This is a genomic window from Geobacter benzoatilyticus (genome assembly GCF_017338855.1).
GTDB lineage: Bacteria > Desulfobacterota > Desulfuromonadia > Geobacterales > Geobacteraceae > Geobacter > Geobacter benzoatilyticus.
Genome location: NZ_CP071382.1, coordinates 1,741,424 through 1,799,094, shown reverse-complemented (window position 1 = coordinate 1,799,094; position 57,671 = coordinate 1,741,424). Strand labels below are relative to the sequence as shown.

General features: G+C 60.3%; 52 protein-coding genes (2 of these 52 running past the window's edge). 16 read left to right on the top strand and 36 right to left on the bottom strand.

What is annotated here, in order from left to right; genetic code table 11:
* The 26 genes from JZM60_RS08485 to murI form a co-directional block, all read right to left on the bottom strand.
* Positions 1-2,080, bottom strand: partial view of a CxxxxCH/CxxCH domain c-type cytochrome gene (locus tag JZM60_RS08485; protein WP_207161814.1) — the start only. It extends 3,110 nt beyond the left edge of the window; the window shows 2,080 of its 5,190 coding nt (coding positions 1-2,080); it begins with the start codon at positions 2,078-2,080; the stop codon falls past the left edge of the window.
* A 259-nt stretch (positions 2,081-2,339) separates the two neighbouring features.
* Positions 2,340-3,401 carry a YedE family putative selenium transporter gene (yedE, locus tag JZM60_RS08480; RefSeq protein ID WP_207165541.1) on the bottom strand — a complete coding sequence of 354 codons (1,062 nt, stop codon included), beginning with the start codon at positions 3,399-3,401 and terminating at the stop codon, positions 2,340-2,342.
* Positions 3,401-3,940: a hypothetical protein gene (locus tag JZM60_RS08475; RefSeq protein ID WP_207161813.1), complete on the bottom strand. Its 540-nt coding sequence runs from the start codon at positions 3,938-3,940 to the stop codon at positions 3,401-3,403. Before JZM60_RS08475 ends, yedE begins: the two co-directional genes overlap by 1 nt.
* A gap of 171 nt (positions 3,941-4,111) precedes the next feature.
* Entirely contained in the window at positions 4,112-5,017 is a 906-nt protein-coding gene (locus JZM60_RS08470; RefSeq protein ID WP_241426189.1) for a phosphate/phosphite/phosphonate ABC transporter substrate-binding protein, read from the bottom strand.
* A 20-nt stretch (positions 5,018-5,037) separates the two neighbouring features.
* Positions 5,038-5,916: a GeoRSP system SPASM domain protein gene (locus tag JZM60_RS08465; RefSeq protein ID WP_207161811.1), complete on the bottom strand. Its 879-nt coding sequence runs from the start codon at positions 5,914-5,916 to the stop codon at positions 5,038-5,040.
* Positions 5,917-5,919: 3 nt separating this feature from the next.
* Positions 5,920-6,936 (bottom strand): GeoRSP system radical SAM/SPASM protein, encoded by a 1,017-nt coding sequence (locus JZM60_RS08460; protein WP_207161810.1) that lies wholly within the window; start codon positions 6,934-6,936, stop codon positions 5,920-5,922.
* Positions 6,926-7,243: a GeoRSP system PqqD family peptide chaperone gene (locus tag JZM60_RS08455; protein ID WP_241426188.1), complete on the bottom strand. Its 318-nt coding sequence runs from the start codon at positions 7,241-7,243 to the stop codon at positions 6,926-6,928. Before JZM60_RS08455 ends, JZM60_RS08460 begins: the two co-directional genes overlap by 11 nt.
* Before the next feature lie 11 nt (positions 7,244-7,254).
* Positions 7,255-7,575: a cupin domain-containing protein gene (locus tag JZM60_RS08450; protein WP_207165365.1), complete on the bottom strand. Its 321-nt coding sequence runs from the start codon at positions 7,573-7,575 to the stop codon at positions 7,255-7,257.
* 25 nt (positions 7,576-7,600) lie between these two features.
* Positions 7,601-9,499 (bottom strand): permease, encoded by a 1,899-nt coding sequence (locus JZM60_RS08445; protein WP_207165363.1) that lies wholly within the window; start codon positions 9,497-9,499, stop codon positions 7,601-7,603.
* A gap of 96 nt (positions 9,500-9,595) precedes the next feature.
* Positions 9,596-10,537, bottom strand: a complete 942-nt coding sequence (locus JZM60_RS08440) for a cytochrome c biogenesis protein ResB (RefSeq protein ID WP_207165361.1) — start codon at positions 10,535-10,537, stop codon at positions 9,596-9,598.
* Positions 10,538-10,544: 7 nt separating this feature from the next.
* A complete protein-coding gene (locus tag JZM60_RS08435) occupies positions 10,545-11,105 on the bottom strand; it encodes a glycine betaine ABC transporter substrate-binding protein (protein WP_207165360.1) in 561 nt (186 codons plus the stop codon).
* A 78-nt stretch (positions 11,106-11,183) separates the two neighbouring features.
* Complete coding sequence (locus tag JZM60_RS08430) at positions 11,184-11,876, bottom strand: carboxypeptidase-like regulatory domain-containing protein (RefSeq protein WP_207165358.1); 693 nt, start codon at positions 11,874-11,876, stop codon at positions 11,184-11,186.
* Positions 11,873-14,365, bottom strand: a complete 2,493-nt coding sequence (locus JZM60_RS08425; protein WP_241426413.1) for a right-handed parallel beta-helix repeat-containing protein — start codon at positions 14,363-14,365, stop codon at positions 11,873-11,875. Before JZM60_RS08425 ends, JZM60_RS08430 begins: the two co-directional genes overlap by 4 nt.
* Before the next feature lie 204 nt (positions 14,366-14,569).
* A complete protein-coding gene (locus JZM60_RS08420; RefSeq protein WP_207165354.1) occupies positions 14,570-15,364 on the bottom strand; it encodes a carboxypeptidase-like regulatory domain-containing protein in 795 nt (264 codons plus the stop codon).
* Between the two features lie 158 nt (positions 15,365-15,522).
* On the bottom strand, positions 15,523-18,654 hold the full coding sequence (locus JZM60_RS08415; RefSeq protein ID WP_207165352.1) for a CxxxxCH/CxxCH domain c-type cytochrome: 3,132 nt from the start codon (positions 18,652-18,654) through the stop codon (positions 15,523-15,525).
* A 30-nt stretch (positions 18,655-18,684) separates the two neighbouring features.
* A complete protein-coding gene (locus JZM60_RS08410; protein WP_207165351.1) occupies positions 18,685-19,533 on the bottom strand; it encodes a cytochrome c3 family protein in 849 nt (282 codons plus the stop codon).
* 66 nt (positions 19,534-19,599) lie between these two features.
* On the bottom strand, positions 19,600-22,293 hold the full coding sequence (locus JZM60_RS08405; protein WP_207165349.1) for an Ig-like domain-containing protein: 2,694 nt from the start codon (positions 22,291-22,293) through the stop codon (positions 19,600-19,602).
* A gap of 364 nt (positions 22,294-22,657) precedes the next feature.
* Positions 22,658-24,031 carry a sigma-54-dependent transcriptional regulator gene (locus JZM60_RS08400; RefSeq protein WP_207165347.1) on the bottom strand — a complete coding sequence of 458 codons (1,374 nt, stop codon included), beginning with the start codon at positions 24,029-24,031 and terminating at the stop codon, positions 22,658-22,660.
* A 105-nt stretch (positions 24,032-24,136) separates the two neighbouring features.
* Positions 24,137-25,621, bottom strand: coding sequence for an ATP-binding protein (locus tag JZM60_RS08395; RefSeq protein ID WP_207165346.1), 1,485 nt, complete (start codon positions 25,619-25,621; stop codon positions 24,137-24,139).
* 100 nt (positions 25,622-25,721) lie between these two features.
* Positions 25,722-26,396: a type II secretion system protein gene (locus JZM60_RS08390; protein ID WP_241426412.1), complete on the bottom strand. Its 675-nt coding sequence runs from the start codon at positions 26,394-26,396 to the stop codon at positions 25,722-25,724.
* Between the two features lie 76 nt (positions 26,397-26,472).
* Positions 26,473-27,420, bottom strand: a complete 948-nt coding sequence (locus tag JZM60_RS08385; protein WP_207165344.1) for a transketolase family protein — start codon at positions 27,418-27,420, stop codon at positions 26,473-26,475.
* A 168-nt stretch (positions 27,421-27,588) separates the two neighbouring features.
* Entirely contained in the window at positions 27,589-28,422 is an 834-nt protein-coding gene (locus JZM60_RS08380) for a transketolase (protein ID WP_207165342.1), read from the bottom strand.
* Between the two features lie 25 nt (positions 28,423-28,447).
* Positions 28,448-28,903: a hypothetical protein gene (locus tag JZM60_RS08375; RefSeq protein WP_207165340.1), complete on the bottom strand. Its 456-nt coding sequence runs from the start codon at positions 28,901-28,903 to the stop codon at positions 28,448-28,450.
* A 96-nt stretch (positions 28,904-28,999) separates the two neighbouring features.
* Positions 29,000-31,414, bottom strand: a complete 2,415-nt coding sequence (locus JZM60_RS08370; protein ID WP_207165338.1) for a homocysteine S-methyltransferase family protein — start codon at positions 31,412-31,414, stop codon at positions 29,000-29,002.
* A 99-nt stretch (positions 31,415-31,513) separates the two neighbouring features.
* A complete protein-coding gene (locus tag JZM60_RS08365) occupies positions 31,514-32,089 on the bottom strand; it encodes a GerMN domain-containing protein (RefSeq protein ID WP_207165336.1) in 576 nt (191 codons plus the stop codon).
* Positions 32,090-32,095: 6 nt separating this feature from the next.
* On the bottom strand, positions 32,096-32,908 hold the full coding sequence (murI, locus tag JZM60_RS08360; RefSeq protein WP_207165334.1) for a glutamate racemase: 813 nt from the start codon (positions 32,906-32,908) through the stop codon (positions 32,096-32,098).
* Between the two features lie 212 nt (positions 32,909-33,120).
* On the opposite strand from murI, the gene JZM60_RS08355 reads away from it, so the two are divergent.
* From JZM60_RS08355 to JZM60_RS08335, 5 genes are read left to right on the top strand one after another with little or no spacing between them, the layout of a single operon-like run.
* Positions 33,121-33,462 (top strand): hypothetical protein, encoded by a 342-nt coding sequence (locus JZM60_RS08355; RefSeq protein ID WP_207165332.1) that lies wholly within the window; start codon positions 33,121-33,123, stop codon positions 33,460-33,462.
* 4 nt (positions 33,463-33,466) lie between these two features.
* A complete protein-coding gene (locus tag JZM60_RS08350; RefSeq protein WP_207165330.1) occupies positions 33,467-34,444 on the top strand; it encodes a 2-hydroxyacyl-CoA dehydratase family protein in 978 nt (325 codons plus the stop codon).
* 6 nt (positions 34,445-34,450) lie between these two features.
* Positions 34,451-35,224: an acyl-CoA dehydratase activase gene (locus tag JZM60_RS08345; protein WP_207165328.1), complete on the top strand. Its 774-nt coding sequence runs from the start codon at positions 34,451-34,453 to the stop codon at positions 35,222-35,224.
* Between the two features lie 30 nt (positions 35,225-35,254).
* On the top strand, positions 35,255-35,545 hold the full coding sequence (locus JZM60_RS08340; RefSeq protein WP_207165327.1) for a cytochrome C: 291 nt from the start codon (positions 35,255-35,257) through the stop codon (positions 35,543-35,545).
* 12 nt (positions 35,546-35,557) lie between these two features.
* Complete coding sequence (locus JZM60_RS08335; protein WP_207165324.1) at positions 35,558-36,148, top strand: putative metallopeptidase; 591 nt, start codon at positions 35,558-35,560, stop codon at positions 36,146-36,148.
* Between the two features lie 148 nt (positions 36,149-36,296).
* Here JZM60_RS08335 and extS read toward each other — a convergent pair whose 3' ends face one another.
* The 10 genes from extS to extH all read right to left on the bottom strand — a co-directional run bounded on the left by extS (position 36,297) and on the right by extH (position 46,351).
* Positions 36,297-37,094: a selenite/tellurite reduction operon c-type cytochrome lipoprotein ExtS gene (gene extS, locus JZM60_RS08330; RefSeq protein WP_207165322.1), complete on the bottom strand. Its 798-nt coding sequence runs from the start codon at positions 37,092-37,094 to the stop codon at positions 36,297-36,299.
* The gene (gene extQ / locus JZM60_RS08325; RefSeq protein WP_207165320.1) at positions 37,070-37,531 is read right to left on the bottom strand and encodes a selenite/tellurite reduction operon b-type cytochrome membrane protein ExtQ; all 462 of its coding nucleotides are present in this window, start codon (positions 37,529-37,531) and stop codon (positions 37,070-37,072) included. The genes extS and extQ overlap by 25 nt, the downstream gene beginning before the upstream one ends.
* A gap of 7 nt (positions 37,532-37,538) precedes the next feature.
* Complete coding sequence (locus JZM60_RS08320; protein ID WP_207165318.1) at positions 37,539-38,159, bottom strand: cytochrome b N-terminal domain-containing protein; 621 nt, start codon at positions 38,157-38,159, stop codon at positions 37,539-37,541.
* A complete protein-coding gene (locus tag JZM60_RS08315) occupies positions 38,156-38,551 on the bottom strand; it encodes a QcrA and Rieske domain-containing protein (RefSeq protein WP_207165316.1) in 396 nt (131 codons plus the stop codon). Before JZM60_RS08315 ends, JZM60_RS08320 begins: the two co-directional genes overlap by 4 nt.
* Positions 38,506-39,762 carry a selenite/tellurite reduction operon b-type cytochrome iron-sulfur cluster-binding subunit ExtO gene (gene extO / locus JZM60_RS08310; RefSeq protein WP_207165313.1) on the bottom strand — a complete coding sequence of 419 codons (1,257 nt, stop codon included), beginning with the start codon at positions 39,760-39,762 and terminating at the stop codon, positions 38,506-38,508. The genes JZM60_RS08315 and extO overlap by 46 nt, the downstream gene beginning before the upstream one ends.
* The gene (gene extM / locus JZM60_RS08305) at positions 39,698-41,590 is read right to left on the bottom strand and encodes a selenite/tellurite reduction operon c-type cytochrome ExtM (protein WP_241426411.1); all 1,893 of its coding nucleotides are present in this window, start codon (positions 41,588-41,590) and stop codon (positions 39,698-39,700) included. Before extM ends, extO begins: the two co-directional genes overlap by 65 nt.
* 232 nt (positions 41,591-41,822) lie before the next feature.
* Positions 41,823-43,178, bottom strand: a complete 1,356-nt coding sequence (extKL, locus tag JZM60_RS08295) for a multiheme c-type cytochrome (seleno)protein ExtKL (RefSeq protein WP_277603809.1) — start codon at positions 43,176-43,178, stop codon at positions 41,823-41,825.
* Positions 43,179-43,278: 100 nt separating this feature from the next.
* Positions 43,279-43,593: a selenite/tellurite reduction operon protein ExtJ gene (gene extJ / locus JZM60_RS08290; RefSeq protein ID WP_207165307.1), complete on the bottom strand. Its 315-nt coding sequence runs from the start codon at positions 43,591-43,593 to the stop codon at positions 43,279-43,281.
* A gap of 37 nt (positions 43,594-43,630) precedes the next feature.
* Entirely contained in the window at positions 43,631-44,848 is a 1,218-nt protein-coding gene (gene extI, locus JZM60_RS08285; protein WP_207165305.1) for a selenite/tellurite reduction operon porin ExtI, read from the bottom strand.
* A 69-nt stretch (positions 44,849-44,917) separates the two neighbouring features.
* Positions 44,918-46,351: a selenite/tellurite reduction operon rhodanese-like protein ExtH gene (gene extH / locus JZM60_RS08280; protein ID WP_207165303.1), complete on the bottom strand. Its 1,434-nt coding sequence runs from the start codon at positions 46,349-46,351 to the stop codon at positions 44,918-44,920.
* 257 nt (positions 46,352-46,608) lie between these two features.
* On the opposite strand from extH, the gene JZM60_RS08275 reads away from it, so the two are divergent.
* From JZM60_RS08275 to JZM60_RS08225, 11 genes are all read left to right on the top strand, one after another.
* On the top strand, positions 46,609-47,559 hold the full coding sequence (locus JZM60_RS08275; RefSeq protein WP_207165301.1) for a LysR family transcriptional regulator: 951 nt from the start codon (positions 46,609-46,611) through the stop codon (positions 47,557-47,559).
* Positions 47,560-47,800: 241 nt separating this feature from the next.
* A complete protein-coding gene (locus tag JZM60_RS08270; RefSeq protein ID WP_207165299.1) occupies positions 47,801-49,435 on the top strand; it encodes a methyl-accepting chemotaxis protein in 1,635 nt (544 codons plus the stop codon).
* Between the two features lie 147 nt (positions 49,436-49,582).
* Positions 49,583-50,248 carry a heavy metal response regulator transcription factor gene (locus tag JZM60_RS08265; RefSeq protein ID WP_207165297.1) on the top strand — a complete coding sequence of 222 codons (666 nt, stop codon included), beginning with the start codon at positions 49,583-49,585 and terminating at the stop codon, positions 50,246-50,248.
* Positions 50,235-51,656, top strand: coding sequence for a heavy metal sensor histidine kinase (locus JZM60_RS08260; RefSeq protein ID WP_207165296.1), 1,422 nt, complete (start codon positions 50,235-50,237; stop codon positions 51,654-51,656). The genes JZM60_RS08265 and JZM60_RS08260 overlap by 14 nt, the downstream gene beginning before the upstream one ends.
* Before the next feature lie 330 nt (positions 51,657-51,986).
* The gene (locus tag JZM60_RS08255; RefSeq protein WP_207165294.1) at positions 51,987-53,894 is read left to right on the top strand and encodes an LTA synthase family protein; all 1,908 of its coding nucleotides are present in this window, start codon (positions 51,987-51,989) and stop codon (positions 53,892-53,894) included.
* On the top strand, positions 53,891-54,616 hold the full coding sequence (locus tag JZM60_RS08250) for a phosphatase PAP2 family protein (protein ID WP_207165292.1): 726 nt from the start codon (positions 53,891-53,893) through the stop codon (positions 54,614-54,616). The genes JZM60_RS08255 and JZM60_RS08250 overlap by 4 nt, the downstream gene beginning before the upstream one ends.
* A gap of 32 nt (positions 54,617-54,648) precedes the next feature.
* On the top strand, positions 54,649-54,990 hold the full coding sequence (locus tag JZM60_RS08245; RefSeq protein ID WP_207165290.1) for an ArsR/SmtB family transcription factor: 342 nt from the start codon (positions 54,649-54,651) through the stop codon (positions 54,988-54,990).
* Positions 54,991-55,040: 50 nt separating this feature from the next.
* Entirely contained in the window at positions 55,041-55,463 is a 423-nt protein-coding gene (locus tag JZM60_RS08240) for an arsenate reductase ArsC (RefSeq protein ID WP_207165288.1), read from the top strand.
* The gene (gene arsB, locus JZM60_RS08235) at positions 55,456-56,508 is read left to right on the top strand and encodes an ACR3 family arsenite efflux transporter (RefSeq protein WP_207165286.1); all 1,053 of its coding nucleotides are present in this window, start codon (positions 55,456-55,458) and stop codon (positions 56,506-56,508) included. The genes JZM60_RS08240 and arsB overlap by 8 nt, the downstream gene beginning before the upstream one ends.
* 16 nt (positions 56,509-56,524) lie before the next feature.
* Positions 56,525-57,472, top strand: a complete 948-nt coding sequence (locus tag JZM60_RS08230; RefSeq protein ID WP_207165284.1) for a permease — start codon at positions 56,525-56,527, stop codon at positions 57,470-57,472.
* Positions 57,473-57,496: 24 nt separating this feature from the next.
* Positions 57,497-57,671: the 5' portion of a thioredoxin family protein gene (locus JZM60_RS08225; RefSeq protein WP_207165282.1), read on the top strand. It continues 53 nt past the right edge of the window; the window shows 175 of its 228 coding nt (coding positions 1-175); the start codon lies at positions 57,497-57,499; its stop codon lies beyond the right edge, outside the window.

The following is a 57,671-nucleotide window of genomic DNA, read 5'->3' as shown; positions in this document are numbered from 1 at the left end:
CGTGCTTCCCGTGGCTGTTCGAAGTTGCTGACCCCGGAGTGCCGGCGTTTGCGTAATCGGGCATGCCGTTGGCGGTGGAGCGGCCGTGGCATGAAGCGCAGGTGGTGCTGCCGCTCCAGGTAATCCGGGAGTAGACCTTGCCGCCATAAACGCCGGGGAGGTTGCCAGCCGCGACGCTCGTGTTGCCGGTGGAATGGCAGTAGAGGTTGCGGCAGCTCAGGGTTGCCGTGGAGTAGGTGCCGAAGGGATTGGTCGAATCGAACTTGACGTTCCGCAACTTGTCGACGTGGCTCGTGAGGTTGGTGAAGGCTGGAGCCGTCGTTGAATCGGCGATCGCCTGGACCTTGCCGTTGTGGCATTCGGCGCAGGCGAAACGGTATGGATTGGCGCTCCCCATATGCTTTACGTGCGGCGTGGAGGCGGGCGGAGCGGCGGCAGTCACACCATGGCAGGTGCCGCAGGCACCGCTGGCGGCATTTCCCCACGTGGCAGTGGCGTATGTGGGTGAAGTCGTAAGGCCGTTGCTGTGACAGTAGACGTTGGAGCAGGAACCGTAGCCGTCGCCGGGTTTTGTGCTGCCGCTGTAGGAAGCGCTCGCCCCGTAGTAATCGGGCATGCCAACGTTGATCCCGTAATCGGCATGCTTGACCGGCATCAGGGTGTGGCAGACCGAGGAACTGCATGCGCCGGGCGAATAACCGGTGAGTGTGTAGGAATGGCACGCAGCGCACTTGCGCTCCGCACTGACGTTGCCGGTCCCGAGCAAGAAGGAGAGATGCTTCGTGTGGCTGCCTGTGGTCAGGGGAGTCGCGATTCCGTAGCCAAAGCCGCTGGCATCGTGCTTTGTCTGGGTGCCGTGGCAGGTTCCGCACTGGCCCGTGGCATATGTTCCCCAGGTGGGGGTCTGGTAGGCCGGTGGCCAGGTGCCGCCGTTGCCCTGCCCGCTGGAGTGGCAGTAGACGTTGGCGCATTGTCCGACGGCAGTTCCGGGAGCCTTCACCGACGGAGCGGCCGGAGTGGCGAGCTGGCCGTTGTAGGAACCGGCGGAGGCAGAGGACGTATTGCTGAAGGCTACCGTCACCTGCTTGTCCACATGGTTGGCGGTATTGACTATGGTCATGCTGCTGCCGGCGGTGGCGGCATGGCATTTCACGCACTTGATCTGGGTGTAGCCGATGCTCATCCCGTTCACGTGCCCCTGGTGGCTGCCGCTCGCAATGACACTACCCGATGCGATGTCCGCCTTGTGGCATCCCTTGCACGTGAGACTCCCCCCCCAGGTGGCGGTGGTATTGGGGAGGTCAACGCCGCTCGCCTTATTACCGGGGCTGTGGCAGTAGAGGTTCTTGCAGGTGCCGTTGCGGGGAGGGCTCTGGCTCGGCAGGTAATCGGGATAATTCGTGTTGCCGGTATAACGGCCGAAGCCGCTGTTGGGCGCGGCGGCGAAGGTTACGGCAAGCGACCTTTTCCCGGCGCTCGTGGCATGGGCGAAGGGGCTTCCTTCGGAAATATGATCGGGATGGCATTTAACGCAGGAACCAGTAGTGAGGCCGTAGTAGTCGCCATGTTTCTTACCGCTGCCCGATGTGGCGGGGTGGCTCCCGTCGGCAGGAGCGGAACCGTGGCATTTATCGCAGTCGGCCGGTGCCGATAATGGAGCCACCGCCCAAGTGGGGGTGACCGCTTCGAAATGGCAATTGACGTTGGAACAGGTGCCAAGCGTGGGATTCGGGCTCTGGGCGAAGGAACTCCCCTTGCTGTAGACGCCGGTGGCTGGAGAGTCATTCACGTTTCCGGCCAAGTCGATAAAGCCGTTGCGGTGGCTCGTGGCGTACGATGCAGCAGCACCCCCATGGCACGGCGCACAGCTGGCGGCTGTGGCCCCCGCCGCCATGTGGGTCTTGTGGCTCCCCTTGAAGGCACCGGTGCTTATATTGCGGTAGGCGCTGTCGTTGGGGCGATAATCGGCGGTTGCGCTGGTTCCGTGGCACTCGTAGCACTGGATTGCGGCATCGGCACTGCGTAGCCCCATAGCCGCAAAAAAGGCAAGAACCAAAAAGACTCTTGTCTTCCATCTCATACAATATCCCCTCATGCACCGGCAAAAACACCGACCGGTTTACGTTACCGGCAGACCACGGACCCGGAACAGACAAAATGCCCTAATTATTTAATTTTGCAAAATTTATTCCACCACCAACAAGCTCCGGAAATCGTTAATCCTCTTGAGGCGAAACGTGGACGCTCGGCATACAGGGCAAGAAATCAGTAACAACCGCATGACAAAAAAAGGATCTTTACCTGACACGCATCGCATTTTGGCGGATGCCTGTCGATATTCAGGGAGTCCGGGTACGGAAGAGGAGGCAGGCGGCAAGGACGCAGGCGAATCCCGCAAGGATCGCCGCCTTCCCGGCCAGGGGGACGCCGGCGGCCGTGGCGGCGATGCCCCACGACTGGACGATGGCACCGCCCATGAACATCCCCACAACCACGAGGCCGGCATCGGCGTCACCCTCGCCGGCCTTGATGAGCTGCCGGAACGGGCAGCCGCCGATGAGGACGGATATCCACCCCACGAGCCCCATGCCGAGGAAGCTCCAGAGGTGTTCCAGATGGGCGCCGGGCTGGCCGTAGAGACCGGGGCTGAACTTTCCGCCGGCAAGGTTCGCCACGACCGCTGCGATGAAGAAGGCAAGCACCCCCCAGAGGGCCGGGGTACGCTTACCCATGAGGAAGACGTCCCGGATGCTGCCGGTGATGCAGAAACGGCTCCGCTGGGCCAGGGCGCCGAGCACAATACCGGCACCCAGGGAAAGGGGAACGGGGGCATGCTGGGCGGCGCTCCCCTGGGAGGAGAAGATGATGAAGCCGGGACGAATGAGAAGGAAGGCAAGCAGCAGGATGAAAAAAAGCGGGATCAGCGCTCCGCCATGCCCCTTGTCCCTGCCGGGCTGGCCAAGATCCACGCCGTTGGCAAGCCCCCGGAGCCCAGCCCATACGCCGGCAACCAGTCCGGCGACACCGGCAACGACGGTGAGGTCCCCGGCGGCAAGGCGGAGGAAGAGCTTGATGGGGCAGCCGATAAAGATGGAACAGCCGACGATGAGGAATATCCCCGCAAATAGCCGCGGCAGCGGGGCGCTCCCTCCCCGGGAGCGGAACTCGCGGAATACGAGGGCGCTGGCCATGGCACCGAGCACGAAACCGATAAGCTCGGGGCGAAGGTACTGCATGCGGGCATTGTCATGCATCCCCAAGGCGCCGGCGCTGTTTTCGATAAAGCAGGAGACGCAGATGCCCGAGTTTTCCGGGTTCCCCCAGATCGCCAGGAGCGCCCCGAAGCCGCCGAGCAAGAGCCCCGCCGCCACCACCATCCAGAAATGCCGGTCGCGCAGCATCACTCGCACCCCCCGGCCAGCCGGCTTCTGAGGTAGTTGATCTTGCCGAGGGATGCCGCCAGGCTCCGGTTGCCGGGATTGGCCGCCGCCCGGCTGCCGATGTTCCGCAACCCTTCATCCACGATCGCCTGGATTGCAGCGCGCCGCGACAGGGGACTCCCCTCGTCCAGGTAATCGCCGTTCAGCTTCACCCCCTCCACAAAGGAAGCCACCGCCTCGTCCAGGGCACCCATATCCCGAAGGATTTCCCCCTGGAGGATATGGCCATGGGCCTCGCCGGGATATTTGCGGATCAGCTCATCCAGCTTCAGAAGAGCCTCCTGATTCCTGCCGGCACGGCGCAGCTCCTCCACCGGGCCGTAGAGCTTGCCGATCAGCTCAACGCGGGCGCGATAAGCCATCTCACGCTCCACCGCCTTGCCGAGGCCGGCGGACCTGCCCCCCCCAGTACCGTGGTTCACGGCAAGAAGGGCTGCCAGCGCCGCAATGACGACGGCCAGGAGCAGCCAGGTTATTTTGTCGAAGGTATCGGTAAACATTGGGAAAAACCCTTTGAAACACGGAGCAACAGAGCAACGGAGAAAAATCTGAGCAAAACCGCAAGCAAAAGAACCGCAAAAGCTACCGGTTTGGCGAGTCCTCAGGATTGTATAAGATTTTGTTTGTCTCCGTGTACTCCGTTGCTCCGTGTTATTCAGCTTACTGCTTTTTCAATACTTCTGGTACGGCGGCATGTTCACCCGTTTCGCCATCTCCCGGATCGGGTCGTAGTCGCTGTCGGAAAGCTCCTCGTAGCCGTCGATCCAGGCGGCCTTCAGCACCTTGAGCCGCTCGCCCTCCACCTCGGCGGTATCGGTGGGTTTCAGGGCCAGAAGCGCCTCTTTCACCTTCTTCACCAGGGCCGGGTCGGTCCCCTTGGCCACGCCGAAGGTGCAATAGGGGATCGGCTTGCTCTGGGCGAGGATGACGAAATCGTCCGGCGAGATTTTTCCTTCCCGCGCCATGATTTCCAGGTCGAGGGCCGGTGCTGCGGCCACGTCGTACTGGCCGTAAAGGACGCCGTAGATGAGTTTTTCGTGCTTGAAGGAGCCGGGGGGGATGGAATACGTCGCCAGGTCGTGCTCCGGATTGATGCCGGCGGAAAGCATCAGGTCGTATTCGGCCAGATAACCGGTGGGAGCCAGCATGGGGCCGAAGGCAAGACGCTTGCCCCGGATATCGTCCAGCTTTTCGATGCCGCTCCCCTTGCGGGCAATGAGGGCGCCGACGGAGCGGGAACCGAATTTGCCCCGTTTCTCCGAAGCAACCAGTTCGACACCGTGGTTCTCGCGGAGAACGATGTAGATGAGGGAGTTGGAGTGGGTAAAGGTAAATTCCCCCGCCTTGAACCGTTTCTCGAAGTCGTGGGTATCCACCGGCACCGCCACGAAGTCGACTCCGCACTGCTCGGAGAGGTAGCGGGTCAGGGGGAGGAAACGCGCCATGGTTTCCTCCTCGCTGTTGCAGAGCATGTAGCCGATCTTCACCACGGGCCGCTTGCCTTCCGGCTTGCAGCCGGCTACGAGGAAAAGGAGCAGAAGAAGAGGGGCGAGTCTGAAAATTCGGGTAATGGGCATTGACAACGTGCTCCTTGAAATCATTTACACGCCGGATCGGCACCGTCGAGGGACCCGTGGACGGCAAAGGCCCGGCCCAGGCATCCCCCACGACACTCATCGGCCTCACGGCACGGGATACACTCCTCCGGAGTTTCGCGAAGCCGGAACCGGAACGCCCTCTTGACCTGGGATGCTATTATCTCCCGAAGAGACATGGCTCCAAGGGTCCCGAGCCTCACGGGAAGGGTCGGGCATGGGTAGACGCCGCCGTCGGGGGCAATGGCAATCATGGTATTGGCAGCCTGGCACCCCCCCTGGGGAAAGGGGACGCCGGGATTGAAGGCCCGCCAGAGGAACGGGTCGTGGATGGTAACGTTCAGGCCGTCCGCTCCCCCCTCCGCGGCCAGGGATGCAGTCAGCTCATCCTGCTCGGCCCGGTCGATGAAAAAGGGGGCTTCTCCCCCATAGAGGCGCTGCATGGGCAGAACGAGGCGGGTCACCCCCTCTTCCCGGCAGAAAGCGACCAGGGACGGCAACTGGCGCCAGTTAGCGCGGGTCACCGGAAACGAAATCCCCATGGCCGGGGAGGACTCCCGGAACGCGCCGCGCATCCCCTGAAAATCCGCCACGGACTCCGCCGACAGGAGCAGCTCCTTCACCTTCAGGTCGCCCGCACGGGCGGCAACGGACTCATGAAAAGCCGCCACCGGCACGGTGAGGGAAACGGCAACGGGGGTGCCGCTGAACTCCTCCAGCACCGCCACGGTCCCCTCGCCCGGCAAATCCCCCCCACAAGTCACCTGGAGCATGAGGGGACGACAGGCGGCAATGTCGGCACATAGGCGCCGGAGCATCCCGTTATCGGCCGGTTCGGCGGGGAGATCCCAGTAGATGGTTATGGGGGAAGCCAGTTCCATGGTTTACGCCCAGCAGTGGGGATCGGGGCTGTTCAGGTCGCCGGTAAGCGCCAGGGCCCGGGCGCTGCACCCGCCGAGGCAATCCTCGTACTTGCTGCAGCCGGAGCATTTGCCCGTCGGTTTTTTGTTCCGCATCTTCTCCAGCACCGCCGAATCCCGCCAGACCTGCTTCAGGTCGTCACGGACGATATTGCCGATAACGACGGGGATGAAGCCGCAAGGGGTCATGTCGCCGTTGGCCTTGATGTTCAGCGACAGCTTGCCGCAGACGCTCCCCTTCACGAGACTTCCGGCGTCACGGGCGCCGAGAAGCGCAATTATCGGGTCGTCCAGGGAGATGTCGAGCCCCTTCTCCCGCCCCTTTGCCGCCAGGGCGCCGCGGTAGAACTCCTTCCACTCCTCCGGCGACAGGTCCAGTTCATCCTTGTGGGAAAGGCCGAGCCCCGAGCACTTGAAGTTGTGGAAGTTGAGCTGCCCCACTCCCTGCTCCCGGGCAAAAGCCACCAGTTCGTCGATGGCGGTGTGGTTGATCCGGCAGATCACCGTGGAGATGGAGGTGGCGATCCCCGCCTCCGCCAGGTGCCCCAGGGCCGCCACAGCCCGGTCGTGGCTTCCGGCGACGCCGCGGAAATCGTCGTGGACCGCGGGAATGTGACTGTCGATGCTGATGCCCACCTTGGTGAAGCCGGCGTCCCGGAGGGCTTGCGCCTTCTCCCGGTCAAGGAGCCAGCCGTTGCTGTTCATGGATATCCGCAGCCCCAGGCCACCTGCATGACTGGCTATATCCAGAAGCCCCGGGTGGAGAAGCGGCTCTCCTCCGCCGAAATTGACGGAGAACACCCCGGCCCCGGCCACCTTCTCCAAGCAAGAGAGAAGAACATCGCGGGGAAGTTCCTCGTGGGTGTCCTCGCGGCTGTAGCAGTGGCGGCAGGCGAAATTGCAGCTGTTGTTTATGGCCCAGTTGATGGTCAGGGGCGCTTCCAGCGACGGCGCCTTCACAACATCTTTGTCATTCGGCATAGCTGATGAACCCCTTGGCAGCCAGTTCATCCAGAAAGGCCTGGACATCTTCCCGGAGCACCGCCTCCTCCACATCGAACTGCGGCAGCAGCTCCGCCACGATGCCGTCCAGGGTTAGTCCGTCGCAGAGTTTCCAGATCTCGGTCCCCAGGTAGTTGAGGGAGAGCATGGACCCGCCGGAGAAGAGGACCGAGGTCCCGGTCTCCTCCACCTCGTCCCCCCGGTCCAGGGCTTCCTGCACCCGGGCCAGGGCATCCTCCTCCTCGCGCCACATGACGTTGGGGTTGCGATGAATCGTCTGCATCATGCATTCCTCTTTTAATCACCCTGCCCGGTTATGGAGGCGATGACAAGATTTTCCTGGGATGCGTTGCGGATGCCGTGGTCCTCGAAGGCGGGGACGACAACGATCTGCCCCGTGGTGATGGACTGGGTCTTTCCGCCGGAAAGGAACTCTCCGGTCCCCTCCATGACCGTCCAGATGTGACTGCCGTGGTGGGTGTGGGTTACGATCTCCTGGCCCGGCTTCATGCAGATGAGGCTCACCCTGGCGTGGTCGTCGGACCAGATGGTCTCCTGGTGGCGTTTCTCGTCGCTGAATTTCTTGAGGGTCTGTACGTCAAGCACCTGTGATTTCATGTATTCCTCCTGAGATAAGTATCCGTCACGCTTTCTTGACAAGTTTCATAACGGAGCCGAGCCACTCGGCGGTCCGGTTGAAAATTCCTGAAGCTGTTGAGACCTGCACCACCGGGCCGGTATCGCCAACGGCGGCAAACGTCACCCCATAGCGGGAGGCAAGCCGGTTCGCCCCGCGGGGAATTTCCCCCGGCCGGACAACAGGAACGATCAGGGCGCCTCCGCCATCGGTATTATGGTCTTCCAGCAGCTTGATCTCGGCATCGCTCAGCCCCGTAGCCGGGTCGTCCCCCACAAAGAGCCACACCTGGCCGTACTCCGCCAGCAGTTGGCCGGTAAGCAGCGGGATGTCATGCCTCCCGGCCGTCCTGACCGTCAGTCCCCTGGCTTCAAGTTCAGCCTGCACCTTCTTGCCCGGGAGTTCGGGAACAGCACCGGAGCCGCTCCCGGCAGAATAGAGGAGGATTTTACCGGAAGAAGCGGCAAGGGTGTTTTCCTCCAGCCATCGGGCGATATTGGCGATGTAGGCGCCGTTGTCATGGCTGACGGCCGGTGCTGCGGCAAAATGCCCGTAAGCGCCGTCGAACACGACCGGCCCCCGGCCATCCACCGGATTGGTATAGGTTGCCACAAGCCCTTTTCCGCCGGGGTCCATGACCATCCGCACATTGGAATCATCCTTCCGGACAACGGCGGCCTCACCTCCCGGCAACGAAGCAACCCCTGCCAAAAGCGGATTGCCCACATCGACGCCGGGCATGAATACGAGAAGCTGGAACCCGTAGGCGATGAGCAGCGTCCCAGCGAGGCAGACGCTCATATAAAGGAAAAAGACCCGCTTTCTGAAGAAGCTCCAGAAGAGCACCATGGTGGGCACCGCCGTTACCGGACCGCCGATCATGAATGCCAGGGCGGCTCCGGCATCGAGAGTGCCGCCAAGGGAGCCCTTGATGTGATAAATGATGCTGGACGCGCTGATCTGGTGCAGGAACATCGGCACCGATGCCAGGGAAACCCAGAGGATGCTGAGGGGATCCTTCCGGCCGAAGAGGCCGTAGACCCACTCCTTGGGCATGTAGCGTTCGACGACGGCGCCGACCACGACCCCGACAAGGACGTACTTCCCCACCACCCAGAGCATCTCCGCCGACTTCGCCAGAAAAATGAGGAATTTGTTCCCCGTCCTGACGGCAATGCGGTTGCCGAATTTGCGGCGGCAGTTACACCGGAGGCGCTCATCGGGGTAATCATCGTCGTGGAAATCACCCCTGACAAGGGCACCTTCGATGAATATCTCGTCCTTCCGGAAGCCCGGCCGTTTGCCGAGGTAGTGGGTGACTAGCCCGGCGAACACTCCCATGGCAAAGGCCGAGATGGTCCTGATGACGGTCCACTCGGGGCCGAGATCGTTCAGGGTGAGGAGGTAGGTGGACGGACTCAACAGCGGCGAGGTCACCATAAGCGACATGACCGGCGCCAGGGGTATCCCCGCCACCAGGAGGCTGATGGCCGTGGTCACGGTGCCGCAGGCGCACAGGGGGGTGATGATCCCCACAAAGGAGGCGAGAAATACGCTCAGGACCCCGTATTTCCGGAGGGACGCCTGGAGCTTGACCGCAATCTTGAACGTCCGCAGATATCCGGCTATCAGAATGCCGATGAGGAAATAGGGCAAGACGTCCCACAGCTCGGCCATAATGCCGTGATTATCGAAAAACAGGTCCCACAGTTCGCTGCCGAGGAGAACTGGAAACGAAACCGGCGCAGCCGGATATCCGCCGGTTCCGGTGGACAGCACGTGCCACACCACCAGAGAGAGGGAGATCAGGACCATGGCAATGAGCATCCGGTTTCCCGAACCGCCGTGGTGCCCGTGGATTGCGCATTCCTCCCTTGGTTTTCTGCTGAACAGATTCAATACCATCTCCCATTACTCCCAGCCAAGTCCCCCTTTGACAAAGGGGGATTCAGGGGGATTTGCCTTTAGTTGCCGCGTGGAAAATCCAGCCTGTCCCCTTTTTCAAAGGGGGGTATGCACCGGATTCTTCCTGAAAAGTCTCCTGACGCATGACAGGACCGCGCCGAGCCCCATGATGGCAAACCCGGCGAAAACACAGGGCCTTCCGGGATCTCTGACCACCTGAATGCCAGCAAAAGACATGCCGACCTGATCCGCATTCACCTGGGTATTATAGAAATAAAGCCCGTTCCAGATAAATGGGGCATTGACCTCAGAAGTGCCGGAGACGACGGGACCCCCCTTGCCGCCGAGGGCAAGATCGACCCAGAGCCTTTTCAGGACCGGATTCTGAAACGCCACCAGCTTGAACTCGTAGGGAAAATCAGCAGGGAGCGTGCTCTCTCCTTCGGTATCGCAGGCGCCGATCAGCTGTCCATCCCTGGAAACCGATAGCTTGAGGACTTCGGAGGGGAATTCGAGGGCTTCCGCCGTAACGGTGTAGGGGCCCGCTACAAAGCTGTCTCCGGTCTTAAGGGTATGGAGAGCCTCTTTCGCTTCTCCCCTGAGCACCCCCACCTTGACCGGAATCGGGTAATATTCCCGGTTTATCCGCCGGATGGTCAGTTCCGCGCCGAGGGGAACATCCCTTTTCAGATCCCAGCGGTATACCTTATCTACAGTGGTTCCCTCGTAAACGTTGACGGTCGCCACATACCCGAACGCCCTGGCAATGACGCCGCCGCAAACCACCAGCACTCCCAGGTGCAGAATGAGCACCGGCACGGAAATGGACCGGAACCGCCGCACCGTGCAGAGGACGAGATTGAGGGCCAGCCCCCCCATCAGGCAGAGAAAAAGCGGATGGGAGTAGAGCGTCCTGCTTTCGGTGAAGGTACCGGGGATGGCCAGGACGGCAACCGCCAGGAAAAGCGCTACGGCAAGCTCCGTCGAGGCCAGGAAGCGGATTGTCCGCTTCGGGATGTCGGGCAGTGTCAGAGGCACGCTGGAATCAGATCAGTTTCTTGGTTTTGAGGAAATCCCGTGCCGCCTTCCGCGACTTGTCGGCGGTGTCGGACGATTTCAGCAGCCGGGCATAGGCATCGTTGTTCAGGGTCCCGGCAAGCTTTGCCAGCAGTTTCGGGAGTGCCGGATAATTGCCCAGGGTCTCGATAGTGAGGACGGGAGAATATTGCGGCGTTCCGCCGAACGATTCGAGCCAGGCCAGATTGAAGGTTGAGCGGTAGTTTTTCTTGATAAAATCGTGGGCATCACTGCCGTTTGCCCCGGAATTCTTTCCCAGCATCTCCAGGGCGTGGCCGGGGGTTTCCACGAGCAGGTTAACCTCCCCCTTCTTCACGGCGCCATACAGCTCCCTGCTGTCCCTGAAAACATCGATCTTGACCGACGTGCCGGTCCTCTCCGTTATGAGGAGGGACATCAATTGCGCAAGCATCCGCTCGTTGGCGGAGTTGGGAACACCGATGTGGAGCGTTCTGCCGACACATGCTCCGGCCAGTTGAGCAACAGCGAGAACCGAAACCACCATGATGCAACACAAAAGCTTTTTCATACGTCACCCTATATACCGAGGTAGTGCAGGCATGCCGTCAGCACGGCTTGCGTGATGCGGAAACTTTCACATTAATTTTCAGTCTAGCGCTAATGCCATGTCCAAGACAACATCAGTTTTGCCGTCAACGGGAACGACCTCCGCGGAGGTGCGCCAGGGCTGCATCGGCGGGAATGCCGTGGCAACCCCCAGGAAGTATTTCGGCCCGGAGGGGAGCGCCAGCATGTAGGTCCCGTCGGCCCCCGTCCATGCCGACACGTAATCGGGAATCCGGGTACCCGCTTTGATGGTTGACGCAAAAACGTAGGCCCCTGCCACCGGCTTCCCTTCGGGGTCCAGTACCCGCCCTTTCAGCCTCAGGGAATCAGCGGCAATGGTCTGCCGCTTGCGCCCCATTTCCCGGATGTCGGCCACGGTAAAATCCTGCTCGAGCTCGGCTTCAGTGGTCAGGTCCATGACGGCCGGCTCCCCCGAATGCTTGTCCCCCGGCATGAGCGGCCCGTACGACTCGTCCTGCTTGAACCGCGCCACGACCCAGTAGGTTCCGGGGGGCACCGTAATCGCAACGGTCCCGTCCGCAGCCGAAGGGGGAGAAATGAAGGTTGCGGGACGCCTTACGTTTGCCGTGTCGTAAATGAAGAGCTTCGCTCCGGCCACCGGCCTGCCGTCGATATCAGCCACCCGTCCCCTGAGGAGCGCCGCATCCGCGGCTCCCGCCGCGAAACCGGACAGCAGCAGCCACGCCAGCGTCCACAACACTGCCCCCCTCATGGTTTTTCTCCGGTCCCGGCCCCGAGCGGGAGCGGTTTCTCCAGATAGGGCTCGTAGAGAGCCAGCCCGATCCCCGGTTCCTGGCGCGCATCAAAGATCGTTTCGCCGGGATCACCCTCGCCCCACCAGTTGCCGCGGGCGTTCACGTCTTCGGTGTTAAAATCGCCGATCCTCAGGTTGTAGCCGCTGTTGCCGAAGATGTTGTTGCCCGTCACCGTCAGCCCGCCCCCTTTTTCCCGGACAAAGATCCCCGTCTCGTTCTCCGTGATGATATTGTCCTCGATGCGGGCGTTGCCGATGTACGACCTGATGCCGATGGTATTGTCCCTGAAGGTCGAGCGGCTAATCCGCACGGGCCCGCTCCGGAACCGCATGCCGCCGTAGTTGTGCGCAAAAACGCTGTCAGTCACGGAAAGGTCGGTAAAGTGACTGTGAATTCCCCAGGTGGCATATTCGATGGAGCAGTGGGCAATGGCGCTCCCTGTGGCGTATTCCAGCAGAATCTCGTTCCAGGCGGAAGGCTCCTTGAGTTCCGTCGAGGTAAAGGTAATTTTCCTGTCTGACTCACCTTTTGCAATTAGCTTGCCCTTCACCTCCAGCCCCGTCCCGGCGGCGAACCGCACCGTCGTGCCCGGCGCAACGGTCAGGACGGCGCCTGGCACGACCGCCATGGCGGCATCGACCGTTATTATGCCGCGCCAGACGGCATCAGTGGCCACGGACGCCAGGGGCCACACAAACGGGAGCGGCGCGGCGTTTGCCCCATCTTGGCGGACGGTACCAAGGGCCGGGTCGTCCCGCCGGTCGAAAATAACCCTCCCCGGATCATCCCCTCCCCACCAGTTGGCCGGGGCGGAGACATCTTCCGGGCCGTCCATGTCAATGGCGTACAGGCCGTTGCCGGCGAAGTCGTTCCCGGTAATGACCCCGGCAAAGGACTGGATTCCCATCCCCCGTTCGCCGTTATCGGAGATCATGTTCGACTTGATGAGCGCGCCGGAATCCTGGACATTGAAGCCATTCAACCCATTGGCCGCCACCACGTTGCCGGCGATCTCGATGGCGTCGACATTCTTCAGGGATATCCCCCCTTCGGTGTTGTTGGTGATGCTGTTGCGGCTCACGACACCGTGGTATATGTCGGCCATCATGAGCCCGAACCGGTTGCCGTCCACAAGATTTTCCCGGACGGTGACGGCCCCTTCACGCAGGCGGAGCCCTTCTCTGCCGTTGGCGATGACCCTGTTGCCCCGGGCGACAAGGGTAGTCCGCAAGAAATTCCCCCCCACCTGATTATTGCAGATAAGGTTGTCCGCCAGATCCACTTCGGAGTCGCGCCCCTGAACGCCGCTCCTGTTGCCGCAGAGGGTATTGCCCCGCATCACTACCACCGATTCCTGAAACTGGATGCCGCGATAGTTGTCCATCAGGGTGGAATTATGAATCGCCACGGTGGAAAAGTGGAAATGGAGCCCGCGATAGGCATTCTCTATCCGGCAGTGCTCGATCAGGTTCTGTCCCGACGCACTGTTCATGATATTGACGGAATCCCAGTCCCCCGCCCGCCGCGCCTTTTCCGCGGAACGGAAGATGATGGGCCGTTCAGCGCTCCCCTTGGCCACGAGGCGCCCCTGGATCATAATCCCGTTTTCGCCGATGCCGTCGCCGTTGGTATCCCGCCGGGTGAACTCCACGATGGTTCCCGGCAGGATGACGAGCCTGCTCCCCTCCGGCACCCTCACCGTCCCATCCACCTCAATCCGCCCTTGCCAGACGGTTTCCCCCAGGAGAACCATATCCCGATACCGGCGGCCAACCGGTGCCCCCTCGGCAACAGGAGGCTTCGCCGGCGGCACGAACTCTCTGGATACCGGCGAATACGTGTCTCTTTTACGGTTTTTTGCAACCTCCGAGTCCCCGGTGGCCACCAGCGCCCCCCCGAAGGTGAAAATGCCGTAGTCGTTGCCGGTGATCCGCGAACCGGCCAGGTCGGCTCGGGTATTTTTCCCCTGCGCCACGAGGCCGTAACGATTTTCCCGAAGCGCCGAACCGCTCAGGCGGAGGGTTCCGTCAGCCACCGAGACGCCTGTATCCGCGTTTTCGATACTGCAACCACGAATATTGGCGGTGCCCCCGTCAATGAGGATCCCGGCCCAACTCCCCACCTTCTTCTCCGCGCCGAAAAAGCGCACCGGCAACTTCCCGGTCCCTTCCACAACCAACGTCCCCCGAACGGTTATTTCATTCAGCGGCGAGAGGTATTCGGGATCGGTCTTGGTGCTTTCCGCGGCGACGACAAGGATGGAAGTGCCCGGGCGCACGGTCAGGGTTACCCCCGCGGGAATAAGCACATCATCCTCAACGGTGATGTTTCCCTCCCATACCGTATCGGTCGTCATGACGGCAGCGGACGCGCCATTGGGCATGCTCAGCGACAGCAGAGCAAGCACCAGAGCAGTACCGGCGCAAGCAATTCTGGATAGAGACATAGATGTGACCATTATTCCCTGAAAAGCAAGAGAGGTGCCGAAGAGCATCGCCCCGGCACCTCTCTTGCGGATTGTTCCTGCTTTCAGCAGGGTTGAACCACCGCGCTCCCGACAATTCTCGGACGTGCATAACTCTTTTTCTTCATCGGTATTCCTCCTTTTCCCCTTGCTCTTGTTCCCCCATGTACCGCAGCATGCAAAGCGCTACTGCTTGAAGGGTCCCCGCCCCTTGAAACGGATTACTCGCAGGTCAACCCCTTTAGCCGTCTTGCCGGTCTCAACCGACACCGGTTCAGGCATCCGTTCGCCGTAACCGCCGATAATCTCGCCCGCCTTGGGTGCCCCTCCCCCATAAACCTCCCGGGATTTGAGATAATACGTGCCACCCTTATCGACTCTCAGGAAAAACTCCCCGTTTTTGCCCGTCCGTTCCGAAACAAAAAGCGGTTTTCCAACCATGGTAGGGGTGGCAAAAGCAAAGACCAGCGCCCTCTCCACCGGTTTCCCCTTTTCATCCGTCACGGTTCCGGCAATTGCCGTAATCCCCTCTTGCTTAAGATAAGTTGCACGGCTGAAGGGGTGGACCGATGAAATGGTTCCGACATCCGTTGTTTCTCCCGCCTTGACCAGGTACGGTTTTGGATTCCCCTTTTCGTCCCGGTTAATCAGGAAGTAATCCCCATCATTGGGGGCACCCAGTTCATTTCCCGAGATCCTCTTGATGGCGCCGAGATAATACGTCCCCTCGGGAACCTCGGCGACAAACCTGCCGGATGCATCGATACCGACTATTTCGTCAGGCACACGCCAATATTTTTCGGGTATCGGCGGAGGCCCCGTAACATCCCTGAACAGAAAGGCCGTACCGTTTGCCATGGGCTCGCCATTGTTCAGCATCATGGCGCCGGTGATACGACCTTTTCCGTCGCTGCCGGCGTAGGCCCCAATCCCCGCAAAGACAACCACGAGAAACAACCAGAGCGAGCAAACCTTTTTCATTCCCCACCCCTTTCCGGTGCCGGTCACCTGACGCGGCGCCTGGACAACAATATCTTGGGAATGTTGTATCACACATCGGTGGGGTTCACAATTTCCAACCTTCAGCGAGTTGTTAAAGGGAAAGGGGAGGAGCCTCCCGGCCCCTCCCCTTTCGCGTCCTACTTGTCGTTGGACCAGCGTGGCGTCGGCTGGAAGTGGCAGCTGACGTTCCAGCAACTGCCGGTGGCGCCGGGTGACTGTTTCGAGTACCACTGGCCCTTGGTGTCGTTGAACTTGTAGGCCGGGTCGGTCTTCACGCTGACAGTCGCCTTCTTAGCCTCGGTCGTACCGCTTGACCATACCGTCTCGTCGCCCACGTGGGCCGACGGCCCGTCGCTGTGGCAGGCGAGGCAGGGGGTGAAGCCCTGATTCGGCCTGAGGTTCGCCATGAGGTGGCCCAGCTTCACGTGGGCACCACCGCCGCCCGAGTAGTTCTCGAGCTTGGCCGTCGAGTAGGTGTCCTGCGAAGGCACAAAGCCTTTGGGTGCAGGCGGATAACCGTGGCACTCGTCGCAGGCCTTCGGCTTGAAGGCATAGGTGTTCTTATGGGAGTGGCAGTTAAGGCAATTAGCGGTCGGGTGGTTCACTCCCTCATCCACACCGCGCTTATAGTGACTGGTAAGGGTGTGGCAGGTCTGGCAGACGCCGCGGTAAGGCGGTACGAGTTGCACGAGTTCTGCCGTTGTTGCATAGGTAATGGTGGATGTCAGTGTACCGAACGTGATGAACGTGCGGACCATCCCCTTGTTGCCAGTGCCGTGGACATCGTGGCAGACCTTGCAGTCCATGGCCGGAGTGCCGTCCTTTGCGATCACGTGGGTCGTGGCGTTCTGCTTGCTGACGGTTGGCACTTTGACCGCGTCGTTGTGGCAGCCGGTGCAGAGGGTGTTGTCGTTGACGGCAATCCGCTTCTGGTTCCCCGACGTGCCGTCGATGTGACCGCTGTTGGCATCGTGGCAGGATGAGCAGGCACGGCTCGCATCGTAATTCACCCCAACCTGGCCGTGGCCGCTGGTGATGAAGTTGGCCTTTTCCGGCGCCGTCTTGCCGCCGATTACCGAGAGAGGCGCAGTGTGGCAGCTCTCGCAGGTTACCCTGCCGCCTGTCCAGGCGAACTCGGCGGCATTATGTTTGTGGCAGTTGGTGGTACAGGTGGTGGCCCCCACGTGGATGCTTCCGTTAACGTGGTTGGCGTCAAGCTCGCCGGCATAGGTGTCGTGGCACTGTACGCAGGAAGTTGTGGTCAACTCGTCGAAATTGGGACCGTAAGCGGCGGTAAGGTGAGCCAAGTGCCCGTTGCTATCGATCGGTGAAGCGCCGATTGCCTTGTGGCAGGCGCCGCACTGGCCCGAAGCGGGAGTACCCCAGACCGGAGCCACCACCGGAGCGGCACCCTTGCCGTTGCTGTGGCAGTAGACCGTGGAGCAGTCGGTTCCGGAGATGGCCTGACCTCCGACGGACCCGGAGAATTGCTTATCCTTCACGGCGTTGACGTGAGTGCCGTTGCTCCCCATTGCCGCGGCGAGCAGCGTCGTCCCGTTGCTGACGGTGGAGGCATGGCAATTGACGCAGCCGTAGCTCTTGCCGGATGCGCCGCCGGCAATGTGGCGCGAGTGGGCGTTGGTTGCCGGGGTTGCGCTGTGGCAGCTTCCGCAGCGGGCCGCTCCGGCAAGCGTCATGATATCATCTTTGCCGTCCGCCCAGACGGGGGACTTGTAGCTGCCGCCATTACCGTCCGAGTGGCAGTAAGTAGTGGAGCAGGTTCCGGGGGAAGTACCGTTGTAAGCGGGAGTGGCGCCGTTGGCAGCCGCCTTCGATCCCCCAGTGCTCAGGAACACGTCCTGGAACGTGCCGGTGTTATGGCTGAAGCCCTTGTGGCAGTCATCGCAGGCAAATGAATAGTAAGAGCCGCCGCCAGCGTGGCTGATATGGGGTGTAAGCGACTCATCCTTGAAGAGCGTGCCGCCGGATACCGTCGAATAATCGCGCACGCCATCCTTCGCGTATCCTGTCGTACCCCCGGCAGTATTTGTCGTGGGCGGGAATCCGTGGCACTGGGTACAGTTGGCCGAGAAGCCCTGGGAGTGGGTATGGCACGAACGGCAGTCTTCAGCATTGGTGCTCGACTGGTGCGTGGCAATGGTGGACGGCAGCGTCGGGTGACAGGCAACGCAGACCCCGAAGGAATCCTTGTTGTAGTTCTTCTGGGATACCGAGGTGTACTGGTACAGAACCTTGGCGTTGCGCACCGCGCCGTACTGGGTCGAGATGTTCATGAAGCGGTTGATGAGGTAGGCGTTGGGAGTTGTCCCGTCAGCCTCGTCCACGTGGCCACCGTGGCAGTCGGCGCACTGGATATTCTGGTTCTTGGTTCCGTTGTGGTTCTTAACCCCGGCATTGGTGTTGGCCGGGTCATTTGCCGATTTGTGGCAGTTGGTACAGATGTTCGGGTCCGTCACCGACGTCCCCTTCAGGTCGGTGCGCAGCAGCAAACCGCGGGAAGTGGAGAGGAGACCCATCCGGGCACTGGAGGCATTGTCAAAGGTACGGCTGTTGGAGTCGGTGTAGTGGACCCCGTGGCAGGTTGTGCAGACAACCGCGCCGCTTTTCGACATCTTCATGGCCGAAGTGGGGTTGGCCGGATTGCTGTTCTGGGGCGTAGCGTAGAAATCATCGGGGCGTGCCGCAGCCTTTTCCGCATAGTTCACGGTCACCGGGTGGGTGCCCAGGGTATGGTTCGTGGTACTGCGCGGACGGTGGCAGTCAAGGCACATCTGGTCGTTATCGTTGCGGATACGCAGGAACGGGCGGGTATTGTTTGCTGATGAATAAACATAGTGAATGGCGTGGCACCGAGCGCAAACAATAGTGCCGGAAACAATATTCTTGGTGAGCGCGGTGTTAGTGGGAGGAACCGCTCCGGCCTTGGGAACATTGTCTCTGCCGACCCAGTTGTGGGAAGTCTGGTATATGACGCCGGGGCGTGAGCTGGTGTACGTGCCGAAGGGGTTGGCGAAATCAGCGTCCCTGAATGGTTTTGAATGCCCATAGGCGTCACCAGGCTTATGACAGGTCTGGCAAACGTTATTGAAGCCCGTTGAACCGAGAGTATTGTGGGTCGAATGGCAGCTGTTACAGACGTACCCCTTGACGGAGCCGGTTTCGTGGGGGAACACAATAGCCCACGCAGCGGCAGGGACGACCAACGCGAAAATTATCGCGACCAGGGTCTTTATCGTCATTCCGTTCATGGCACGCTCCTGAACATTCACAATTTCATCCTATTTATTATGGCAGGCCAGACACATGGCGCTGCCCGTGTTATCCCGAACCAGGAACGGTCTGAGTGCGTTGTTGCCACCGCTCCCCGTAGGCAACCCGTCATAACCAAGCCCTGAATCCACATGGGGATCATGGCAGGTGGAGCACTCCATCCTGTCCCGGTTAGGGCCAAAGAATCTCAGTCCGGCACTTCTGGCACTCTCTATGGCATTAAGCGCGGCAACCCCTTTTTCGCTCTGTGCCGAGGCATAAGAGAAGGAAATGGGATGGTCGTCCATGAGGTTGCTGCCGGCAAAGCGCGCATCCCCGTCGATTCCCGTCTTCCCCAGGTTCGCCCGGTAGGGAGTGCCGAACACCGTGATCTCCATTGCCAGGGCCTGATTGTTGGGGTTCTCGGCATTGTAGTATCCCCATCCGGCGAAATTGAGTACCTTCCTGCCGCCGTCTGCGGGTTGGGCATCGATACCGACATCACCGTTATGAATCACGTTGATTGCTGTCCTGCCATCATGACAGGAAAGACAGAGGAGCGATTCAGGGCCCGGCGCCGTTGCCCCCTTTGCCACACTGGAGAGGGTGGACGATGAGGTGTACATGTTGAACGCCTGGGTCGGATTCACCTTGTTCCAGAGGGGTTGGGCCGGTTCGGCATGGTGGGGTGTATGGCAGAAGATGCAGACCTGGTCCGTATCGTCACTGTACCAGTGCCGGTCTATGGTGGCGCCTTCCGGTACGGCACTCGACAGGTTATGCACCGTCCAGCGTATGTTCTGGTTGCCAGCGTTCACAATAGCTCCCCATGCCATGAATGCCGCCACTGCCGTTGTTATGAGAAGAAATCTTTTCATTCCGTTGACCTCGTTGCGTGTAGTCCGTTACGCCTTGTTGCGTCCTGCATTCAACTCCGAGGGAGTCTACCAGCTCGGCATGCCGAGGGCCTTTCTCATGATAAGTATTGCGTCAACCAGGTCTATGACGCCGTTCGGTTTTGCTTTCCCCTGATAGAGCGGGCCGATGTCGCCATGGGACAGATGGCTGGTGGTTGCCGCCGTCTGCCGGGTGAATATCCTGAGTGCCTGGAGCACGTCATGGATCGTCACCTTGCCGTCACCGTTCACGTCGCCATCGGGCACGTTCACCACCAGGCTGCGAAGCGTGCTGTTGCCGGCAACGTCAGTGGCGCGCACGGCAAGGGATTCTGCATCATACCCGCCCAGTTCAAGGGCCGCGCTCCAGGTCTCGCCATTTACGGAAACCGTACCGGCGGAACCGTTGCGATCCTCAACAGTCACGGCGGCACCCGCTTCCACCGTGCCGGTCAGGGCTGACGGGTAAGGGGTGTTGACCGGATCGAGCGTCAGGGCCGGCGGAGTCTTGTCATAGGTCACCGTCCGCGTCACGCGGCTCGCGTTGCCTGCGGCATCTGTGGCTGTCAGGGTTATGGCATAGGCCTTCTCTTCGGCGAAGGTGGCCGCCAGGGTATACGAGCCTTCCGTTACGGTCACGGCAACAGGCGTGCCATCCACATCGGCAGAAAGCGTCACCGGGCTCGGATCGGTGAAGTTGCCGGCAAATCCCAGGGTTGCCTGATTGGTGACCATATCCTGGCTCGGGGTGCTGATTACAAGTGCCGGAGTGTCGATATCGTAGGTCACGGTCCGCTTGACGGAACTGACGTTACCCGCCAGATCGACGGCGATGACGTCAATGGTATTCATACCCGGTTCGAGGGGAACATCGGCGCTCCAGGAGGTGCCGTCCATGCGGGCTGCGAGCCCGGCAACCGTGACGGGAACCGCCTCATCGACAGTGCCGCTGACGGTCACCTGGTCGGCGGTTACGTAGGCGCCTTCAGCAGGTGCGATAAAGGTTACCGTGGGCCGGGTTCCATCGAAGTAGATGGTCCGGATATCGGTGGACACGTTCCCCGCCAGGTCAACCGCCGCCACCATAATGACGTTGGCGCCGGTCTCCAGGGTAATCGCAGTGCTGTAGGAGCCGTTAACGGGAACAACCGGCTGACCGTTGAAGGCAACCGCGTCGAGGTTGGCATCGGTCACAACCATCTGAATGTTCTGGACCTGCCCGCTGGTATAGCTGCCGTCCGGCAGGGTCGATACGGTGATTGCCGGCGGAGTCGCGTCGAGGGTCGTTGTCGCGGTCACTGTCGTGGCAGCGCTCTGCGCCTTTTCAGCCTTGACGGCAATGGCGTTGGCACCGGCAACGAGGGGCAGACGATAGCTCCAGGTATTGCCGAAGACCAGGGCCTTGGCACTGGTGCCCGTGGTGGTGTTGGTAACGGTCACGACAGATTCGGGGTCAACCAGGCCGGAGAGCTGATGATAAGCATCGGTCGTGAAAACGGGGAGCGGTTCCATGGTCAGCATGGGCGCCGACTGGAGATAACTTACGGTTAGCGACTTCGTGGTTGCGTTATTTGCCGCATCGCGTGCCGTGACCGTAATCGTGGAGCCACCCGGCGCGAAGCCGCTCAGGGTCGCCTGCCAGTTAGTGGAGGTCGGGAACGAGATCGGCCCAACCGTCGTGGAACCGCCGGCGGCGATGGTCATCTGGGCACCCGCCTCAACAGTACCGGAAACATCAAGCGTTGCCGTCGTGAAAGGCGATATGACCGGGGCAATGGTAAGGGCCGGCGGAATAGAGTCAACCGCAATGCCGCCGCCATCGATGCCGTACATGGTCAAATTGCCGAAGCCGTTCACAACCATCAGGCGGCCGCTTGCCTGATCGTACCGGACGTCGGAGGGGACCATGAGCTTTCCGTTGGCCGTTCCGTAGCCGCCGATGTAGGAGAGGAATACCGGGGTAGCTGCTGGATCAATGGCCTGCACGTTGCTCTGGAAGGTATCAACCACATACATCCGCTCAAGAACCGGCTCCGGATCGTTGGAATACTCGAACGAGACACCCTGCGGAGCCGTAAACTTAAGGGGACCGGAGCCCAGGCTTCCTATCGTTCGCTTATAAACACCGGCTTTGTCAAAAAACTGAACCCGCCCGGTCCGGGTGTCAACAACCGCCACTTGTTTCGATACTTTTTCAAAGGCAATGCCACTGGGAGTCGAGAACTTGCCGGCAGTGGTACCGAAGGAACCGAACTTGCTCATGAACTCGCCGGCGGCGTTGAATAACTGCACACTGTTATCGAGGCTGTCGACCACGTAGATGGAGCCATCGTCATCCACCGCAATGCCGTTTGTCATTTTGAACTGGCCCGCGCCCATCCCGAGCTTTCTGGTTTCTTCACCGGCGGAGTTAATCATGGCCACTGAGGTTCCGAACCCCACAAGCAGGGTACCGTCAGAGGCAACGGCAACCCCCTGGGGAGACTCAGCAACCTTAATGGTCTGCGTTAAATGACCGAGTGAATCATATTTAAGTACCGCCCTGGAAAGGGAATCGGTCACATACACGTTACCCAGGGAATCCGTGGCCACCCTCAACGGTGAACGAATTCCATCCGTTAGGGGAGACTGAATCTCCACTGTCGGCACCGGGGCGGCAAACGTCACCGCTACCGGCGAAATAACCAGACACGCCAGGGAGACAGCAACTGCCACCATTCGTTTCGGCGATCTGAATAACATGGTAATGCCTCCGCAATTTTGTACAGATAACCGGTTTAATCCGGGTCGGATTCTCATCCGTCTGATACTTTTTCAATCTCTTAAGAGCAATAACGATGCCAAACCGACGGTGAATCAACCATTTGACACACCCACCCCGGCAAACGGGCGCACGATTCCCCAAGGATCAGATCTCCAGCGCCCTAATCCGTTGCCATGACTAGCTTTCCAGCGGGTCCCGGCAATGAATCGGGGCCACCTATGACGGTTTATTGACAGATACAGGAAGAAAATATTCGGGAATTCACGGGAAGGGACGTTCCCGGCGGTCCGCAAGAACCGCCGGATTCCGTCATATGGCAAAATATCGGAATGAGAAGGGGAATTATTTCAGGTAACCGAACTTCTTCATCCGGTAGCGGAAAGCATCGATACCGAGGTTAAGCTTACGGGCGGCTTTTGACTGATTCCACTCGCTGATTTCGAGGGCTTGCCGAATCAGCTCCTTCTCCACCTCTTCAATATCGACCCCATCGGGGGGAAGCTTGAATACGGCGAGCCCCGAGGACTGGGATGACGCCTTGGCGACGATCTCCAGGGGCAGATGCTCAAGAAGAAGCGTTTCCTCGCTGCCGAGGATTATGGCTCTCTCGATCACGTTCTTCAGCTCCCGGATATTGCCGGGCCAGTGGTAGTCGAGAAGAAGCTTCTCCGCCATCTTGGATATGCCGGTAACATGCTTGTTGAACTCGACATTGAATACTTCAATGAAGTGATTCGTAAGGGTGAGGATATCTTCCCGCCGCTCGCGCAGGGGAGGGAGGAAAATGGGGATAACCTGGAGCCGGTAGTACAGGTCATTGCGGAAGGTCTTCTCTTCGATGGCTTTGAGGAGGTCGCGGTTCGTGGCGGAAATGATCCGAACATCCACGGAAAACGATTTGGTGCCGCCAATGCGCCGGAACGTCCGCTCTTCCAGAAAACGCAGGAGCTTTGCCTGCATTCCCAACTCCATGTCGCCGATTTCGTCGAGAAATACGGTCCCCCCCTCTGCCAGTTCGAAGAGTCCTTTCTTCATGACCTTGGCATCGGTGAAGGCGCCTTTCTCGTGGCCGAAGAGCTCGCTCTCAAGAAGAGTTGCCGGAACAGCCGCACAGTTTATGGCGACGAACGGCCTCTCGGCCCTGGAGGAACGGTAGTGAATCCACTTTGCGACCAGCTCCTTGCCCGTACCCGACTCGCCCTGGACGAGAACGGTGGACGCATCGCTCTTTGCCACCTTTTCCATCATGTCGAGCACGTTCTTCATGTGACGGCTCGAACCGATAATGTCGGGGGTGCCGAATTTCTTCGCCTGCTCGCACCGCAGCCTCTGCACCTCGCGGCGCAGATCGGAGGTTTCCAGCGCCTTGCGGATTACAATGGCCATTTCATCGAGATTGAAGGGCTTGTTGATATAATCGTAAGCCCCAAGCCTCATGGCGTGGACCGCCGTCTCAAGCGCTCCATGGGCCGTGACCATGATGACCAGAATCTCCTCGTCATGCTCTTTAATCTTTTCGAGGACTTCCAGGCCGCTTATTCCAGGCAGCTGAATATCAAGCAGAACCAGGTCCGGCTGCTCCTCACGGACAATGCGCAGGGCATCTTCGCCATTCCCGGCCGAAACCACCTCGTAGCCCTGCTTTTTAAGATTCTGCTCCAGGGACCAGCGAATGAGATGCTCGTCATCGACAACTAAAATCCTCGTTTTTCTCACGTCTGCTCCTTTATCGCATTGAAACACTTTCGCAACATCATGTTGCCGGAAAGATACAGAAGTTGAACGCCGGTCGCCAGGGAAAACCAGCTTGATCCGAACCGATTACGGCTCATCCTCCATGGGGTGAACCGGAAGATCAATGGTGAACATGGTCCCCTTGCCGTCCTCGGAGGTAACGGTAAGCGTCCCGCCATGCTGGGTAATCAGCTTGTGGCAGATGGCGAGCCCCAAACCGGTCCCCTGTGCTTTGGTTGTAAAGAAGGGGGTAAATATCTTGCCGATAATCGGCGAAGGGATGCCGGGGCCGGTATCGGCGATGGTGCTGCGCACCCAACGCTTTCCGTTGCGCTCAACCAGCAGGCTCTCGACGGTGAGCGTCCCACCGTCCGCCTCCATTGCCTGAACCGCATTCAGGATGAGATTCAGGAAAACCTGCTGCACCTGTTTGGGATCGACAAAGACTCCGGGGAGTTCATCAGCCAGGTCCAACCGCTTCTCAATGCGTTTTCCACCCTTGTGCTGGAGGGCAAAAAGAAGCGTTTTGCGCAAAATGCCGTTGATATCAACAAGAGCCGGTTCCGGCGGAGCCGGCTTACCGAAGAAGAGGAGGTCGTTCACTGTCTTGTCGAGACGGTTCACCTGCTCGACCACCTCGCCGATAATCTCCTTGCGGGGGTCGTCGTCGGGAAAATCGTGGCGGATAATGGTCATGGCCGCCGAAATACCCGCCAGCGGGTTTTTAATCTCATGGGCGATACCTGCCGCCATTTCTCCCACCGAAGCAAGACGGTCGGCCCGCTCCATTTGCTGGAAGTGATACTCTTCCAGCTCCATTTTGGCCTTGTCGAGCTTGCCGACCATGGAATCGAAACTGGCGATGAGTCGGCCGATCTCGTCGTTGGCCCGGGGAGTCATGCGCACCGAAAGATCCCCCTCCTCCACCCGTGCCATATTGTCGACAAGGTTGTTCAGGGGCTGCCGGACACATCTGATAATGACAAGGAAAATTGCCGCAGAGGAAAAGAGGATGACCGCCATGGCGGAAAAGATGGAGAGTCTCGTCGCCTCCATAATGCGGCGATTGGTTTCCGCAAGGGAGTAGTTGACGTTCAAAACCCCGACAAGTCTCCGCTTGGTTCCGTGGCAACGCTGGCACGGAGGATCGTTGTAAATCGGCTCTATGACACTGAGAACATCGCCAAACGAAGCGTCGGCAATGACTCCTTCCTTGCGGCTGTTGATGAAAAGCTGGTATTCCCCATCGGGAACCGGCAGCCCCAACTCCTCGAGCCTTGACGAACGGAGAATTACCCCCTGGGGATGAAAAATCCTGACTCCCACCAGCTTATCGTGGCTACGCCCCACCATCTGCAGGATGAACTGCACATCCTGGGTGTCGCCGATACTCATTGATTTGTAGATGCTGCGTTCGATGGAATTCAGGAGTGTGTGGCTGTTTTCGCGGGCCGCATTGATGAGCTGCCGTCTCTCCCGCGTGAGATTGATATAGGTGAAGGTGCCGATCCCCACTGACAGGAGAGCTACCAGTATGACAATGACTCTCGTTGTCAAACTCTTTAAGATCAACCTGCCTCCGGGATAGTGGACGCCGGGAAAACGGCAACGGCACTCGCTATTATCAATATATGTCCGGCACCCCCGAACAAGGGCTCAGCAGAACCGACACCTACGGCGCGGCTGATACGGCGGAACCGACGGGAGAAGCCGTCCCGATCGCGCCGGGAGAGGAAATGTCAACTGCTCCGGCCGGGGGCGAAACGGCCTCGGGAAGACCGAACACCCACTCTTTGTACTTCTTCTTCTGTTCGAGAAGAATCAATTCCTCGTCGAAGTTACCCTGCTTGAAAGGTTCTTCTTCCCCGACAACGTGAACCCCTATGATTCCCTGCTGGGCGTTTCGGACCACCTCGAATTCCTTGCCGGTAAAAGGATCGATATAAAGCCGGCGCAGATAGCGTTCCTTACCCAACGAACCGGGGTCCTTCAGGAGATCTTCCAACTCGTTCAGGGGGCGCCGTGACTTTGACGTCGTTTTGAGCGGCTTTCCCTCAATCAGATCATACTGGTGCCAACGGCGAATGGCACGCTGATATTCAAGACCGCGGAAGAGGAGTTCCGTCTCCCGCTCCCGCTGCATCTTCGTTTTCCACGTCTGCCCGGAAATTCCGAGCATAATCCCCATGATCATGATGATTATGAGGGCGGCGATGTAGGTAAAACCGGCGGAGGAAGTCAGAAAAGAAGTGCGAGGTGGCGAGGGAGCGAGGGAGCGAGGGAGTAACCCCTTGATATCCTGGCAGAGCGAGACTGTCCCACTATAAGCGCTCCTTATCTGTCTCACGCCCCCTCTCCACCACCTGGCCACCATTACTACCTCACTACCTCACAATCTCGCTACTTGCCCCCTCACTACCTCGCTACCTGCTCCCCTTGCGGGCGATAATCTCCCGGGCAGCCTCGGCAAGATCAGCCGGCATGAGTCCGAAGTACTTGAGGAGTTCTTCCGCCTTGCCGGAGGTACCGAAACGGTCGTTGAGACCGACCCGCTTCATGGGGGTGGGACAGTGCTCGCCGAGGAACTCGGCCACGGCGCCGCCCAGACCGCCGACGATGGAGTGCTCCTCGGCAGTGACGATGGCGCCGGTCTCCCGGGCCGCCTTCAGCAGAATCTCACCGTCAAGGGGCTTCACGGTGGCCAGGTGCACCACCCGTGCGGAAACGCCTTCCGCTTTCAGGGCCTCGGCCGCAGCCACGGCCTGGCCGGTCATGAGGCCGGTGGTCACGAAGGTCACGTCCGTGCCGTCGGCCAGCTGAACCCCCTTGCCGATCTCGAAGGGGACATCCTCGGGCGTAACCGTCGGCACCTTGTTGCGGCCGAGCCGCACGTAAACCGGCCCCTTGTACGCGGCAGCCGCACGGATCGCCCGGCTGGTTTCCGGGCCGTCGGCCGGGACGATGACGGTCATGTTGGGGACGGCGCGCATTATGGCAATGTCTTCCACCGACTGGTGGGAGCCGCCGTCCTCGCCAACGGTGACGCCCCCGTGGGTTGCGACGATCTTAACGTTGGCTCCGGGATAGGCCACCGACTGGCGCACCTGCTCCCAGGCCCGGCCCACGGCAAAAATGGCGAAGGTCGATACGAAGGGGATCTTGCCGGTTGCGGCAAGGCCTGCGGCGGTGCCGACCATGTTGGCCTCGGCGATACCCATGTTGAAGAAACGCTCGGGGAACTTCTTGGCAAAGGTGGAAGTCTTGGTGGAGCCGGAAAGGTCGGCGTCCAGGACGACGATGCTATTGTTCTCCTCACCCAGCTCCGCCAGGGTCTGACCGTAGGCGTCGCGGGTGGCGATCATGGTGCTCATATGGAAATCCTTTCTGTTCGTTTGCGTAGGGGTTGCAGTCCCGAGGGCTGCGGATTTTGCGCCGGATCGTCGCACCCGCAGGAGAGACTGCGGAGGCGTAGCAGCGCTACGCCGCACAAAGGAGCGACGAGGACGGCGGCGAGCCGGTGTGAAAGCCGCAGCCCTACCCTACAGGTAGCACTGCTCACCCAGGCACTCCAGGGCCTTGGGAAGTTCCTCGTCGCTGGGGGGCACGCCGTGGTACGAAGCCTTGTTCTCAAAGAACGAAACCCCTTTGCCCTTGACGGTGCGGGCAACGATGACCGTCGGCCGTCCCTTGGCCGTCGCGGCGTTACCGAGGGCCTCAACAATGGCCCCCATGTCGTGTCCGTCGATATCGAGCACGTTCCAGCCGAAGGCCCTGAACTTATCGGTAACCGGCTCCACCGCCATGACATTGGCCACTTCGCCGTCGATCTGGAGACGGTTGACGTCCACCAGGGCGCAGAGGTTGTCCAGCTTGTAGTGGCCGGCGGCCATTGCCGCCTCCCATACCTGTCCCTCCTGGAGCTCTCCGTCCCCCAGCAGGGCATAGACGCGGCTTGCGCTTCCGTCCAGGCGAAGCCCCAGGGCCATCCCGTTGGCCATGGAAAGTCCCTGCCCCAGGGAGCCGGTGCAGACCTCGACCCCGGGGGTCTTTTTGCTGTCGGGGTGCCCCTGGAGGTGGGAGCCCAGGCGCCGCAGCGTCATGAGATCTTCCTTGGGAAAGTACCCCGCCTCTGCCAGCGCCACGTAGAGGGCCGGAGCCGCGTGGCCCTTGCAGAGAACGAAGCGGTCCCGCTGTGCCCAGGCCGGATCGGCCGGGTTGTGCTTCATTTCATGAAAATAAAGGGCGGTAACCATGTCCATGGCCGAGAGGGAGCCGCCGGTGTGACCGGACTGGGACTTGTGCAGAGCCTTTACGATGTCGGCCCGGAGCTTCCGGGCTTTCTCCTGGAGTTGGGCAATTTTTTCGCTGTCCACGATATTCCTTTCCGTGCTGATATTCTCATTTATCGTCCGTCAGGAGAAAATCTAAAATGACCTCGTCGAGACTGGACGCTTTTTCCTGTGTTTTGGCTGGAGACTGCGGAGGAGGGGGAGGAACGGCCCGAGGCGCGGCGGCAGGTTTCGGAACGGGCGGCACCGGCAGTACAGGCCGTACTTCCGGAACAGGTGGAGATACCGACGCGGGGCTCGGGGAGGGGAAAGCACGGGCGTCGAATTCCCCGTTCTTGAGCCGGCGGAGCATTCCCTTATGCTGCTCTTTCATGAGCTCTTCCACCACGCGCTCAAGGTTGTCCACCTTGATGATATCGGCATAGCTCGTTTTCCGGGAGGCGATAATCGCCCCTTCCCGGTAGATCAGGGTAATGATGTGGGGGTTGGCGATTCCGCTGTCCTCGGTCTGGACATGGAAAACCTCTCCCTTGTACATTATATTGTGATTGAATCCGACGTTCATGGGCCCCTGTCCGCCAAATGACGTAACCGGTTAAAACTACCACGGATGCCCGGCTGTTGCAAGGACTAAATACTTTACAAAATCAAACAGTTACAACTACTTTTCAAGCAAGGCCTTGATCCGCGCCACCGCCTCCATGGCATCCCGGGCGTAGAGGTCGGCGCCTATCTCATCGGCATACTCCTGGGTCACCACCGCCCCCCCAACCATGGTGAACGTCCGGATGCCGGCATCCTTCAGCCGTGCAATGACGTTCTCCATCTCGGTCATGGTGGTGGTCATGAGCGCCGATAGCCCCACCGCATCGACGTCAAGCTCGCGGGCCTTCGCCACGATCCGGTCGGCGGCGACGTTCTTGCCGAGATCGATCACCTCGAAACCATGATTCTCCAGAAGCGTGCAGACGATGTTCTTGCCGATGTCGTGGATATCCCCCTCCACCGTCGCCATGAGAATCTTCCCCCTGCTCGCGGCGGGAGCCCCTTTCATGACATCCTTGAGCCGGCCGAAGGCCGCCTGCATGGTCTCGGCCGACTGCATCACCTGGGGGAGAAAGACAAGGTTATTCTCGAAGCGCCGTCCCACCTCCTCCAGGCCGGGGAGCAGCCCCTCGTTGCTCACCTGGAGCGGTTCGAGCCCCTGCCCCAATGCCTCTTCCACCAGGGCCGCGGCATTTTCCCTGTCGCCGGTGATGACCGCCCGCTTCAGCCGCTCCCGTATGTCGAGGGCATCGCCGGTCGATGCGGGTTCAGCAACGGCGGCAGCCGTCCCGGCATAGGCGGCGATGTAGGCGGCGGCTCGCGGATCACGGTTCAGAAGCACCATGGCCGAGCGCCATGCTGCCATCATCTCCTCTTCCTTGGGGTTTACGATGGCGGCGTCGAGCCCCACTGCCAGGGCCATGGCGAAGAAGGTCGACGAAATGAGCGGCCGGCGCGGAAGCCCGAAGGAGATGTTGCTGACGCCAAGAACGGTGCCGCAGCCGAGGGATTCCTTCACGAGCCTTATCGCCCGCAGGGTCTCCATGGCCCGCTTCTGTTCGGCGCTCACGGTGAGTGTCAGGCAGTCGATAATCACGTCGCTGCGGGGAATCCCGAAACGCTCCGCAGCGGCGACGATCCGCTCCGCCACGGCCAGCCGCCCCTCCGCCGTCTCGGGGATGCCGGTTTCGTCCAGGGCCAGGCCGATGACGGCGGCGCCGTATTTCTTCACCAGCGGCAGCACCCGCTCGATGCTCTTCGCTTCGCCGTTGACGGAGTTGACGAGCACTTTGCCGTCGGCCGCCTTGAGCCCGCGCTCCAGGGCTGCCGGATCGGATGAGTCGAGCACCAGCGGCACGCCGGCGCTCCCGGTCACGCAGAACACCGCCCGCTCCATGGTGGCGGGCTCATCGATGCCAGGGGTGCCGACGTTCACGTCCAGCAGATGGGCACCGGCAGCCACCTGCTCCATGGCCTCGCGGCGGATTGTGGAAATTTTCCCGTCCCGCAGCTCCTGGGCAAAGGCCTTCTTGCCGGTGGGATTGATCCGTTCGCCGATGATGGCGGCAGGAAGCCCGCCCCCCACGGCGACGACACCGGTGCGGCTCGACAGATAGGTGACCCCCGCCGCGGGGCCGCAGTCGCGCCATGACTGGTCGCGGCCCGCCAGGGCATCCTTGATGGCCCGGATGTGGGCAGGCGTAGTGCCGCAGCAGCCGCCGATAACCCGCACGTTCAGCTCCAGCATCCGGTCGTGGAAGGCGGTCATGTCGTCGGGGGTGCCGGGGAAGACGGTCTGTCCATCCACCAGCTTCGGAAGCCCGGCGTTGGCCTGGGAGATAAGGGGAAGCCGCGTCACCCCCCGCATGGCCCCCAGGACACCGCAGATGCCGTCAGGCCCCAGACCACAGTTGGAGCCGACGATATCAGCCCCGGCCGCAGCAAGGGTTACGGCCGCTGCTTCCGGAGAGGTGCCGAGCACCGTGCGCCCTTCATTATCGAAGGTGAGCTGGGCGATGATGGGGATTGTGGGAGATAGCTCCCGGATGGCGATTACCGCCGCCCGGATTTCCTTGATGTCGAGGAAGGTTTCAAGGGTGATGAGATCGGCCCCGGCTTCGATGAACGCCGCGGCCTGCTCCCGGAAGAAGGCGGCCATGGCGTCGAAGGTCACCTCCCCCACCGGCTCCACGAAAAGCCCCGTCGGCCCCATGGAGGCTGCCACGTAAGCCCGGCCGCCGCAAACCTCTTTGGCGATCTCCACCCCCCTGGCATTGATCTCCCGCACCTGTGACTCCAGGCCGTAGTGCTCCAGCTTGGGGCGGGTGCCTCCGAAGGTGTTCGAAACGATGATGTCGGCCCCGGCCTCAAGGTATTCGCGATGGACGCCGGCCACCACCCCGGGCATGGTGAGGTTAAGCTCTTCCGGGGACTGGCCGGGGCGCAGCCCCCGCTCCTGGAGCATGGTCCCCATGGCCCCGTCCAGCACCAGGACCCGCTCTCTAATCGCTTGCAGGAAAGGTATTTTCATGGTGTCGTCACCTGTAATCAATTTTGTAGGGGCGAATCTCGTATTCGCCCTGAGTTGAATTCGTCCGGTCCTTAAAACGGGCGATCACAAGGATCGCCCCTACGGAGTGGACGGCTTTTCCAGAGAAAAATCAGGGTTAATCGGCTGGTTCAAGTCAAGATGCCCCTTGAGGGTATCCACCTCCGCGCCGTCGACGAGAAACTTCACACCCTTTATCTGGGGGTAGTTGAGGCAGATGGTGTCCACCACCGAGTAAACCGCCGCCATCTCGGCAGAGCTCCCTCCCGGCAGTCCTGCAATGAGTTCGTTGCCGAAATCCAGCACCGCCGTTTCCCCATCGATCCGCACATCCCTTACCGCAATGTTCGGCGGCAGGGTCGGATGAAGATCGCCCACCGGCCCGTTGGCCACCTCGTCCAGAAGGGACCGGACGCATTCGGGGAGAGTTTCGCAGGCAGTGATCTGGCGCCCCTCCCGCCCAAGGCCATCGGCATCGGGGGTAGCGAAGAAAAGCGTAACCTGCATGGTCCCCGCCGGTTTCGGCTCGGGCCTGGTCACCGGAAGGTCGCGGCTCGCCTGGTACTTGCCGAAAATCAAAAGGCCGAGGACGATTGCAACGATGAGAAACGCGGCAAACATGAACTGTTCCCTGCGGGGGGACTTGTTTTTTTCCATGCAGATTTATCCCTTCTCGGCATCGAGGCTTACCTGGTAAACATCGCCAAGCCTGCCCCCCAGGAACCGGTTGCCGACCCTGATGAATCCCGCCGGCACGTCGGAAACGAAATAGTGGTGATTGCCCTGCTCGCCGTGGGGACGCAGGAGGTCCCGCCCCTGAAGAATCTCGGCAACGGTACGGGCAGTCTCCTCGGCCGAATCCACAAGCTTCACCTCTTCGCCGATGGTTTCGCCGATCACCCGCTTGAGCAGAGGATAGTGGGTGCAGCCGAGGACGAGGGTATCGACCCCCGCCTCCTGAAGCCCCGCCAGGTAGGTGCGGGCGGTGAGGCGGGCCACTTCGTTGTCGGTCCATCCCTCCTCGGCCAGGGGGACAAAAAGGGGACAGGCGCGGGTCACCACTTCCACCTCGGGATTAATCCGCTTGATCGCCTTGGCATAGGCGCTGCTCCGGATAGTCCCCTCGGTGCCGATGACCCCCACCTTGCCGCTGCGGGTCACGGCGGCGGCCCGGCGGGCCCCCGGCTCGATAACGCCGACCACGGGGATGGAGAGGGTCTTCTGCAGGGCTTCAAGAGCGCAGGCAGAGGCCGTGTTGCAGGCCACCACCAGAAGCTTTATGTCGCGGTGCACGAGAAAAGAGGCGATTTCGAGGCTGTAACGGGTGACGGTTTCGGGAGACTTGGTCCCGTAAGGGACCCGGGCAGTATCGCCGAAATAGATGGTGTCCTCCTGGGGGAGGGCCTTTATGATTTCCTTGAGGACGGTGAGGCCGCCGACCCCCGAATCAAAGATACCGATGGCTTTCCAGGGCACGATTGTTCTCCGCGCATCTCCGGCATGTCGGAAAACGGCCGGCGCTTTCTATTGTTTGACGTATGAAAAATATATATACTAGGTGAGCACTCAGCAAATTGTCAAGGCATTTACCCCCCTGAGGATCATCTGCGCAAACGCTTCATTTTCCGTGGAAATCCTGCTATATAGAAGAGTGTGCGTCGGCAAACCAACCCTGACCGGGAGACCCCATGAACAAAGAGGAAATGCTCAGCAAGGGACAGGAAGCCTTAACCCCCTTCGAGACCCAGAACATAGTCACCTACGTGAAGAACCTGACCCTCAAGGGGGCCATGGAGAACCCCTGGATCATCGGCATATTCGCAATCCTGATTTTCTATGCGGTCATCAAGCGCTCCAAAGCCGTCCTGGCGTTCCTCTTCGCCGTCATCTCCATCTCGTTCCTGATTCGCTTTACCCTCCCTTCCGGCCAGGGAAACGAACTGTCCCTGGCCTCGACCCTCCCCTTTGCCTTCGGGGGGCTCGTAATCGGCGGGTTCCTCATCTACCTCCTCTTCATCAAGTCGGAGTAACACCGTGCACCGTGTCGGCTTTACAACAACCGTTCCCCTTGAAGTAGTCATAGCAGCGGGAAAGATCCCCGTTGACATGAACAACGTCTTCATCACCAGCCCCCGGAGCCATCAACTCATCGAGGAGGCGGAGGTGGACGGCTTCCCCCGCAGCACCTGCGGCTGGATCAAGGGGATGTACGCGGCGATTCTCGAGAAGGGGATAAAAGAGCTGATAGCGGTCACCGAGGGGGATTGCAGCAACACCCGGGCGCTCATGGAAGTGCTCTCCCTCAAGGGAGTAGAGACGGTCCCCTTTGCCTACCCCCACGACCGGCAGCCGGAGAGCATCCGGTTCGAAATCGAGAAACTCATGCGCCATTTCGGCGTGGGCTGGGACGCGGTCAACCTCTCGCGGGAACGGTTGGGGCGCATCCGGCGAAAGGTGCGGGAAATCGACCGACTCACCTGGGAAGAGAACCGGGTAACCGGCGCGGAAAACCACTACTACCAGGTCTGCACGTCGGATATGAACAGCGACCCGGACCGCTTCGAGGCCGATGTGGACACCTTTATTGCCGAAGCGCGGGCACGCAGCCCCTTCAAGGACAAACTGCGGCTTGCCTACATCGGCGTCCCCCCCATCTTCGACGACCTTTACCAGTTCACGGAGAGCCTGGGGGCACGGGTGGTGTTCAACGAAACCCAGCGCCAGTTCGCCATGCCCTACGACACCCAGGACATGGTTGAACAGTACCGGGCCTACACCTATCCCTACGACATCTTCCACCGGCTCTCCGATATCCTTCTGGAGCTGGAGCGGCGCAAGGTGGACGCGGTCATCCACTACGTCCAGTCCTTCTGCTTCCGCCAGATCGAGGACATGATCGTGCGCCAGAAGGTGCCTCTCCCCATCCTGACCCTGGAGGGGGACAAGCCGACCCCCCTGGACGCCCGCACCAAAATCCGGATCGAGGGCTTCCTCGAAATGCTGGCAGGGTAACGCACCATGCAGATCGGCATAGATTTGGGAAGCAGAAAAGCCAAGTTCGCCCTCCTGGACGGGGAGCGGATCGTGCGGCTGGCGGACCACGACACCGTCACCTTCTACAAGCGCTACGGCCGCCTCGCCGGGGATGAGCTGGAACTGGACCTGGCGGCAAGCGGCATCTTCTCCGCCGATGAACTGGCCGGGGCAGCGGTGGTGGTCACCGGATACGGCCGCAACACACTCTCCCTCAAGGGTGCGAAGGTCATCTCGGAAATTCGGGCCCACGTGGCCGGGGCACTGCTCCAGACGGGGCTTCGGGACTTCACCCTCCTGGACATGGGGGGGCAGGACACCAAGGTGGCGCTCGTGCGAAGCGGGAAACTTGCCGACTTTGTCATGAACGACAAGTGCGCCGCCTCCAGCGGCCGCTACCTGGAAAACATGGCGGCAATCCTGGAGCTTTCCCTCGACGAGCTTTCCTCACACTGGGAGAATCCGGTAAAACTCGACGCCACCTGCGGCATCTTCGGGGAGTCGGAGCTCATCGGGCAGATTTTGCGGGGGCACCCCGTGGAGCGGCTCTGCGCCGGGGTGAACCAGACACTGGTCACGCGGGTCATGCCGATGCTCAAGCGTTTCGCATCGGAGACCATCGTCCTGACCGGAGGGGTTGCCAGAAACAGAGGGGTTGTCAGACTGCTGGAAGAAAAAACGGGGCTTGCGGTGATCGTGCCGGAACACCCTCAACACAACGGAGCCATCGGCTGCGCACATATGGAGACCGGCAGCTGAGGTCCCAGGGCTGGAAATAACGGAGGTTTCATGAAGCTGGCAAAGAAAGACTGGTTTTTCATCATCCTGATCATAGCCGTGTTTGGCGGGTTCTGGGCCATATCCGGCGAGGTAAAGACAAAGAAAGTCCCCTATGATGATGCCCACAAGCGGTTCTATGATGCATTCAACAGCGGCGCCACCAAGATCGATCTGGACGCCCAGTGCCCCTCGTGCCACTTCGAAGGGTCCGGCGGCATCCCGTTCCCCAAGGAGCATCCGGTAAAACCGGCCGACGGCCCCATGCGCTGCCTGTTCTGCCACAAATTCAAGTCGAAGTAATCTGCCTGCGCCATGGGGGTGACCGTCCTCAATCTCACCCGTGAACTGGAGCAGCTCGTGGCCCACATCGCGGGCCATGTTCCGGAGATGCGCCACATCGATCCGTCCCGGCTCCTCATCTGCATCTCGTCAACCAGGGGCGGGGGCATCCGGGGAACATACGCCAAGATCCATCCCCTCCGGTTCCACGGAGGGGCGAAGTGTATCGAACGGCAGCGGGGCCGCCACATCTACCGGAGCACCATGCCGTCAGTGACCCACCGGGGCAATGAAATCCTCTACGTCATCTACTTCCTGGTCCCCCGCTTTTTCGACCTCACCCCCAGGGAAAAACTCATCACCATCTTCCACGAACTCTTCCACATCTCGCCCGCCTTCGACGGCGACATCCGCCGCTTTGCGGGCCGCAACTTCGCCCACGGCAGCTCCACCAGAAAGTTCAACGCATACATGGGAACCCTCGTGGATGCCTACCTGGCAGAGCACGGCGAGCCGGCGCTCCCGGCCTTTCTCGACGGCACCATGGCGGAGCTCCGCAGCCGCCACCGCACCATCGTGGGAAGACGGTTCCGCATCCCGGTAATAAAAACGGAACGGCGCTAATCGGCTTGTTAATTTCAAACAATCTTCAGCAAGATCAAGTCCCCCTTTGACGAAGGGGGATTTAGGGGGATTTGTTTTTGATTGCTGCCAGAAATCCCCCCTTGCCCCCCTTTTTCAAAGGGGGGTAACTTCTAACGGAATATCAGTGCTAATCAGGATCGGCTTTAAGCATTTCAGTTAGTTGTTTTTTTTCAGCTGGAGAGAGGCGCACAGGCGGCATGGGAGTAACCGGACGTACGGTCCTGGGGTTATCGAGCCAGCGTCCGAGCCGCTCGGGGGTCCAGGGCTCGCCGGGCTTGAAGGGGGTTGGATAAAATGACGTGAAAAGCCCCGAGAGGTTCGGTGCCACGTCGCCGGAGCCGAGGGCACCGTACCGTGCCGTCAGCAACCGATGGCAGCCGCCGCATTTTTTCTCGAAGATGGTTCCCTCCCCCTGCCGGGGGGAGGCGAAGTGAACGACAATCGGAAGCCCGCCGTCTCCCCTCCGGGGAGCTGCCGAGGCAAAAGCCATGACGGCATTGACCAGGCCGGCCGTTTGCCGGTCGTCGAAATGGAAGTCAGGCATAAAGAGGACCGGCCGTTTGATGGCGCCGAAGAGCCGCACCGGGTCATCACCGGCCAGGCGGTCCAGATCGGCGGCAAGCCGCGTCCCCTTGCCGCCCAGGTTGTGGCAGCGGCGGCAGCCGAACCGCTCCACCAAACGCTTCCCCTCCTCCACCCGGCGGCTGCCCGGAATCGTAAAATGGGCCAGCTCCGCCGGAATGAGCCGATGGTGGGCAATGGCCTTTCGTACACTCTTCCCGTTCCCCCGGTGGCAGGAGACACAACTCCCCCGCTCGGCGTAATGGGGCGAATGGCAGGAGAGGCACCCCTCCCCCGGCGCCTTCCCCACGCAGGCGGCAAGCACCAGGCAGAGCAGGATCAGAAGGGGGAAACGAGCGACCAATTTTCCCCCCTGAAGAACATGGCCAGGACCGTCATGGACACGATGGCCGCAAAGACGGCGATGGTAGTCCAGGCAACGGCGCGGTTCCCCTCACCGAACCAGACGGCGCGCTCCGGGCGGTGCTTCCCCAGCCACGGCAGGGCCATGAACCAGAGGGAGAGCCCCACGATGATCCAGGCAAAGCCGTTGCCATGGCTTACCACCTCCTGGGTCCAGAGGAGAAACCAGGCCGATTTGGCGGGATTCGGCGGCGCCCCCGGATTCGCAGGGTCCAGAAGCGGCGCCGGGATAACCACGGCCAGCAATGCCAAGGCCACCATCCCCCCCCAGAAGGCCCGCTTGACGAGGCGAAAAAAGCAGGGGGAACTCCTGACGTATTCGCCGCTGCCGCGGGGTCCCCGCCGCATGTCGTTTTTCACTTCAATTCTTTCAGCCATCGACCCCTCACAGATACGGCAGTATCCCCTTTGTCTTGCGCACCCGGTAGAAGTGGAGAAACGACAGGGCCAGCACCGCCACGGGCACGACTACCACATGGAGCGCGTAAAAACGCAGCAGCGACAGGGGCTCCCCCACCCCGTCGGGGACGAGGACAGCCTTCAGCCATGGGCCTCCCGGCAGTGTGGCCAGAAGCTCCATGCCGGTTCTGGTCGCCCAGAAGGCCAGCTGGTCCATGGGGAGGAGATAGCCGGTGTAGGCCTCGAACACCGTCAGCCCCAGGAGCCCCACCCCCACCACCCAGGTGAGTTCCCGGGGCGGCCGGAAGGCGCCGGAGAGCACCACCCGCAGGATATGGAGGAACAGCAGGACCAAAAGCCCATGGGAGGCTAGCCGGTGGAGTCCCCGCAGGTACTTCCCGCCGATGACCGTCGATTCCAGGAAGAGGATGGAGTCAAAGGCCCCGGCGGGTGTCGGCTGGTAATAGAACAGGAGCAGCACCCCGGACACGGCCAGAACCATGAGCGCCGTAAAGGCGAGCCCTCCCAGGCAGAAGGTGTAGGTGAAACGCAGGTTCTCCCGCAGGACCACCCGCGGAAAGAGATGTTTGGCAAATTCCTTGATCATCCCGGATAAATCTCCACCCGCCCCTCCCTGATTTCAAGCCGGTAGCGGGCCAGGGGCCGTTCGGCCGGCCCTTTCAGAACGTTTCCCTTGAGGTCGAAGCGGCTGCCGTGGCATGGGCAGACAATCTCCCCCGGAGTTACGGTCACGGTGCAGCCGAGATGGGTACAGGTCAGATTCAGGGCGTACATTTCCCCTCCATCCCGCATCACCGCCAGTCGGCGCTCGCGATAGACGAGGGCGCCCCGTGGCGGAACGGCCGCGGCGTCAATAACGAACCGTTCCCCGCCTTTCCTCCTGCGGGGGACGAGAAATCGCCATGCCGCCGCCAAAGAAGCGATGAACGCAATCAGCGCCGCGATGAAGTGCCGGCGTCCCCGGTCAACCGCTGCCATTTCTCGATATATCCCTTCGTGTACGCCGGTGTCCTCACGGCCATCTTCCCGACCCGTTCAGGGTCCATGAAACTCCCGTTCACCACCCGCTGCCCCTCCCGGCGCCAGAAGGATTCCAGGGACAAGCCGTCATCCCGCAGCCGGTATATCCGCTCCTTCTCCCTCTCCAGGAGGAAACGGCGCGGGTTGTCGTGACAGCCGTCGCACATGACGGTGCCCCGCCGGACCGTGTGGGGGAAGAACGCCTTCCACTCCGCGGCCAAAAGCCTGTTCTCCTCCCCCACCGCCCGTTCGCTGCGGATATCGGAGAAATAGAGGATGAACTGCGGCCGGATGGGGCTCACCTTTCCCGCACTGTTCAGCCCCAGGGGAGGGGCGTCCTGGCGCTTGAGATAGGCGCTTTTCACCCACTCATCCTGATGGGGGATGGCCGTGAACCGCGCCTGGCGCCGGGGGCTGTCGATGAAGCGGAGCCAGAAGGTGCCGTATTCCTGGGGCGCCCAGGCAGAGTGACAGGCATAGCATTCGAGCCGCTCCCGGTGGGCGGGGATGCGGTGCTCCACTATCCGCTGGTCGGGTTCGTGGCAGTCACGGCATCCCTTGCCGCTCCGTCTGCCGGCGGCCAGGCTCACCATGTCGTGGCAGCCGCCACAGCCGATGCCGGCCTCGGCATGGACATCGGGGAGCATGGGGAGGAACTGTTCTCCGCCGGCAAAGGGGCCCCGCTGGAAGCGGAAGGCGTCCTCCCTGGGGGCCCGGCCATGGTAGTCGCTCCCCACGAAGTACCCCCGGTGGCATTCGAGACAGACACCGTCGCGGGGTCGGGACATGGCGTGCCCCTTGCCGCCGTGGCAGTCGAGGCATCCCCGCACGTGACAGCCGGTGCAGTTGCCGGCCCAGAATCCCCCGTCGAACCGCCCAACGGTTCTGGCCGCGAACTGCCGTTCCGCCGTACGGGTCGCCATGGCATGATCGAACAGCCGGTCGAAGCCCCGGTGGCAGGCGACGCAACGGGCGGCCCGGTCGGCCGCAGTGGCCGGGTTCCCCACCGTGGAACGGTCGTCTCCATGGCAGGGAGTGCAGCCGATGGCGGCATGGGGGCCGGAAACCGCGTCCCGGTGGCAGGCCCGGCAGTTCTCGGCGCCGTCAGCGGGCGACGCGAGTGCCGCCGACAGCCAGAATACGGCGATGAAGTGCATCATCCAGGGCACGATAGTCGAGCTCCTTGCGGTAAATGGGGTCGTCGGGACGGGTATGGCAGACGATGCAGAGGTTTGCCCGCCATACCTTCATAACCTCCGCTTCGTTAAGGGGGCGGGAATGTTCCCTGGTGACGGCCGAAAAGGCCCGCACCTTACCCCCCTCCAGGGTCTGGAAGCCGTCCAGGGGCTTCTCCTCGTTCTTGGGGCAGAGCATGGTGGCAGCGATATTCCTCCCCTCCACCTCATGCTGGCCGAACCCCAGGAAGGCGGGGTTTGCGTGACACTCGCCGCAGCCGATGGCCTTCACGCCGGTGTTGTGGGAGTAGAAGGGCGCAAAACGCAGCTGCTGCTTACCCTTGAAGGTGGTTACATACCCCTCTTTGGACACGCGCCCGTCCATCTCGGTGACGGTCACGAAGGTCTGGCAGCCGGGGGTTACCGGCGATATTTTCCCCCGCTGGTTGAGGGCCAGGGGGAAGGGGTAAAGCATCCGGTAGTCCTCGGACTCGGTAAAGAGCCCCAGGGTATCCATATCCTTTACGAAATCGCGGGCGGTCCTGCCCTTGTCATAGTTCGTATGGCAGCCGTAACACTGGACCACCGCGCGGGAGTGGCAGCTGTAGCACTCCAGCCTGTCGTGGCCGGCGACGGTGTGGGCCGGGGTGCCGGTAATCACCTTGCTGACATAGAGGCGGCCGCTTCGTTTGCCGACAAGACGTACCTGCCCGTTTTCGTAGAAAACGTTGGAGTAGGGACGCCCCTTGCCGGTGACGATCATCCGCATGCCGGGGCGCATCTGCCGCCGATACTGCCGCGACTCGCGCACCGGGGCTTCGTTCTCCCTGACGATCTCCCGCCAGCGGGGAAGCTCGGTGCCGCTGCCGTGGCAATCCTCGCAGCGGATCTCCACCTGGTGGTAGAGGTTCTCGTAGGCGTAGCCGTCACCCATGATGTCGCGGGATGTATGGCAATCGATGCAGTCCATCCCCATGGCATAGTGGATGTCCGGCGTTATGCGGGTGACGCTCCGGTTGCCGCTGGTGAGAAGCGGGCCGGGAAAACCGTTTCGCGTCGGCACCTGGGCGGTGTTGCCGTCATTGAGCCCCATGTACGACAGGGCGATGCGGCCGCTCCGGTTGTGGCACCGAAAGCAGACGTCGTTGCCCGGAAGCCCCGTCATCCGGTGGGAAGCCGAGGCCGGCCCCCGCCCCTTCATGGTCAGGTCGCCGCCGGCGTAAGTGCCGGTATCGTTCCAGGGAAAGTGGCAGGCGGCGCACCCCGCCGAATGCCCCACATCGTAAGCATAACTGTTTTCGATGCCCACATGGCAAAGGGAGCAGAACTTGCGGTAGAGCTCTCCGGAGACATTGTCCAGCTCCGTCACCGCGGCGAGCTGCCGTTCCTTCCCGTCGGCGGTATGGACATTTTCCCGGCGGCTGCCGTAGAGCCTGCCGTCCTCCCCCTCCCAGGTGAGCTGAATGTTCTTAATCATGCCGGTGTTGGTCTGCATGAGACTCCCCTTCACCCGGGCAAGCTGCCAGGGGTGGCAGGCACCGCAGCTCTGCTCCCAGGAGCGGGGATCCGACGGATTGCGGGGGGCGAACATTTCGCGGTGGGCGGATTCCTTGTCGCGGGCACGCTCGTTTCCACCGTGGCAGGAAACGCAGCGGGGATGGGCCGGCGAGGCATGCTCGATGCCGCGATGGCACGTGAGGCACGAGCCGTTCTCGCCCCCACCGGCACCGCACCCCGCCAGCAGCAGAAACGGCACCAGAATGACGGCCCGCAACCGCCGGAGCAAGGCAGGAAAATCTGTCAACCAGAGAAGAAGCTTCATGTGCTGCCCATCATAGCGTAATGACCGATGAAAAAAAAGCCGGCAGGTTAATCCTGCCGGCACGGAGCAAAAATGCATGTTCTACGGAGGCTCTTGCAAAACGTCATGAGGAGGCTGGGATGCTAGGCGCAAGCAAGCGAGAATGCGAGGCGTACCCGTCGGTACGTTGAGCTTTCGAGCGAGCGGCAACAACGCAGACCGGCCCCGCAGTAGTTTTGAAAGAGCCTCCCTTCTATTTTCCGGTGGTACTGATGTTCACCTTCTGCTTGAACTCATGCCACAGGAACGGATCGGCATTCATGGTGCCGAAGGGGAGATACCAGAGTTTGACCTCCAGATCCAGTTCGCTGGCAGTGGGCTTGGTGACCCATTTGCCGTTTTCATCCTCCACCTCTTCGGTGGGGAAAAAAATATCGAACCGCTCGCGCACTTCTTTGCCGGGCGGGAGCCCGGTATCTTCGATTATGCCGCTCTTCTCATAGGGGCCGCGCCCCATCCGGTCGCCACGCCCAAGCTGCTGGGGAACCGGCATGTAAATCTTCTCCTGATTGAACACTTCTTCGCCGTCTTTTGTTTTTGCTATTACCGACAGAACCAGTCGGTTGGGGGTCGGTCAGCCATCGGGGATGGAGTGACCGGCATGGTTCACCATCTCAACCTTCACCACAGCCTTCGGCTTGATGGTAGCGCCGTCACGCCAGTGGAACGCCCGCGCCTCGGCCTTGAACTCAACCGCAGCCTTGGCCATGCCCGGATCGCGGTAGCTCTGCATGTTGTGGCCGAGCTTGCTCTTCTTCATGTGGCAGTCCTGGCAGGTTTCGCTCCCACCCTCGGCCGTGTAGGACCAGAGATAACTGCCGTAGCTGGTGCAGCACTGGGTCGGGTTGTCCAGCTCCATGTTGGGACCCAGGCCGTGGCACTGCCCGCACTGGATCGACTCGCTCATGATGGGGCTAACCTTCATTTTCGGGAAGGCATCCGACGGGTGGTCGCCTTCCTTGGAGCCATACACGACACCTTGCTGGGGATAACCGTCGGTCCACTTGTGGGTAATGGCGTTGCGGTTATGGCAGATCAGGCAGTTGATATTGAGGCTCTTGAGCTTATCCGCCTCGGCAGTGGCCTTTGCATTGTCTTTTTTCTTGAGGGCATCCTGCCAGTTATCGATAGTGGCGATAATTTCCTTGGCCACCGAGTCTTCGGCATCAGCCAACTGGGGCAGGTGACACTTGGCACACCCCATCAGGTGCTCGACTTTCACGTCCTCAGGTTTCTTGACCCCCGAATAGGGCCACTCCATCAGGCCGTTAATCACCGCGGTCTTGAAAGTGGCGGCAGTCCGGCTGGTGCCGAAGATGGAGCGGGCGTGGATCGATTTGTTCCAATCATCATGGGTATCCTGGTGACAATCAATGCAGGAACTTGAGTCGTACATCTTAGCCAGCTCGGCCATGGTCTTGGCCTTACCCGACTTGGCGGCAATGGTTTCCTGCCACCCGATGCCGGCCTTTTCGGCAAAGACCGGTGAAGCGACACAGAAAACGAATGCCGCCGCCGATAGCTTTACCCATAAAGGTGCAAGCTTCATTGGTCACTCCTTTCACAAATTAAAAAGCGCTTAATTATTATACATTGATATTTGCATTTCAATAAAAGCCTCCCCACCTCTCGGTGGGGAGGCTTTCCGATTAGCAGCCCTGGAGCTCGTCGCCGGCAGCCTCATGAATTTGCATGGTGCTGTCCGCCTTGATCTTTTCGGCTTTGGCCTTGCCGAAGCGGAGGGTCACTTCGTCCCCTTTCACATCGAGAACCTTGGGAGAACCGCCCATGGCGGAAACGCTCCCACCCTTCTTGACCCAGGCGGGGACTTTGTCGGCCTTGACGGTAACCTTGGCGCCGTCAATCTTGGTGACCTTGCCGGAGAAGGAACCCGAAGCAAAGGCGACCGCTGCCATGGAAAGTGCCACAAGGGCCGCTGCGATGGACATCATGATCTTTTTCATTTTCTTTCCTCCTGCGTGGTGTGAGATGCGCTCCGTCCTAGAAGAGAAGCTGGAGCTGGGTTACGAAAGTGGTGAAATCTTCGGACTTCAGGTTAGCTCCCTGAAGACCGCTCACTACACCTTCGTTATCGAAATCGGTATGGCTGAGTTCAGCCGTAAGCTTCAGGTTCTGACCCCAGATGTAGTAGTTGACCCCGCCGCCGTACCAGGTGACATCCTGATCGTAGATGTTGTTGAGGGCGGCAAAGCTCCACTGCTCATAGCGGCCGAAGAACTGGAGCGGCAGATTCGGCAGCATGTAGCCGGCCTTCACGTACCAGCCGTTTTTCTCGCCATTGAGACCGATGGCATCGCTATCGACGTTTGCGGAGACCTTGTAGGCTTCGTCCAGGTCGTAGTCGGCATAGGCAGCGGAAAGAGTGAACGTTCCCACTGCTTCCACCGGATACTCGAAGAAGCCGTCAACGGTCCAGGCCTGGTAGTCACTCTTGCCGGTCTTGGCCACGGTATCGCCATACGCGACATCAGGCTCATACTGATAGGCAGCGCCGAAGGTAAGCACCTGCTTCTTGCCCATGTAGGTACCCTTGTAGCCATAATCCGACTCGGGATCCAGCAGCGACACATGGCCGCGGACCGTATAACGGAAGCTGGAATCGGGGTTGCCGGTGTCGCCGGCCTTGCGCCCTTCCATCACGTCGGCACGATACTGAATCTTGTCTTCCAGGAAGTTACCCCAGATGCCGACCCCCATGTCACGGGTAGCAACATATGGAGCACGAATGAAGAGGGAGCGGTCGAGGGTCAAAGGCATCTCGCACGCTTCCAGATTCTCACGGGAGAAGCCATACTTGAACTTACCAACGTTGACCTTGAAGGTATCATTGAACTTGAAGCGCATTACGGCGTCGAGCATCTGGAATTCGGTACCGGTTCTGTCACTTACGCCGAGGGTACCGACGTTGGGGTCCTCGGTGAACTCGGTCTGGACGTACATGCTCAGCATGTCGCCGTACTTGCCCATCAAAGCGATGCGGTTGCGGCGGAAGTTGAAGTTGGTGGTGGTATCATCGCCGTCGTCACCGGAGCCGTTATCGCGGACCGACATCTGGAACTGCCCCTTGTAGTCGATCTGGAGGGCGCCCTGATCCTCGGGGCCGAAGGTGATGCGGGGGCCGGCAAAGGCGGTGCCGGCCAGAAGGGCCGTCCCGAGGGCGACGCCGGAAATGGTGGATATTTTGCGCATATTAATCATGCATTCGCTCCTTTTCATGGTAGATCCCCCGCCCCAGGGGGCGGGGGTGTCATGGAATTACAGAGTCTGCTAGCAGTTACCGCCGGCGGACGCACCACCGCCGCTAGTCGAGCCGCTTACGGTGCTGCGATAAGCCTTGTCAGTGTTTTCAATCTGGTTGCCTTCCTCGTAAGTCGGCTCTACAACATAGACGCGAGATGCATAATCAATGATCGTCTTGCTGCGGGGAGCGTCAACGTTCCAGGTCAGGTTATCCATAAGAAGCGTGGTATCCCAGATGGAGCCCACTGCCAATTGACCGCCACGGGTCGGATTTGCAGCGTCTTTGGCAGCCATCAGATTCCATTGGCCGAGGGAGCCGTCATACCATTTGACATCGACAGTGGAGTTGTAATAGGCGATGCCGTCAAGGATGAAATACCCTATGGAGGCATAGTTGCCTGCCCGGCAGAGGGAGATGAAGGTTTTCGTGCCGTCGAGGCCGGCCTCGCCAAGCTTACTTTCTTCTGTGCCGGCAGTGCCGAACGCTGCGACAAGATCCGCTCTAATTTGAGCAGCATCCTTGAAATACATGCCGCTTGTCAGCATCCTGGGGGCGAAATAGCTGAAAGACCCCTTAACGGCGCCATCGACGGGGGTGAACTTAGTAGAATCAAGAAGGTCTGATGTAGGTCCGGAAACTGTAGCATTGAGAACCGTAGCTGACCCGCGAACCGTATCGATGATGGTAACCTTGTCCGCATTACCGGCAGCGATACCTTTGACATACTGAATCATTTCACTGAGCGACACGCGAACATCGGTGTTAATGTTAGTGGTCCCGTTCTGGGCCACGCCGTAGGTTGATTTCTTAATGGTCGGCACAACCATAGTAAGATCGTAAGCAGCATCCCATGCGGCGTTGCCGCCATTAAGAACCTTAAGACGGTTTTTAGGGAAGCCCCAGTAGCGGAACGTGGTATAGGCCCGGGCAACGTTGATTGCGCCAGTGGCGCTGGCGGCATTGCTGGTCAGGACGATCGTAGTATTCCCGTCAATCCCGGCGTTCTGAATCAGGGCATCAATAGTTTCACCGGTGCAGACCATTTCACCATTCTTATTCAGCGGACCCTCTGCACGCTCTGCCTTGAACGCATTGGAACCGGCAGATATGAGTTGTGCCCCAGGGATATGGCCGACGGTGTTGTACAGGTTGTACTTGACATCATCGGTAGTCTCAACTGTACCCCTGTTATCAGTCGCGTCGGCAGAAATGTCGAGAATCACCACCCGGTCATAGCTCCCGAGAGCCTTGTTCACCAACCCGGCATCAACCCAACCTTTCAAGGTCTCAGCATCAATCAATGCACTGGCTGTTTTCGTCGTTACCGCCGAGGAAGCCGGATTGTCATAACTGCTCCCCCCGCCGCCACCGCAGCCCCACAACGTCAGCATCGTCAGCGCTAGCACGCCGATCATACTGGCCAGCAGGATACGTCCTTTTTTCCATGCCTGGTTCACCATACTACCTCCTTCATGTGAGAAATGAATGGACCACCGGTGCACATGTGTGCCCGGACGACAATGCATCTACAAGAGGGTTATTAAAGCAATAGGAATGCCACATAACGTATGCGGTTTACGCATTGCGACAAAACCCCCTGTTTTGTTTCGCATTTTCCCAATCACTTGTTTTCGGCGGAGTCTCTTGGTATAGTGTCGTTGCTTTTTCTGCATAGCCGTCATGAATTTCAGGCATAGGCATACGAACAGGGTGAACAATGGATATAACGCTCCTCAAGACTCTGCTCAAGGTCGCGGCTCTAGGCAATATCTCCAAGGCTGCGGCCGTGCTCTGCGTCACGCAATCCGCGGTCTCGCGCCGCATCAAGCAGCTTGAGGACCATGTCGGCAAACCGCTCCTCATCCGTGCGGGAAATACCGTCACCCCCACCGAGGATGGCCGGTTCGTCCTTGCCAAGGCACAACAGATCATCAATCTTGAAAGCCAAATCATTGACAAGCTGAGTGACAAAGAATGTAAGCAGCGCATATCCCTCTGCTGCACCCCGTCCTTCGGCATCGGCCGACTCCCCGCCATACTCTCCGCATTCATGGGCATCAACGCCGGCAACACCGGCCTGAACTTCGTTTTCAATATGCCGGAGCAGGCCCTCGAGGGGATCGAGAACGGCCAGTTCGACCTGGCTCTCATTGAGCACTGCGACGATCTCGACCTTACGGGCCACAGAAGCTACCCGCTCCCCGACGATGAGATGGTTTTCATAAGCACTCCCGAACTCACTCCTCCTTCACCCCCACCCACCATCGGCGAGATGTTCGGCAAACGCCTATACCTGAAGAACGAGAGTGGGTGCGCCAGACGTTTCCTGGACAAGAATCTTTCCCTGCTGGGCCATTCCATCACCGAATTCAACGACATAGTTTATTTTGACGACCTCCAGTTCATCCTCCGGGAAGTGCTTGCCGGCAAGGGAATTACCTTCGCCTCCACCGGTCTGGTTGCCAACGAACTGGACAAACACTCTCTCTATGCTCACCGGATGGCGGGATTCGATCATTTTCGTCCCTGCACCCTCGTTCTCGGACGCCGCGAGCCTTCGGCCGACCTCATCTCTTTCATTAACACCATCTACATATCTTTCGGCATGCCGTGCCCCTCAACATTCGGCAACAGCAACGCTTACCCCTCGGAATCATACCACTTTTGAGCCCATCCGCATCTCACCGGCAAATTAACAATTCTCCCTATTTGCATTAACACGTCCCTATCAGGACAAAGAAGTCTCGGTAATTCGTTAATTTGTAATTACTAAACAATTGCGGGCTACAAAAAATTTGCCCGGAATCCATCCTTAAATTTTTTCTAAACTTTACTCCATTTCGGCCGATAGTATGCATAGGGCAACATGTAGGTTTGCTCTAACCATCATCACCCAAGGAGTCTGCATCATGAAATTTCTTCGGAATGCTCGTCTCAGTGTGAAACTGGTGTCCGGCTTTGTTCTGGTGGCCTTGATAGCAGGAGTCGTGGGGCTCATCGGGACGTCGAAGATCAACATGCTGGCAAATGAAGCTGAGGAAATGTTCACCTACAACACCGAGCCGCTTGGGACTTTCGGCCTGCTTGCCATCAACTTCCAAAAGGCTCGGGTGAACCTCCGGGGCATGGTCCTCGACGACAATCCCCAGCGGGCCGAAGCCAACGCGAAAACCATCACGAAGCTTTACGGCGAAATCGACGAACAGTTGACGGAATTGGAACAGACCCTGGAATCGGCGGAGGCGAAAAAACAGTTCGCGACACTGCGCACCTTGATAAAAGAGTACGGCCCCGTGCGCGAAGAGATGATCACGGCAACCCTTGACGGCGACCGGGAGACAGCCCTGGACATCATGCGAACCCAATGCCTCTCCTACGAGAAGAAGATTGATGACGCCATCAAGAAAATCTTCGATTTGAAGATCGAGGGTGCCGAACAGCGCAACGAAATGAACGCCTCCACTGCCCGTAGCGCAATCATTCAGATGTCGGCCTTCGCCGTTGCCGGGATGGTTATCGCCATACTATTGGGCCTGTTCATGGCGCGCCAGCTTACGGCTCCCCTCCTGAAAGTGGTCGAATTCGCCAAGGCCATTGCCCAGGGAGACCTGTCCAATCACCTTGAAATGAATCAGAAGGACGAAACCGGGCAGTTGGCCGAAGCCGTGAACACCATGGCCGGCCGCCTCAACCGCCTGATCTCCGGAGTGGCGGAGAACGCCAGCCAAGTGGCGGCAGCCGCGGGGCAACTCACCGCCAACGCCGAGCAGATGGCAACCGGGGCCGAAGAAGTTGCCGCACAGTCCGGCACCGTTGCCACCGCCAGCGAAGAGATGGCCGCAACCTCTACGGAAATCGCCCAGAACTGCTCCACGGCAGCTGACGAAGCTCATCGCGCCAGCGAGACGGCGGGCAGGGGGTCGGAGGTTATCCGTCATACAGTCGAGGAGATGGCACGCATTGCAGACCGGGTCCGCGAGACTGCAAAAACGGTGGAGAGCCTCGGCACCCGCAGCGACCAGATCGGCGAGATTATCGGCACCATCGAAGACATAGCAGACCAGACCAACCTCCTGGCCCTGAACGCCGCCATCGAAGCGGCCCGGGCCGGTGAGCAGGGCCGAGGATTTGCGGTAGTTGCCGACGAGGTTCGAGCCCTGGCGGAACGGACCACCAAGGCGACCAAGGAAATCGGCACAATGATCAAGGCCATCCAGCATGAAACGAAGGGCGCAGTCGCCATCATGGAACAGGGGGTACAGGAGGTCGAGCGCGGAACCGCCGAAGCCTCGGAGTCGGGGAAGGCGCTGGAGGAAATCCTCGAGCAGGTAGGCACCGTCACCATGCAGGTAAACCAGATTGCCACGGCAGCCGAACAGCAGACCGCCACGACAACCGAGATCAGCGGCAACATCCAGCAGATTACCGACGTGGTACATGATACGGCAAGGGGAGCACAGGAAACGGCGGCCGCAGCCCGGCAGCTGTCCAACCTCTCGGACGAACTTCAGCAGCTCATCGGCCAGTTCCATCTGGCATCCTGAAACACCAGCACCATCCTTTCACGTGGCCGCCTCCGGGCGGCCTTTTTTTGTTGTCCCCACCGTGGGAAAGAGATTGCAGTGTTCAGGGAGACCGCGCTACAATTCTCCTGTTTTTTCAGAACTTCCACTCCCATGGCACGGTGTCCCATGCGCATCCTGATCATCGAAGACGAAAAAAAAGCCGCCGCGTATCTTCAGAAAGGTTTCTCCGAGAACGGCTTCACGGCGGATACGGCCGAAAGCGGCGAGGACGGGCTCCATCTGGCCCGCACCGAGGACTATGACCTGATCATCCTAGACATCATGCTGCCGGGCCGCGACGGCTGGTCGGTGCTGGAAGAGCTGCGCGCCGACGGGAACGACGTGCCGGTTATCTACCTGTCGGCCCGCGACGCGGTCCATGACCGGGTGCGGGGACTCGAACTTGGAGCGGACGACTACCTGGTGAAACCTTTTGCCTTCTCGGAGCTGCTGGCCAGGGCACGGACCATCCTGCGCCGAGGCCCAGCGCGCCAGCCGGAGCTATTGCGGGCGGACGATCTGGAGATGGACCTCGTGAGCCACAAAGCCCGGCGGGGAGGCGTACCCCTTGAGCTCACAGCAAAGGAATTCCTGCTGCTTTCGCTCCTGCTGCGCCGCAAGGGAGAGGTCCTCTCCCGGACTCTAATCGCCGAGCAGGTCTGGGGAATCAATTTCGACAGCGACACCAACATCGTCGACGTGGCTATCCGGCGCCTGCGGCGCAAGGTTGATGACCCTTACGAGCGCAAACTGATCCACACCGTGCGCGGAGCAGGCTATGTCCTTGAATAATCGCCCGAATCCCCGCCACGGCACCCTTTCCCTGACCGCAAGGCTCACGATACTTTCCACCCTCGCCACCACGGGCGTCCTGCTCTTTGCCATAATTTTCCAGTTCCTCGCCCTGGTGAACGACCTGGACTTCGAAGACAACGACTTCATCATTGAAAAAATCAGGGTGATCGAAGGGATTATCAATCGCTACCCCGACGCAACTTCCCACCTGGAACAGGAAGTCCACTGGGAAGGGGCAATGCGCGAGGATACCAGGTACCTGGTGCGCATTATCGATAACCGTGGGGATGTGGTCATGGAAACCGAGCGCATGGACCGCATCGCCCCCCCTGGAGTGTTCCCCCGCCCGGCAAAGGATACCCATGCCATTGGCCGGGGGAAAAAGATAACCGGCCCGAAGCACCGGGTGTACCTTGTCAACTCGGCCTGGGCCGGGAGCGAAAACAGAACTTCCTCCCGCCTCATCCAGATGGCCCTTGACGTGACCGAGGAAGAGGCGCTAGTGGACGGGTACAAGCAGAAGATGGGCTTTGTGTTCCTGGCCGGACTCTGCCTTTCCGCCGCCCTGAGTGCCGTAGTGATGCGGCGGGGTTTGCGCCCGCTGGCCGAACTGACCGACGCCGCCGACCGCATCGACGTAACGACCCTTAACGAACGGATCGACTCCCGTGTCTGGCCGCGGGAACTGGCCCGTTTCGCAGCGGCGTTCGACGGGATGCTCAACCGTCTCCAGAACTCTTTCGACCGTCTCGCCGATTCATCGGCAAATCTGGCCCACGAGATCCGGACCCCCATCAACATTCTGCGGGGCGAGGCGGAGGTCGCCCTCTCCCGCTCCCGCTCCGTGGACGAATACCGGCGGATTATCGAATCGAGCCTTGAGGAATACGAACGGCTCTCGCGGTTGATCGACAACATCCTCTTCCTTGCCAGGACCGAGCAACAGATCGAGCCGGTCCCCATGGACGCGGGCCGCGAGTTGGCGCTGCTCCGGGATTATTACGGCACCCTGGCCGAAGAGAAGGGGATCACCATATCCTGCACCGGCGGCGGGAGCATCGTTGCCGATCCGGTCCTCTTCCAGAGGGCCGTGGGGAATCTCCTGTCCAACGCCATCCGCTACACCCATGACGGCGGAGCGATTACCGTCGCCCTCACCCGTGACGACGCCGGAGCGGCGCGAATCACCATCACCGATACCGGCATCGGCATTGCGCCGGACGAACTCGCCAGGGTATTCGACCGCTTTTTCCGCAGCAGCGACGCGAGAAGCACCAATCCCCAAGGAACAGGCCTCGGCCTCGCCATCGTCCAATCGATCATGGAACTCCACCAGGGAAGCGTCTCGATTGAAAGCGAACCGGGACGGGGAACGTCCGTAACCCTGATCTTCCCGCAAGGGTAGTTCCCCTCTCCACAACGGCCACTGAAGGTGCCAGGATGGGGGGCGGGGGCTCTCCCGGAGAAAAACATCCCGCAAAAAGCACCGCAAGTCCATACGAAGGGAAAGCACCTGCACCGGCAGAGAGGGCCATGCGAAGCCATGCCGGCAACGCTTGAGGTTTTTCGGAGGGAGAACCCCCGCCCCCCATCCCATTCCACCTCCAATTCCACCCACAAAATCCATCTAAACATTCAAAGATGACGAAATTGTCATCTCCACGTCATGCTCCGGTCAGGTCCCCCTGGGTATGATTTCCGGGTAACGTACCATTTTCAGTACCCGGAGCACTCTATGCCCATGCGTCGCCCCCTCGGAATCATCGGCCTCTTCTCACTCATCTACCTTGTCATAGCAACCGTCACCCGAACGGTCCTGCTCCTCATGATTCCATCGGAATCGGGGCTCACGCTCCCGCTTGTGGCCAAGGCCTACGGGGTGGGGCTCGTCTTCGACGCCGCAGCCCTGTCATACCTCCTCATCCCCGCGGCTCTTTACCTGATTTTCGCCCCGCGGAGGCTCACGGAAAGCAAGGGACACCCGGCAGTGGTTCGCACGGCTTTTTTCGTCATCCTCTACGCCCTCATCTTCGGCGCAATCGCCGAGTATTTCTTCTTCGAGGAGTTTTCGACCCGTTTCAATTTCATCGCCGTGGACTATCTGGTCTACACCGGCGAGGTCATCGGCAATATCCGCGAGTCATACCCACTCATCCCGATTTTGTCCGGAATTTGCGCGGCCGCCCTGGCAACGGTTTATCTGCTGCGCAACGCCATAAGCCGGGCTGCGGCCGTAACCTTCGGCGCACGTCGTCGCCGCCTTGGCGCCATGCTTCTGGCAGCCCCCCTGGCGGCGCTTCTTCTGGTGAACATTTCAGGCACCGCAATCTCAGCCAACAGCTACGCCAACGAACTGGCAGGAAACGGCCTCTACGGACTCTTCGCCGCATTCCGCAACAACGAGCTGGACTTCAACCGCTTCTACGTAAGCCGCGATGAACGGCAGGCCATGGCACGGTTGCGCAGCCTCGTGGAAGAACGCAACAACCACTATGCCGCCGCCGCGCCCCGGATGACCCGGGAGATTACGGGAGAAGGGCGGGAAAAGCGGCTCAACGTCATCGTGGTGGTAGAGGAGAGCCTGAGCGCCTCATTCCTCGGCGCGTTCGGCAACAAGAACGGTCTCTCCCCGAACATCGACCGCCTCGCCAGGGAATCCCTCCTTTTCACCCACCTTTATGCCAGCGGAACTCGGACGGTCAGAGGGCTTGAGGCCCTGACCCTTTCGGTGCCCCCTCTCCCGGGAACATCCATCGTAAAGCGCCCGGACAACGGGGGCTTCCGCTCCTGGGGCGAGATCATGAAGGAGAAGGGGTACGACACCCGGTACATCTATGCGGGGTACGGCTACTTCGACAACATGAACGCATTTTTCTCGGCCAACGGCTTCAACATCGTCGATCGCAGCAACTTCGCCGGCAACGAAATCACCTTCGCCAACATCTGGGGAGTTTGCGACGAAGACCTCTTCCGCAAGACCATCAGGGAATCGCAAAAGTCCTACAACGCGGGACGCCCCTTCTTCAGCATGGTCATGACCACTTCCAACCACCGCCCATTCACCTATCCTTCGGGGCGAATCGACATCCCCTCCAAAACCGGACGCTCCGGGGGTGTGAAGTACGCCGACTATGCCATCGGCAAATTCATCGAAGAGGCCCGCAAGGAGCCGTGGTTCAAGGACACGGTCTTCGTCTTCGTGGCCGACCACTGCGGCAACAGCGCCGGCAAGACCGAACTGCCGGTTAAAAAATACGAGATCCCCCTGCTGATCTATTCCCCCAACCACATTAAACCGGGGGTGGTGGACCGGATGATGGCCCAGATCGACGTTGCCCCCACTGTGCTCGGCCTCCTCAACACGATTTACACCACCGACTTTCTCGGCCGCGACATCCTCAAGGCCGATAACCGCACCGACCGTGCCTTCATCTCCACCTACCAGAAGCTGGGCTACATAGAGGGGGACCGCCTTCTGACCCTCGGCCCCCAGAAGGAGGCAACCCTGTCCCGCTTCGACCGCCGGAGCGGCGCCACGACGCCGCTTCCCATGGACAGGCGGCTTCTGGACGACGCTCTCGCCTGGTACCAGGGTGCGAACTACATCTATAAAAACCGCCTGAACAGGATTCCACAGCCATGAAAAATTGCCCTCCCGCCCCCCTGGATACTCACTTCTGGTTCCGGCACGGGGCGGTGCCGTTTCTTCTCTTTATTCTCGTGGCCACGGCCTGCGAAATTACCCATCTGGACCTGGTGCTGGCCGACCGGTTCTATGACTTCACCGCCGGCAACTGGCCCGCCCGCCGATCATGGTGGGCCGAGTGGCTCATCCACAAGCGGGGACGGGACCTGGTCGCGGTCGTTGCTTCCCTCTCCTTCATCTCATGGGTGCTCTCGTACCAGGTTGCCCGGCTGCGGACTTTCCGCTGGAACGCCCTCTACCTCCTTGTGGCTATCGTCCTCGGCACGGGGATCGTCACCATCGGCAAAGACCTTACCGGCCGCCACTGCCCCTGGTCCATGGAGCGCTACGGCGGCACCGTCCCCTACACCCGCCTCTTCGAAGGAAATCCCCCCGGAGCGAAGAAAGGGAAATGCTTCCCGGCGGGACATGCCGCCGGAGGCTTCTCCCTCATGGGGGTATACTTCGCCCTGCGGGACCGCCGCGCCGGGATCGCCCGGGCAGGCCTAATCACGGGGCTGGTGCTGGGCACCGTCTACGGCTACGCCCAGATGGCCCGGGGCGCCCACTTCCTCTCCCATACGGTCTGGTCCGCCGCCATCTGCTGGTTCGTCGCCCTGGGGCTTTACCTCGTCTTCAGGCCGAAGCTGAAAACACCCACGGGGGAATTCCCGTCTTGACCTAATCCGCTTATCCGGATACACTCCATTTCATGAAAAACGCAGCCCGACTATTTAAATCCCTTGCCGACGAAACCCGTCTCCGGATCCTGGCGCTCCTCCTGGCGGAGGAGAAGCTCTGTGTCTGTGATCTCATGGCAGCCCTGGAGCTACCCCAGTCCACGGTGTCGCGGCACCTGGCCCAGCTCAAGAACGCCGGCTGGGTGGATGACCGGAGGGAAGGGGTATGGGTCTACTATTCCCTCCTGGCCTCAGACTCTCCCGACCGCCGGGAGCTACAGGCACACCTGGCGCGGTACCTTGCCACGGAACCGGTCGCCATGGCCGACCGGGAGCGCCTCGCCGGCTTCGGCCAGGGGAATCGCTGCGCCTGATTTTTTTTGCGGCAAACCATCCGCCTATCCGGATAAACACAGGAGATTCAATGAAACAGCGCGTCCTCTTCCTCTGCACTCACAACGCCAACCGCTCCCAGATGGCCGAGGGACTGGTGAACCACTTCCTCGGCGACCGGTGGGAGGCCTGCTCAGCGGGCACCGAGGCCACCAGGGTCAATCCCCGGGCAACCAGGGCCATGGCAGAACTTGGAATCGACATCTCCGGCCAGCATTCCAAGAATCTGGCCGAGTTCGACGGCCAGTCCTTCGACCGGGTCATCACTCTTTGCGGCGATGCCGCCGAGACATGCCCCCTGTTCGTGGGCGGAGTCCGGCGCGAGCACCTGGGCTTTACCGACCCTTCCCGGACCGCGGGAACCGAGGAAGAGATCATGGCCGAGTTCCGCCGGGTGCGGGACGAGATGCGCGAGAAACTGACAACCCACCTGACGGGAGACAGCCATGAGTAAACACGTTTCCCGCAACCTCTCATTTCTCGACCGCTGGCTCACCCTCTGGATCTTCGCCGCTATGGCCTTCGGTATCGGCCTCGGCTGGTTCGTGCCGGGCGTGGAGCAGTTCATCAACCGCTTCCAGGTGGGGACAACGAACATCCCCATCGCCGCCGGCCTCATCCTCATGATGTATCCCCCCTTCGCCAAGGTGAAGTACGAGGAGATGCCCGAAGTCTTCCGCAACAGGAAGATCCTGGGGCTGTCGCTGGCCCAGAACTGGCTCATCGGGCCGGTCCTCATGTTCGTCCTGGCCATTGCCTTCCTCCCCGACAAGCCCGAATACATGGTGGGGCTCATCATGATCGGCCTTGCCCGCTGCATCGCCATGGTCATCGTCTGGAACGAGCTGGCCAAGGGGAACACCGAGTACGCCGCCGGGCTAGTGGCCTTCAACAGCATCTTTCAAGTGCTCTTCTACAGCGTCTACGCCTGGTTCTTCATCACGGTGCTCCCCCCCCTCTTCGGTCTGTCCGGCAGCCTCGTGGAGGTGAGCATTGGCCAGATCGCCGAGAGCGTCTTCATCTACCTGGGCATCCCCTGCATCGCCGGGGCACTCACCCGCCTCGTGGGCGTCAAGGTCATGGGAAAGGAGCGTTACCACCGGGAGGTAGTGCCCCGCATCGGCCCCATCACCCTCGTGGCGCTGCTCTTCACCATCGTGGTCATGTTCAGCCTCAAGGGAAACCTCATCGTCCAGTTGCCCCTGGACGTGGTGCGGATCGCCATCCCGCTCCTCATCTACTTCATCGTGATGTTCCTCATCTCCTTCTGGATGGGAAAGCGGCTCGGTGCCGACTACTCGAAGACCACGACGCTTGCCTTCACGGCGGCCAGCAACAACTTCGAGCTGGCCATCGCCGTGGCGGTGGCAGTCTTCGGCCTGAACTCAGGGGCGGCCTTTGCCGCGGTCATCGGGCCATTGGTGGAAGTGCCGGTTATGATCGGGCTGGTGAACGTGGCGTTCTGGTTCCAGCAGCGCTGGTTCCGGGCCACCGCCTGAGATTGGAGCATCGCACGTGTTCAAGCCGTTCGCCGACTACCTTGTATTCGATCTTTTCGGTCTTGCCGCCGGCAACCATTTGGGTGAAGCCCTCAATTTCTTCATCTACGACACCCTCAAGATCTTTTTTCTCCTCTCTGTCATAATCTTCGCCGTGGCAATCATCCGCTCCTGGTTCCCTCCGGAAAAGACCAAGCGGATCCTTTCCCACAAGCGGGTATACGTGGGGAACGTCATGGCGGCGCTTCTGGGGATCGTCACCCCCTTCTGTTCGTGCTCGGCGGTACCGCTCTTCATCGGCTTCGTGGAGTCGGGGGTTCCCCTGGGAGTCACCTTCTCGTTCCTCATCTCCTCACCCATGGTGAACGAGGTGGCCCTCATCATGCTCTGGGGGATGTTCGGCTGGAAGATCGCCCTCATCTACATCGGCACGGGGCTCCTGGTGGCCATTGTGGCGGGTATCATCATCGGACGGTTGAAGATGGAGAAGTTCGTCCAGGATTACGTCTGGGAGATGCAGGTGGGGAGCACCGACATTGCCGAACTGGGCTGGCCGGAGCGGTTCGCCTACGCACGGGAGTACACCATCGGGCTCCTGAAAAAGATCTGGCCCTACGTGGTGGTCGGCATCGCCATCGGCGGCTTCATCCACGGCTACGTGCCCCAGGATTTCCTGGCCCGCTGGGCCGGCCGCGACAACCCCTTCGCGGTGCCAGTGGCCGTGGCCCTGGGGGTACCCCTCTACAGCAATGCCGCCGGGGTGATACCCATCGTCCAGGCCCTGACCGGCAAGGGGATGGCCATGGGGACGGTGCTCGCCTTCATGATGGCGGTAACGGCCCTGTCGCTCCCCGAGGCGATCATCCTGAAAAACGTCCTCAAAAACCGGCTCCTGGCGGTCTTTTTCGGCACGGTCGCCATGGCCATCACCCTGGTGGGATATCTGTTCAACTGGATCCTGTAGTAATCAGCGAAAGGAGAGAGACCCATGAAGATCGAAGTTCTCGGCACCGGTTGCGCCAAATGCAAAACCCTCTATGAAAATGTGAAAAAGGCCGTGGAGATGAGCGGCAAAGAGGCGGAGGTGGTCAAGGTGGAGGAAATTGCCAAAATCATGAAATACGGGGTGATGAGCACCCCGGCCCTGGTGGTGGACGGCGTCG

Bases quoted from the DNA above. Each gene is read 5' to 3' on its own strand.
- yedE (WP_207165541.1), bottom strand. From the start codon at position 3,401: ATGCTGCGCGACCGGCATTTCTGGATGGTGGTGGCGGCGGGGCTCTTG.
- JZM60_RS08475 (WP_207161813.1), bottom strand. From the start codon at position 3,940: ATGTTTACCGATACCTTCGACAAAATAACCTGGCTGCTCCTGGCCGTC.
- JZM60_RS08470 (WP_241426189.1), bottom strand. From the start codon at position 5,017: ATGCCCATTACCCGAATTTTCAGACTCGCCCCTCTTCTTCTGCTCCTT.
- JZM60_RS08465 (WP_207161811.1), bottom strand. From the start codon at position 5,916: ATGGAACTGGCTTCCCCCATAACCATCTACTGGGATCTCCCCGCCGAA.
- JZM60_RS08460 (WP_207161810.1), bottom strand. From the start codon at position 6,936: ATGCCGAATGACAAAGATGTTGTGAAGGCGCCGTCGCTGGAAGCGCCC.
- JZM60_RS08455 (WP_241426188.1), bottom strand. From the start codon at position 7,243: ATGATGCAGACGATTCATCGCAACCCCAACGTCATGTGGCGCGAGGAG.
- JZM60_RS08450 (WP_207165365.1), bottom strand. From the start codon at position 7,575: ATGAAATCACAGGTGCTTGACGTACAGACCCTCAAGAAATTCAGCGAC.
- JZM60_RS08445 (WP_207165363.1), bottom strand. From the start codon at position 9,499: ATGGTATTGAATCTGTTCAGCAGAAAACCAAGGGAGGAATGCGCAATC.
- JZM60_RS08435 (WP_207165360.1), bottom strand. From the start codon at position 11,105: ATGAAAAAGCTTTTGTGTTGCATCATGGTGGTTTCGGTTCTCGCTGTT.
- JZM60_RS08430 (WP_207165358.1), bottom strand. From the start codon at position 11,876: ATGAGGGGGGCAGTGTTGTGGACGCTGGCGTGGCTGCTGCTGTCCGGT.
- JZM60_RS08425 (WP_241426413.1), bottom strand. From the start codon at position 14,365: ATGTCTCTATCCAGAATTGCTTGCGCCGGTACTGCTCTGGTGCTTGCT.
- JZM60_RS08420 (WP_207165354.1), bottom strand. From the start codon at position 15,364: ATGAAAAAGGTTTGCTCGCTCTGGTTGTTTCTCGTGGTTGTCTTTGCG.
- JZM60_RS08415 (WP_207165352.1), bottom strand. From the start codon at position 18,654: ATGAACGGAATGACGATAAAGACCCTGGTCGCGATAATTTTCGCGTTG.
- JZM60_RS08410 (WP_207165351.1), bottom strand. From the start codon at position 19,533: ATGAAAAGATTTCTTCTCATAACAACGGCAGTGGCGGCATTCATGGCA.
- JZM60_RS08405 (WP_207165349.1), bottom strand. From the start codon at position 22,293: ATGTTATTCAGATCGCCGAAACGAATGGTGGCAGTTGCTGTCTCCCTG.
- JZM60_RS08385 (WP_207165344.1), bottom strand. From the start codon at position 27,420: ATGAGCACCATGATCGCCACCCGCGACGCCTACGGTCAGACCCTGGCG.
- JZM60_RS08375 (WP_207165340.1), bottom strand. From the start codon at position 28,903: ATGAACGTCGGATTCAATCACAATATAATGTACAAGGGAGAGGTTTTC.
- JZM60_RS08370 (WP_207165338.1), bottom strand. From the start codon at position 31,414: ATGAAAATACCTTTCCTGCAAGCGATTAGAGAGCGGGTCCTGGTGCTG.
- JZM60_RS08365 (WP_207165336.1), bottom strand. From the start codon at position 32,089: ATGGAAAAAAACAAGTCCCCCCGCAGGGAACAGTTCATGTTTGCCGCG.
- JZM60_RS08355 (WP_207165332.1), top strand. From the start codon at position 33,121: ATGAACAAAGAGGAAATGCTCAGCAAGGGACAGGAAGCCTTAACCCCC.
- JZM60_RS08345 (WP_207165328.1), top strand. From the start codon at position 34,451: ATGCAGATCGGCATAGATTTGGGAAGCAGAAAAGCCAAGTTCGCCCTC.
- JZM60_RS08340 (WP_207165327.1), top strand. From the start codon at position 35,255: ATGAAGCTGGCAAAGAAAGACTGGTTTTTCATCATCCTGATCATAGCC.
- JZM60_RS08335 (WP_207165324.1), top strand. From the start codon at position 35,558: ATGGGGGTGACCGTCCTCAATCTCACCCGTGAACTGGAGCAGCTCGTG.
- extQ (WP_207165320.1), bottom strand. From the start codon at position 37,531: ATGGCTGAAAGAATTGAAGTGAAAAACGACATGCGGCGGGGACCCCGC.
- JZM60_RS08320 (WP_207165318.1), bottom strand. From the start codon at position 38,159: ATGATCAAGGAATTTGCCAAACATCTCTTTCCGCGGGTGGTCCTGCGG.
- JZM60_RS08315 (WP_207165316.1), bottom strand. From the start codon at position 38,551: ATGGCAGCGGTTGACCGGGGACGCCGGCACTTCATCGCGGCGCTGATT.
- extM (WP_241426411.1), bottom strand. From the start codon at position 41,590: ATGAAGCTTCTTCTCTGGTTGACAGATTTTCCTGCCTTGCTCCGGCGG.
- extJ (WP_207165307.1), bottom strand. From the start codon at position 43,593: ATGAAAAAGATCATGATGTCCATCGCAGCGGCCCTTGTGGCACTTTCC.
- extI (WP_207165305.1), bottom strand. From the start codon at position 44,848: ATGATTAATATGCGCAAAATATCCACCATTTCCGGCGTCGCCCTCGGG.
- extH (WP_207165303.1), bottom strand. From the start codon at position 46,351: ATGGTGAACCAGGCATGGAAAAAAGGACGTATCCTGCTGGCCAGTATG.
- JZM60_RS08275 (WP_207165301.1), top strand. From the start codon at position 46,609: ATGGATATAACGCTCCTCAAGACTCTGCTCAAGGTCGCGGCTCTAGGC.
- JZM60_RS08270 (WP_207165299.1), top strand. From the start codon at position 47,801: ATGAAATTTCTTCGGAATGCTCGTCTCAGTGTGAAACTGGTGTCCGGC.
- JZM60_RS08265 (WP_207165297.1), top strand. From the start codon at position 49,583: ATGCGCATCCTGATCATCGAAGACGAAAAAAAAGCCGCCGCGTATCTT.
- JZM60_RS08260 (WP_207165296.1), top strand. From the start codon at position 50,235: ATGTCCTTGAATAATCGCCCGAATCCCCGCCACGGCACCCTTTCCCTG.
- JZM60_RS08255 (WP_207165294.1), top strand. From the start codon at position 51,987: ATGCCCATGCGTCGCCCCCTCGGAATCATCGGCCTCTTCTCACTCATC.
- JZM60_RS08250 (WP_207165292.1), top strand. From the start codon at position 53,891: ATGAAAAATTGCCCTCCCGCCCCCCTGGATACTCACTTCTGGTTCCGG.
- JZM60_RS08245 (WP_207165290.1), top strand. From the start codon at position 54,649: ATGAAAAACGCAGCCCGACTATTTAAATCCCTTGCCGACGAAACCCGT.
- JZM60_RS08240 (WP_207165288.1), top strand. From the start codon at position 55,041: ATGAAACAGCGCGTCCTCTTCCTCTGCACTCACAACGCCAACCGCTCC.
- arsB (WP_207165286.1), top strand. From the start codon at position 55,456: ATGAGTAAACACGTTTCCCGCAACCTCTCATTTCTCGACCGCTGGCTC.